This window comes from Allobosea sp. 05T433 (assembly GCF_056396065.1).
On sequence record NZ_JBFTKS010000005.1, the window covers coordinates 1 to 57,671 of the forward strand.

Genomic DNA, 57,671 nt, shown 5'->3' on the forward strand with positions numbered 1-57,671 from the left:
ACCCAGAAGGTACCCAGAAGGTCTGCCCGACCATGCCGCCATTGATATGCGTCTCGGCAAGGCCACCGACCCAGAGATCGACCCGGTCGATCCCCTTCACGATGCCGGTGCCGTCGGCCTGGATGGCCACGCTGATATTCGAGTTGATCGCCTGGAAGGCCGCGATCTCGTCGGCGTCCAGGACGAGGTCCGGATAGGCCTGCTTGAACTGGGCGATCACTGCATCGCTCAGATTGTTGCGCTGCTGGAAGTCCTCCCACGAGGTATAGGGCGAGAGATTTCCGGCATATCCGACGGCCTCGGAGACATAGGGATCCTGCGAAGCGGCAAGATCCGAACGCACCTGGTTCAAGGTGCCAAGCCCGACATCCCAGCCGCGGGCCACATTGAAGGCGAAGAGGTCGGCATTGATCCGAACCAGATCGTTGCGCACCGCGTCGACGATGTTGAAGTCGACCTCCTCCGCCGGCTGCCTGATGATGCCGCCCAGGATCGATCCCACGCCGAGCTGCTCATAGCCGGGCTGCGGGACATAGCCGGGAGGCAAGGGAGCGGTGAAGGCGCCAGCGTCGTTCGTCGGGTTCAGGAAGGCGTCGAACAGCGCCACCTGCTTCGGCTGACCATCGGCATCGAGCACGGTCATGGTCTGGCCGATCAGGGAGTGACCGACCCGGTACACGGCCGCCGCGAACTCATGCGAGATGGCGGCCGTCGCATCCGGATTGTAGTCGCCGTGGCCGTGGTCGCCATCGCCCTTGATGCCGCCGATGAGATGATCGGCGAACTCGTCGAAGACGACGCGCTGGTACTCGGCCTCGTTGATGATCTTGGCCGCCTGGAAGAGCTCCTCCTGCGTGCCCTGGAAGCCGGCTTCCACCAGATTCTCGACGTGGAAGTTGTGATTGCGCGCCCAGATCGTGTGCATCGCAGTCAGGGCAAAGTTCTCGTTCGCCCGGCCGTCGCCGGCGATGTAGTGGTCGAGAACGCTGACGAACGGATTGGCATCGAGCAGCAGCGCATGTCCGGTGCCCATGAAATTGGACGCCATGCTCGCTGCCATCGTGGTGTTGATCACACCGCCGTTGACCAGCCCAGGGAAATAGGTCTGGAAGGCGACCGGGCCGCCTGGCAGGCCGGTGAAGACGGTGTTGTTCTCCCAATGCTCGAGGATCAGCTCGCGCAGCGTCGGCAGCAACCGGAAGTTCGGGTCAGACGGATCCGGCCCTCCCGCCAGCAGCATGGAGCCGAGACCGCCATCGCCGTCGCCTTCGCGGAGGAACTGGCCGACGAGCCCGTTCGAGCCATAGGCCTGGTTCTGGTCCGCGAAGGGCGAAGTGCGGTTGATATGCTGGGGAACGCCGTCGACGATTTCGTCGACCGTGCCCCGGGTGAGATCGGCCGGGTTGCCTGATCCGGGCGCACCGTTCCCGGGAGCTCCGATCTGGATCGTGCCGTTGCCACCCTTCGGCAGGAAGTCGAGGCCATGGTCGAAATACTGGCCGAAGGCCATGAAGAAGATATTGGCGTCGTTGCTGTTCTTCGGCAGGTCGGCTTCCTGCACACCCAGGATGTTGCTGATATTGCGCGGATCCAGCCCCTCGAAGATCGGGTTGATCTGGTTGTTGCCGGTCGCCGCGTCGTATTCGCCATAGCGGGCTTCGGTCAGCCGGATGAAGTGCTCGTCCGCCGCACCGTAATCGGGATGGGCGACATTGTTGCCGTGGCCGCTGAGATCACGCACGCCGGGCACCGTGTCGTCATCGCCAGGAACGTCCTGGCCGTTGACCAGGTGCTTCAGCCCCGAAAGGTCGCCGGCGGTGAGTTCGAACGCGCCGGTGACGCCGTCGCCTCCACCATCTCCGCCTCCCGTGCCGCCCCCATTTCCGCCACCGCCGTTGCCACCGCTGCCGCCGGAATTCGCGAAGGTCGGCGACGCGCCGCCCGGCAGGGTCGCGAAGGTGATGGTATGGCCGCCATTCGTCAGGGTCGTCGTGCCGTTGCCGTTGTTCGTGCTCGTGTAGTTGGCGAGCGTCGAACCGGGCGCCAGTTCGATGACATCCTGAGGCCGCAAGGTCCCGATGATCGTGTCATGGCCGCCCATCGACTTGAAGACGATGCGATGTGCCGAGGTTAGCGCCGAGATATTGACGGTGTCGTCGCCCGTCGAACCATCGATCGTGATGGTGTTGGTGAACAAGGTGGTCGCCGCGAAATTGCCGAGGACCTGGAAGGTATCGCCGCCGCCACCACCGGTGATCTGGATTTCCTCGATGTTTGCCAGCTCCGCGATCACCACGCCATTGCGGACGATGGCGATCTCCGTTGCCGGGTTGAGATTGAACGCGGCCGGCGCATTGGCTGCCGCATAGATCTGGAAAACCTCAGCAGTCGCATTCCCCACGATCCGAACGGTGTCGGTGTCACGGCCGCCGTCGATGATGTCACGCCCTTCGGTCGAACCGACGATGATCAGATCATCGCCGCGATCGCCAAGGATCGTGTCATTGCCCAGGCCGCCATTGATGGTGTCGTCACCGCGGCCACCATCGATCGTGTCGTTTCCGGCTCCGCCATTGAGGATGTCGTTGTCGCGATCGCCGAGGATGGTGTCGTCGCCGTCGCCGCCGTCAACCGTATCGGCCCCGCGGCCTGCGTCGATCGTGTCATTGCCTGCAAGACCGGTGACGGTGTCGTCACCGCGATCAGCGTTGATGATATCGGCCCCGGCAGTGCCGACGAGCACGTCATTGCCGCGCGTTCCGAGGATGGCCGGATCCGTCGGGATATTGGTGCCGACAGTCGCGGTCGGGAGCGAGAACACCTCCTCGAGCACGCCATGGGCATCCTGGTAGACGATGCGCAGCCTGATCGGCAGCCCGTTCTCGCCATCCGTGACCGTGAAGCTCGGGCCATGCGCGCGCTCCACCTCGCCGGCGCCGAAGAGCTCGATATCGGCGAAACCGGTGCCGTCATCGACCTGCCAGAAGTAGGAAATGGGTGCGGCTGGAACGAGCCCGCCCGGATTGTCGGCATCCGTCAGCCCCGCCAGATTCAAGCCGGCCAGGCTCACAGTCAGGACGTCGCCGACCTGAATGCCGACGTTGGTGGTTGTGCTATCAACGATGACCGGCCGGCCCACGGGCTGGTTGTTCGCGCCGCCGAGCACGATCGACTGATCCGCGAACTGCAGCCGCTCGATGTTCCGGAGCGTATCCGTCCCATCAGTGCCAACATTGTCCGTAACGGTCACGGAGCCGTCGGCGTTGGGCGTGATCGTGTAGCTCGCCCGCAGGCCCGAGAACTTGGCCGTATCGAAATCGGTGGTATTCGAGCTCAGGATCTCGCGAACGATCCTGAGCTGGCCGGGATTATAGGTGCCGTTCAGCATCAACGGAACCATCGGCTCCATGCTGTCGAAGGTCGCGATCTCGGGGCCGCTACCGTCCAGATTCTGTCGAACGCTGATGCGCACGTTCAAGTAGCGGTCGCCGTCGATAATGTCGTCGCCGCCGCGGCCCTGGATGATGTCGCTGCCCTTGCCGCCGAGGATGATGTTACCACCATCGAAGAAGGTTGCGGCGCTATTGGGAAGCAGAGCGCGCAGACCGTCGATCAGATCGATATTGGTCATCACGCTGCCGGTCGCACCTGCAGTTGGCAGGGTGGTGGCATCGGAGTCATCGCCATTGAGGACATCGCCGAAATCCGAGCCGGAGAGGCCTTCGACGAAGTCGAAGCGGCTAAGCGAGGTCGACCCACCGGGCACGGGCGGCTGATCGAAGAAGCGGTCGGAGATGTCGATATAGACGCCGGTGGTGTTGGGCTTGTAGATCGCCCAGTCATAGCCGGAGCCGCCGATATAGCGATCGCCGAAGCCGGTCTTGCCGGCCATGATGTCGTCGCCGCCTTCGCCGTTGAACTTGTCGTTCTCGCCGTCGCCGATGAAGACGTCATTGCCGATGACCGGGTCATTGCCGAGCGGATCGAAATTGTCACCAGGCGCGCCGTCGGTGGTGCCCTTCTCGATCCAGTCGTCGCCCTCGTTGCCCATATCCTGTTCATTGGCCTTGCTGCCGAGGATGAAGTCGTTCCCCTGGCCGCCGATGGCCTCCGATGCGTCCTCGCCAGTGACGATGAAATCGCTGCCGAAACCGCCGATGATCAGGTTGACGCCGTTGCCGCCATGGAGGACGTCGTTGCCGTCGCCACCCTGGATGTTGTCGTCACCACCGGTGTCCGTGATGATGTCGTCGCCGGCGCCGCCGCGCAGCTGGTCGTTGCCGTCGCCGCCCTCGATGCGGTCATTTCCGCCATCGCCCCAGATCGTGTCGTCGCCCTCGCTCGCAATCAGGATGTCATTGCCGACGCTACCGCCGAGAACGACATGCTCGTCACCGGTATACTGCAGATAGTTGCTGTCGGGCCCGGCCGTATTCGGGTTGTCGCGAATGACGAGCGGAAGCAACGGATCGCCGTTTGTCGGGTCGTCGTTGCCGGTCGCGCCGAGCCCGGTGTGCTGCTTGGTCGGATCGACCTCGAGCGTGAAACCGGGTGTCGTGAAGACCACGCCGGGGAGATGGGTCGCCGACGAATTCGCCATGATCAGCTTGGCGAAGGAGTTGCTCTCGAGCTCCGCATTGAAGCTCAGGCCGGACGTGCGCTCGAGATAGTAGAAGCGGTCGCCATCCTGCAGCTTTTCGAGCTGGTTCTCGAAGATGAAGTTGAAGGTCGAGCCCAGCATGCCGCCGAAGGGCATCTTCTCCTCGGCGAGACCGCCGATCCAGAGATCGATGGCATCGACGCCGGTGATGGTGACACCATTGGCGCCGCTGGCCCAGGCCCCCGTACCGTTCAGGAAGTCGAGACGGTCGGCAGGTGCGCCGGCGCCACCGAGTACCAGCGACATGGCGGCCGCACGCTTGTCCACAAGTGTGGCCGCGCCCGTGATCGACGAATGCGTGCCGTAGGCGGCGATGAAGTTGATCAGCGAATCCGGGTGCTTCAGGCTCTGAACGAGATCCGCCCAGCTGGCGTAGGGCTTGAGCTGGACTTCGCCGGTCGACGTATAGATTTGCCGGCGGACTTCGTTCAGCGAGGGAATACCGACGTCCCGGCCGCGCGCGAGGTTGATCGCGGGAAGGTCGAGCGGCAGGCCGAGCAGGTTGTTGCGCAGCGCCTCGGTGACGAATTCGTCGATTTCGTTGCCGGCCTGGCGGGTCACGCCGCGGACGATCGCGCTGACTGCGTCTTCCGGATTGGCTCCGCTGGCAGCGAAGGCGAGCGGGTTCAGGAAGGCAGCGATCAGGCCCATCTGCTGGTCGGGATTGCTGGGATCGGACGAGACGACGTCGAAATCCGCAGTGAAGCGGTCGACCGTCTCGGTCAGCATCGAATGGCCGAAACGATAGACCGTGTGCGCGAACTCCGCGACGATCGAGGGATCCAGGTCGACGTCATAGACCTGGGTCGGCGCAAAGAAGAGGTCGACATTCGGCTGGATCGTTCGGGCGAACTCTTCGAAGACCAGATGCTGATACTGCATCTCGGTGCCGAATTTCGCCGTCTGGAACAGGCGCTCGCCATTCCATTGCAGGGCGTCGATCGCCGCCTGATTGGCCGGGAATGTCGCCGGCTCGGTGCCGGGGATCAGCCATTCCTTGAGGAAGGCGAGATCGCCCGAAGTCAGCACCGTATTCTTGGTCTGCTCGACCAGCCGGTTATGCTCGGAGTGGAAGATCGCGTGGACGGCGGTGAGGCCGATATTCTCGTTCACGCGGCCGTCGCCGGCGATGTAATGCGCGTCGAGCAGCTCGTTGTCGTAAGCGAGGTTGTTACCTTGCTGATTCACCGGCACGGGATTTCCCGTCAACACATCGCCATCGGGAACAAGGTCGTCAGCCGTGTTGGCAACCCCGTCGGCACCGAGACCAGCGAATACCGGCACGGCGTTGTGGGCGATGTCGTTGAGGAAGGCGTGGCCGGTGCGCACGGCATTGGTCAGGGAGATCGGCGCAAGCGGATTGCCCTCGACGAGGATGTCGTCAGCGGTGCCGCCGATGCCGTCCAGCCCCTTCATCACGACCTGCGGGAAGCCGTTCGGGCCCTTGATGAAATTGCCATAGGCGTCGGTCGCCAGCAGCGGACCGCTGTCGATATCGGCGTCGGTGAGATTGATGCCGAGAATGTCGCGCGCCTGCGCCTTCACCACCTTCCAGGTCGCCATACCGCCAATTTCGATATCGTCAGCGGTTCCGAACTTGCCGTCAGCGCCCAGATTACGATTGGTGATCAATTCACCGGTCGCAACTGGCCGCGCTCCTCCCACTCCAGCGCCATCGGTATCCATGAGTTGGTAAGCTCGCAGGAAGACCTGGTGCGAGGGATGCGAGGAGTAGGTCTGGTTCTGGTCGACGAAGGGCGAGGTCGTGTTGGTGTGCTCGTGGATGTCGTCGGCATTGCCGAGGATCCCGTCCGGACCAGGCAGGTTGGTCGCCCGGGTCAGGACCATGAAGTTCGTCGGGCTGCCCTGCACGTAGAGCGGATCGTCCGGCTGAAGCGGGATGAAGACCGTGCCGGAACCGCCCTTGGTCACGAGATCGAGGCCATGGTCGAAGAACTGGCCGAAGAAGGTCATCCAGGCGTTGAACGGCGCCGACAGACCGGCATCCGGAGCAATGTTCGGGATTTCGAAGACCTGCTTATCGTCGGCCGTGCCGAACTGGCCGTCGAGACCCGGGCTGGTAACGATGGTCAGGCCGAGGTCGTCGGCCACGCCGTCGAAGGTCGCCTGGGCGGCGACGACGGGGGCATTCGCGTCGTTCAAGGCCGCCTGATCGAGCGCAACGTGGTTCGCCGCCTGCGTCTGGGCGGTTTGGGCTGGGCCGAGAGCGGCCTGAGTCGAGGTAACGAGTGCGTCCGCCTCTGCGAACGCAGCTTCGGCATCCGTCCGCACCTGAACGGCGTTATCGAGCGCGATGACAGCCGCCTGCACGCCTGGATCAGCCAGAGGGTCTTCACCCGCCGGCACCGCGGCGACCGCCAAGGCCAAAGCCGTCTGCGCGGTCGATTCCCCCAGTTGCGCAGCCGTAACCGCGCCTGCTGCGGACGCGGCCGCCGTGGTGGCGGTGTTCGCAGCGGCCGTCGCTGCGGCGAGATTGGCATCCGCGGTTGCAAGGACCGCCTGTGAAGCACCGAGCGCTGTCTGCAGAGCGGCAACTCCGCTCGCCGCAGCCGCTTTCACAGCGTTGAATGCCTGGAGCGCGGCCAGGAAGGTCGCGGTGTCCGCCGTGATGTTTTCCGAGCCGGCGTTGCGAAGGGCCGCCGCAATCGCAGCGGGATTGTTCGCGGTCTGGTCCACGATGAGATTGCTGATCGTGCGCGGCTGCGAGTCGATCACCAGACCGTTCGTCTGCTGGTAGGAGGTACCCGACTGCGCCGGATTGAACACCGGCGTCGTGACGCGTGGGAAGACGTTGTCGGCGGCTCCGAAGGTGTCGCTCTGCTGCTGATTGAGCAGGTTGTTTCCGGAACCATCGACCGTGCGCAGGCCAAGCGCCGCCCGCACATTCGGCAGCAGCGAGGTCAGCGGCGTACCGGCCGCATTCGCTTCAGCAATCTTGATCTGGTCGAGGATGAAGTTGAGGTCAGAGCGCACCAGCATGATGCCCTCGCCACCCGCCGTCGCATCGACGACCGGCGTCGGCGCGACCGGCGGCGCCACGGGACCGGCCACGACCGGCTGGGTCGGAGCCGAGAACACCGTCTCGGTGACGCCATGCCCGTCGGTGAAGATCGCCTTCACCCGCAGGGCCGAACCGGCGAGATCGGGCGTGACCCTGAAGGTCGTGCCGTCGGCACTTTGGAAGGCGAGATCCCCGAGCGGAAGCAGGATGATGTCCTCGAAGATACCCGAACCGGGATCCGCCTCGAACTGCCAGAGATAGGAGATCGAGCCGGGCAGGATGCCATTGGGGGCCGCGGCACTTGTATTGCCGTCGCTCACGCCGGCAATCGAGACACGCAGCAGTTGACCTGAGGTCGGCGTGTTGTCAGCCGTGCTCGATGCCGCGTCGAGAATAGCAAGTGTGCCGCTCGGGTTGAGGTTGAGGCCGACGCCATTCGGAAGCGTCACGCTCTGATCCGCAAATTGCAGTCGCTCGACATTGACGAGAGTATCGCTGCCATCCCTGCCGACATTGTCGGTAACGGTGGTGATACCAGTCGTCGTGTTCGTGGTGACCGTGTAGTCGGCCCTGTTGCCGGAGAAAATGGCCGTGTCGAAGCCGTTGTCGTCGTCCTTGAGCTCGCGCACCGCCACCAGCTGACCAGGGTTCCAGACCCCGTTCAGCATGTTCTGCAGCAGTTGTGGCGCGACCATGCTGTCGAAGGTCGCGATCTCCCCACCGCTTCCATCGGCGTTGGCCCGCACGCTGATGCGCACGTTCAGCCAGCGGTCGCCATCGATCAGGTCGTCGCCGCCACGCCCCTCGAGCAGGTCGCTGCCGGCGCCGCCGAGCATGATGTTGCCGGTCGCGAAGCCGGTGGTCGAGAGACCGGCCTGGCCGAGGAGTGCCGCTAGCCCGTCGATCAGCGCGACATTGGTCAGCGCGCCGCCCGTGGCGCCGCCATGATTGAGGATCGTGACCGCGTCGATATTGTCGCCGCGCAGGATGTCGGCAAAGCGCGAACCGGACAGGCCCTCGACCTCGGCGAAGCGGTCGAGGATCGAAGCCGGAGAGGCGCCGACGGGCTGCACTGCCCCCACATTCGTGTTTGGCGTCTCGCCATGCGGCTGGGCCAGCGCGGCCAAGGTCAGGTCGACCGTGACGCCCTGATTGTMGCTCTTATAGGTGACCCAGTCGAAGCCGGACATGCCGTCCATCTTGTCCTGGGCATCGCTGCCGACGAAGATGTCATCACCGCCCTCGCCGATGAACTCGTCGAAGCCGCCGCCACCGACGAAGATGTCGTTACCGATGATGTCGTCGGCCAGGAGGGGCGCGAAATTGTCGCCAGGGGCGCCGTCCTGCGTGCCCTTCTCGATCCAGTCATCGCCCTCGTTTCCGGTCGGCGGCAAGCTGGTCTTGGAGCTGTAGATGAAGTCGTCGCCGCGGCCACCGAAGGTGGTCGAGATATCCTCCATCGTGACGATGTAGTCCTTGCCGGCGCCGCCCAGGATCAGGTTCCCGACGCCACCGACCATCATGTTCCCGGCGTGGATGACGTCGTTGCCGTCGCCGCCCTCGAGCCGGTCATCGCCGCCCAGATCCTGGATAATGTCGTCGCCGGCGCCACCCAGAATGGTATCGTTGCCGTAGCCGCCTTCCAGCCGGTCATTGCCGCCATCGCCATAGAGCGTGTCGTCGCCATCGCCGGAGATGATGACGTCATTCCCCGCGGTGCCGCCGAGGACAACATGGTCCTCACCGGTGTACTGCAGGTAGTTGGTGTCCGCGCCGGGCGTCGCCGGATTGTTGCGGATGACGAGAGGAACAATTTCGACGCCATTGATCTCGATGCCGCCGGTCGGGTCGGAATTGCCCGCAATGCCATCGGCTCCGACGACGTTGTCGGCGCTTTCGTCGACCAGGGTATTGGGATCGTCGAGCTGAATGCCATCAGGCCCAGCCTCGTTCAGCCCTGTGTGCTGCTTGGTCGGATCGACTTCGAGCGTGAAGGTCGGGGTGGTGAAGATCGCGTTCGGCAGATGCGTCGCATCACTGTTCAGCATCACCAGCTTGGCGAAGGAGTTGTTCTCGAGTTCGGTACCGAAATTCATGCCGGCGGTGCGCGACAGATAGTAGAAGCGGTCGCCGTTCTGCAGGGATTCAAGCTGGGTTTCGAAGACGAAGTTGAAGGTCGAGCCGAGCATGCCGCCAAACGGCATCTTCTCTTCCGCAAGGCCGCCGATCCAGAAATCGACATCGTTGAGGCCGCCGAGCGTGCCGCCGGTAAAGGCGCCGGTGGCGTTCAGGAAATCGAGGCGATCTCCGGGCGCACCGACTCCGCCCAGCACGATCAACGTCGCCGCCGCGCGCTTGTCGGCCATCGTCGTCGCGCCGGTGATCGACCCATGCGTGCCATAGGCCGCGATGAAGTTGATCAGCGACTCCGCGTGCTTCAGATGCCCGGCAAAGTCGGTCCAGCTGGTATAGGGCTTGAGCTGGCTGTCGCCGGTCATCGCGAAGAATTCGGAGCGCGCATTGTTGAGCGACGGGATGCCGGTATCGCGACCGCGCGCAATGTTCAGCGCCGGCAGATCGAGCGGCAGGCCGAGCAGGTTGTTGCGCAGCGCCTCGGTAACGAACTCGTCGATCTCATTGCCGACCTGGCGGGTAACGCCGCGCACGATCGCGCCGGTCGCCTGCTCCGGCGTCACGCCGCTTGCGGCATAGGCGAGCGGATTGAGGAAGGCCGCGATCAGGCCGAGCTGCGAATCGCCGCCGACAGTGTTGAAATTCGGGTCGAAGCGATCGACCGTCTCGGTCAGCATCGAATGGCCGAAGCGATAGACCGTGTGCGCGAACTCCGCGAGGATCGCCGGGTTGATCGTGGTGTCGTAGCCGTTGGGCGCCAGGAATTCGTCGACCTGCGGCTGGACCGTGCGGGCAAACTCCTCGAACACCAGATGCTGATACTGCATCTCGGTGCCGAACTTGGCGGACTGGAACAGGCGTTCGCCGTTCCAGTCGAGCGCGTCGATCTGGGCCTGCGTCAGCGGGAAGGTCGTGGCCGGCGTATCGAGCCACTGGTTGAGGAAGGCGAGATCGCCGGTCGCCAGCGCCACGTCCTTGGTCTGCTGGACCAGGCGATTATGCTCGGAATGGAACACGGCGTGCACGGCGGTGAGGCCGATATTCTCGTTCACGCGACCGTCGCCGGCGATGTAATGCGCGTCGAGGAGTTCGTTATCGTATTGGCCAGCCGCCAGCGGGCCGGTGCTGACGATGGTGTCGGTATCCGCGGTCTTGCCCGCCGGATCGGCATTATGCGCGATGTCGTTCAGGAAGGCATGGCCGGTATGGGCTGCGCCCGCCAGGCTGATCGGCTCCGCCCGGTTGCCCTCGGTGAAGCTGCCGTCGGTCATCATGACCATCGGCATGCCGCCCGGCCCCTTGATGAAGTTGCCGTAGGCGTCCACGGCCAGGACCGGCACATTGCCGACATCGGCATCGGTGAGATTGATGCCGAGAATGTCGCGGGCCTGGGCCTTGACCACAGCCCAGGTCGCCATGCCGCCGATCTCGACATCGTCGGCGGTGCCGAACCTGCCGTCAGCGCCGAGATTGCGGTTGGTGATCAGTTCGCCGGTCGCCACCGGATCGCCGTTGGCGTCCAGCTCATAGGCACGCAGGAAGACCTGGTGCGAGGGATTCGAGGAGTAGGTCTGGCTCTGGTCGACGAAGGGCGAGGTCGTGTTCGTGGCAGCCTGGCCACCTGCAGCGCGGCTCAGAACCATGAAGTTCAAAGCGCCGGGAGCCGTGCTGAACAGCGGGTCATCGGGCTTCAGCGGAATGAAGACGACTTCGGTCTGGCTTGAACTCTTGGTGACGAGATCGAGACCGTGGTCGAAGAACTGGCCGAAGAAGGTCATCCAGGCGTTGAACGGCGCGGAAAGGCCGACATCCGGGGAGACATTCGGGATGAAGTTGACCGGCTTGTCGTCCGCCGTGCCGAAAATCCCGTCCAGCCCGGGGCTGATGACGGTGCTCGATCCCGGGTTCTGCGCAGCAGCCGCAACGGCCGCCGGATTGTTGTTGGTCTGGTCGACGATCAGGTTGCTGATCGTGCGCGGCTCGGAGTCCACGACCCCGCCTGGAACACCATAATTGGTGCCGGCCTCGGCCGCCTGGAAGGACGGGTCAGTCAGGCGCGCAAACGCCAGGTCCGCGGCCCCGAATTCCGGGTGGGCCAGGTTGTTGAATGTACCATCGACGGTCCGCAGACCGAAGGGCACCTGGACGCTGGGCAGGATGTCAGTAAGGCTCTCGCCCTGAGCATTCCGCTCCGCAATCCTGATCTGCTCGAGGATGAATTCAAGATCGGAGCGAATGTACTGTACCATGACGCCCTCCTGGGGTGTCCAGGACCCCGTGTTGGCCTTGCCTGGGACAATGCTCCGCCGCTCGCGCCAAAGAGGCACGACGCTGGTTGCATCGTTTGCCAGAACTTGATCGGACAGCGCTTCAGCCCGTCATGGGCCTATCGCAGTGACAGCATGATGCCTGTCGGCACTACTGGTCGTTAGAGGACTATGTCGGACGTTATTTCCCGACCAGCGTCTGGGGCGCGCGACGGAGTTTGGTCTGGTCGTTCTTCCAGACCTAATTCCCTACACTACCGACCAAGGTCCCTAGCTCCTGCTGCCTCGGCGATGCCGACCTGCCGGACCGGTTCCCCCGAAGCCATTCCGGGACGCGGCCTCTTGCCCTCGCCGCCCGCCTATAGAGGGGGTCCATGCCCCCTCATCCAACAGCTGCGAGGTGGTCAGCGGTGATTGCAGACCGGGATGAAGGGCTTACGGGGCGAGTCGCCAGCGATGGCTAACCCATAGCCTCGTTCGTGCGCGGGATGGGGGTAGGCGCCGCCGCGCATGCCGCGCCCCCCGCACAAGGAATGGTCGGGATAGCAGGGGTTTTCGGGATTTGCGCTCCCGTGCCACGGCTCCAGGGCGAGCTTGGTGCTGATCGGTATGGAGCGAGCAGGGTGCGTGAACGGCCCAGGAGCTATGAGCCGTCGCGCCGGCCACGCCTGGCAAGGCCGCGAGCCCGGCTGTGCGGTCGCGAATCGGCCATTCCGGATCAGACCAATGCCGCCTGCCCCTCATGCACGACGCCGGGCAGAGCTGAGCCTGCCCGGCGTCGAAAGCTGCACAGCGTCAGCTGCGCGTTGCGACCCTGAGTTTGTTCGGGTCGCCCTCGGGCAGAACCTCGGGCTGTTTCCAGACGACACCGTTCGGTGTCGGGATCGGCGTCATCGTCACCTGGTACTGTGGTTGCCCCTTGTAGTCCGGGTCGCCGGGGGGCGGTGTCTGCAGCTGGTAGCGCAGCAGCATCGCGAAATCCTCATGGGTGGTGTTGTGGCAATGGCTGACATAGGCGCCACCGAACTCCCCGAACCGCACCTGGAACCTCACCCTCCCGGACGGCCGCAAGCGCCAGACATCCTTGCGGACGAGCCGCTCCGTTGCGGGAATGGGCGCGCTGCCCCGGTCCATGGTGACGCCCTCCTCGAAGTGGAGGTGGATGGGATGGTCCCAGCCGCCCCCGCCATTGATCAGGGTCCAATGCTCCACCTCGCCCGGCTTGGGCATCAGCAGGGAGATGCGGTTGGCGTTGAGCGAATGCGCCTTCTCGCCGTTGATCTTGATCGTCCAGGGGAAGGACTTGATGTCTCCGCATTCGGGTATGCACTGCCCGTCCGCCGTAGCGCGTGAATCCCCCTCTCCCGACCTGCCGAACTCGATCACCCGCTCACGCACCGGGGCCACGATCGGGATCTGCGTGGTCAGCGTCTTGACCCCTGATTTCCAGTCGGGATCGGCGAAATTGGCACTGCGATCGGCATCGAGCGGGTTGCTGGCATTGTAGACCTTGCCGGGATTGTCGACGCTCTGGACCTGGCTCACGACCCTGAACTCAAGGATGGGGCCGACGCACGGGTCATCGTCCCGTCCCTTGAACGCCTTCTCGATCGAGACGGCGCCCTTGGGCTTTCGCCCGTCGGTCTGTTCCAGCAGGTTCATGATGTAGACGCTGTCGCCCGGCGCAAAGGCGGAGAAATCGACGACGATATCGTAGCGCTCTGCCACGCCCATCTCGTCGGTCTCGGTCAGCAGAATCGGATTGACCACCAGGTTGCCGTCATTGGCGATGAAATAGAAGGGCACCTTCGTGCCCTGGGAAAAGCGCCTGCTCTTGTTGACCGCAAGCGCAAGCTTGACGAAGCGGGCCATGGCGGCGTTCAGGATGCGGAAGCGGTAGCGTCGCGGCAGCACCTCGAAATAGGGATAATAGGCACCGTTGACGCAGAGCATGTCGCCGAGGAAACCATCGGTATCGAAGATATCGAAGCGGCACTGGCCCCTGGCATCGAAGGCGGGATTCGAGATCGCGAGATTCACGTCGAAATCGAGATTACCCCATTTCAGCTGCGAGCCGCTCGGCAGCCGCAGGTTGATGCCGTCATTGAGATCCTCGCGCCCCCTGTCGGGCCCGCTATAGATGTTGCAGAGCGCGAAGATGCCCTTGTGCACATTCTCGGCGGTGAAGAAGAAGCGGTGATCGTGGAACCAGAGGCTGCCCTGGATCTCCCGGTAGTCGCCGGCGACCGGGACATAGCCTTCGTCATCGTCGGGCCCCGAGCATTTGCGCGAATAGTCGCGATCGCCCGTCGGCCACAGGCTCGGCATGTCGCGCCGGGCCATCGCCATGCCCCAGTGATAATCATAGAAGGTTCCGGGGAAATGATAGGCGTTGCAGGCACCATCGCTTTCGGCGCCGTTATGGGCGTTGTGGAAATGGATCGAGATCTCGTTCCGTCCGAAGCCGCCGTTCTTGGTCCGGTCGACCGGGAGATCATTGTAGATCCGGCTCAGAACCGGTTCGCCATAACGTGCCTTGATTAGGATCGGACGGCCGAGGCCCGTGCGCAGGCCGTCCTTGCTCCCCGCCTGTCCGGGCTGGCGCGGACCGAAGGTCCACATCGCAGTCGCGTCCTGCTCGGGCATTTCCCCGCAATAGCGGCTGCCCGTGCCAATCTGCCCGAGGGACAATAGGTAGCCCTTTTTCGGATAGAGTTCCTCCCAGCGCTGATGCGCGAAGAACTCGCCGGGCGGGCGCCCTTCCATCGGTCCAACCCAGGTGACCGGGTTGCGATAGGCCGCACCGCCGGAGTTGCTGAAATCGGTATGGTAGGAAAAGTTCTTCGCCGGCAGTTCCTGGCCTCCCCCAGCAAACTGCCAGGCCGCATCGCCATTCGACAGGCGCTGAAGCGGAACCGGCTTCTGGACGTCTGGCCGCGGCATCGGGTCATGGAATTTGACAGCGCCGAAGTTCGGGCTGCGCGGGGCACCGGTCGGCACCTGGGCATATGCGCTCTTGGCGAAGGGGCTGAGCCCATTTTTCGCGACCAACAATCCGCCGGCGGTAAAGTATCCCCACCGCAACAGGTCACGTTTGGTGATCTGCCCCACCGAAAGGGCCTTCACGATATCGAGCCGGTTCTCCAGAGCCCTCTCAGCTTCCTTCAACCGGATGCCAGTGGTCTCGCGCGAGAGATACATACCTCTTCCCCTTTTCCGGACTGAACCAAGGCGCGCCTCGATGCTAACCTTTAGTTCGGCCAGACGCGGTTCAGTAAGCGGAAAAGGTCTGACCAAGTATGCAACCAAAGTCCCTAGTTCTTGGCGCCTTCTTGCGTCGCATCACATCAATTCACTGGGATACGCCTATCGATCAAAATGAACCAACCCGAACTGTCACTCAATCACAACGGTCGAGAGCGGGAATTTCGGCTCGGTAATTACCACCACAAGTTACCTATAAATTACATTTAAACATAAATATCTTAAAATTTATACGAAAATATACATACATCACTGGCGAAACAATCAACCAATAGATTACATGCAAGCCAACATCGACCCGCCCCTACGGTACTTCTGCAATGCGCAGAGTATTCATCGCCCAGGCATCATCCGCTGGTCCCGACGTCAGCGCGCCGGCGGCCGCGTGGAACCAGCGCTGGGTTGCCTCTGTTTCAGGCAAAGCAATCAGACGAATCGACTTTCGGCGAAACTGGCTGCGCGATCACCGGCCTTGCGTCCGCCGCACGCGTTGCACTGCACAATGAAAGCTTGGCAAGGCAGCATGAGTCATGCTGCCATGGCCGGGAACGCCACCTGTCGACCCTTTTCCTCGCGAGGCGCCCGTGCCTGTCACCGCCATCGATCCGCGGCCAAATCCAATCGCCGGCCCCGCCGACGCCCAGCCCCTGTTCGAGGATATCCGGCTGCTCGGACAGATCCTCGGCGACACCGTGCGGCAGCAGGAGGGCGAGCAGACCTTCGAGCTGATCGAAGCGATCAGGCGGCTCTCCGTCACCTTCCAGCGCAAGGCCGATGTCGAGGCCGGTCGCGATCTCGATACGCTGCTGGCGCGATTGAGCCCGAAGGAGACCGTTTCGGTCATTCGCGCCTTCACCTATTTTTCGCATCTCGCCAATCTCGCAGAGGATTGCCACCAACTCCGCCGACAGGCCGATCTGGAGGCCGTTGACGCCCATCCCGAGGGCAGCCTGGCGCATAGTTTCGACCTGTTCGCGCAGGCAGGCGTCAGGGCGCCGGCGATCGAGCGCGCCCTCTCGCGCAGCCTGGTGTCGCCCGTGCTCACCGCGCATCCGACCGAGGTTCAACGCAAGAGCATTCTCGATGCCGAGCGCACCATTGCCGAGCTGCTCGCCGCCCGGCCCACCCTGCGCGGCGCGCGCGCCCGTACCCGCAACGAGACGGCGCTGCGGGCCAGCATCGCCCAGCTCTGGCAGACGCGGCTGTTGCGTTACTCCAAGCTCGCCGTGCGCGACGAAATCGAGAACGTGCTGAGCTATTATCGCGCGACGTTCCTGCACGAGATCCCGCGCCTCTATGCCGAACTCGAGGAGCTGCTCGGCGCCCGCGTGCCGAGCTTCTTCCGGATGGGAAGCTGGATCGGGGGCGATCGCGACGGCAATCCCAATGTCACCGCCGAAACCCTGCTGATGGCGGTTCGCCTCCAGGCAGAGACGGCGTTGCGTCATTACCTGACCGAGGTTCATGAGCTCGGTGCCGAACTGCCGGTTTCAAACACGCTGGTCGGCAGCACGCAGGCGCTGCGGGACCTTGCCGATCGCTCGGGTGACGACAATCCCCACCGCGCCGACGAACCCTATCGCCGCGCCCTGATCGGCATCTACGCCCGGCTGGCTGCGACCCTGCGCAAGCTGACCGGCACCGAGGCGCTCCGTCATGCGGTGGCGCCGAGCGCGCCCTATTCAGCGCCCGCGGAATTCGTGGCCGAGCTGCGCATCGTTGCCGACAGCCTGCGATCCCGCCATGGTAGCCTGCTCCTGGGAGCGCGGCTCTCACCCCTGCTGCGCGCGGCGGAGGTTTTCGGCTTCCATCTGGCGAGCATCGATTTGCGCCAGAGCTCGGACAAGCACGAGGCGGTCATTGCCGAACTCCTGGCCACGGCCCGCGTCGAGCCACGCTATGGCTCTCTCACGGAAGACGCCAAGCGCGCCTTGCTGCTCTCCCTGCTGGCCGATCCGCGCCCGCTTCGCGTGCGCAACGCCGCCTACACCCCGCAGACCGAGGGAGAGCTTGCGATCTTCGAGGCGGCAAAACAGGTCCGCGCCGATTTCGGCACCGATGCCATCCGCCACTACATCATCAGCCACACCGAAACGGTCAGCGATCTGCTGGAGGTGGTGCTGCTGCAGAAGGAATGCGGCCTGATGGCGGGCACGCTTGCGCCCGGCGAGGCGACGCAGCCCCGTGTCGAGTTGATCGTGGTGCCGCTGTTCGAGACCATCGGCGATCTGCGCGCGGCCGAGCCGATCATGCGAGGCTTCTACGACCAGCCCGGCATCGAGGCGCTGATCCGCAATTCCGGCGGCGAGCAGGACATCATGCTCGGCTACTCCGACAGCAACAAGGATGGCGGCTACTTCACCTCCAACTGGGAACTCTATCGCGCGTCGACGGCGCTGGTCCGCTTCTACGAGACCAAGCCGGGGCTGACACTGCGGCTGTTCCATGGCCGCGGCGGCACTGTCGGGCGTGGTGGCGGGCCGAGCTATCAGGCCATCCTCGCCCAGCCTTCCGGCACCGTGAAGGGGCAGATCCGCCTGACCGAGCAGGGCGAAGTGATCAATGCCAAATATGCCAACCCGGAGATCGGACGGCGCAATCTGGAAACCCTGCTGGCAGCGACGCTGGAGGCCACCCTGCTGCAGCCGCACAACGAGGCGGCGCCCGAATTTCTCGACACCGCAGCCGAACTCTCCGTGCGCAGCATGGCCGCCTATCGGGCGCTGGTCTATGGAACGGCCGGCTTCACCGACTACTTCTATTCAGCCACGCCGATCACCGAGATCGCGGAGCTGAATATCGGTTCGCGCCCGGCGTCGCGAAAGGCGACGCGCTCGATCGAGGATTTGCGCGCGATCCCCTGGGGTTTCTCATGGGGCCAGAGTCGCTTGGCCCTGCCCGGCTGGTTCGGATTCGGCTCCGCGGTCGAGGGCTTCATCGCCGCCGCGCCGGCCGAGCGCATCGCGCTGCTGCAGCGCATGAGCGCGCAGTGGCCATTCTTCCGCACACTTCTGTCCAATATGGACATGGTCCTGGCCAAGGCCGATCTCGGCATTGCCCGGCGCTACTGCGATCTCGTTCCGGATCGCGAGCTTGCCCAGCGCATCTTCACCGAGATCGAAGCAGAATGGACCCGGACGGTTCAGGCGATCACGACCATTACCGGCGAAACCCAGCGCCTGGCCGATAACCCGGCCCTGGCGCTGTCCATCATCCACCGCTTCCCCTATATCGCCCCGCTCAACCATCTCCAGGTCGAGCTCCTGCGCCGTTGGCGCTCCGGCCAGATCGACGAGAAGGCCCGCCGCGGCATCCTGATCTCGATCAACGGCATCGCTGCCGGGCTGCGCAATACCGGGTGAGCAGCGCGCGTCAGTCCGACAGTGTCGGCAGCGGAAGGTGCCGGGGCGACGACGCTACGGCACCGCGGAGATTTCCGACGAGACCGAACGATCGCGCCCCTCGTTCTTGGCGCGGAAGAGCGCGAGATCGGCGGCATTGACCAGTTTCGCCGGCTCTCCGCCTTCGTGAGGCATCGTCGTTGCCATGCCCACACTGATCGTGACCCGGCCCGTGCCGTGCGCGATGTTCAGATCCCGTACGCCCTGAACCAGCCGTTCCGCCACGTATCTCGCGCCTTCCTGCGGCACATCCGTCAGAATGACGACGAACTCCTCGCCGCCGAAGCGCGCCGCCAGATCGGTCGAACGGGTGCAGCCGCCCTGGATCACGTTGGCGACCTGTTTCAGCACTTCATCGCCGGCGAGATGGCCATACGCATCATTGTAGCGCTTGAAGTGATCGACATCGATCATCAGGACAGACAGCGGATGCTGCGTGCGCAGGCAGCGTCTCCACTCCGCCGCAAGATACTCGTCGAAATAGCGGCGGTTCCCGAGTCCGGTCAGCCCGTCGATCCGCGTCAGGCGCTCGAGCTCGAGATTGACCCGCATCAGCTCGCGCTGGCTTTCGCGCAGCGCCCGATAGGCCTCGTCACGCTGGACATGATCGAGATAGGCGCGGGTGTGGTAGCGCACCCGAGCGATCAGTTCGAGCTTGTCGGGGAGCTTGACGAGATAGTCGTTCGCGCCCGCCTGGAAGGCCTCGCTCTTGGTGGCGGGATCTTCCTTGGTCGAGAGAACGATGACGGGAACATTGTGGATCGACGGGTGCTTGCGATACTGCCGCACCAGGTCCAGCCCGTCGACGCCCGGCATGACGAGATCCTGCAGGATCACGGTCGGCTTCACCTGTTCGGCCACCTTGATCGCCGCCAAGGGGTCGGTGCAGTAGTGGAAATCGAGATCGGGCTGGTTGGCCAGCGCCCGCCGCACGGCTTCGCAGACCATGACCTGGTCATCGACGAGCAGGATCATGGACATGTAACTGTCCGCCGGCGGGGGCACGGAAGACATGGTGAGGGTCGGTTCGCCTGTCATCAAGACAACCTCTTCAGAACGACTGACGGCATGCCTCGACAAGGCGTGGCGCAATCGCGGCAAGTGGTAGAATTTCGGAAGCTGCATCGATCGCAGCGGCCGCCTTGGGCATTCCGTAAACGGCGCTCGTCGCCCTGTCCTGTGCCAGGGTCAAGTATTTCCTGTCGCGCAGGAGCTTCAACCCGCGGGCGCCGTCCCTGCCCATGCCGGTCAGCAACACGCCCACCAGATCTCCCTGCCACCATTGCGCAACACTCTCGAAGAACACATCGACCGATGGCCGGTAGACGTAGTCGCGCGGTTCGGACCTATAGCCGAGGTCATGGCCCGATTTGAAGACCAGGTGATCGCCACTTGCCGCGATCAGCACGGTCCCCGGTTCGGGCCTGTCGCCTTCGATGGCGGGGCGCACGGAAAGAGCGGTGTGCTGGCCCAGCCAGCTGGCGAAGCCCGGCACGAATTGGGCATCGAGATGCTGGACGAGAATGAGAGCAGCGCGAAAGCCGCCCGGCAGTCCGGCCAGGAGTGTGGCCACGGCAGCGGGGCCCCCCGCCGACGCACCGATCGCGATCAACTGCTGCGCCGACGGTGCAGCGGTGCGGGCCGGCGCCGTCGTCCGGACGACGGGCGCGACATCACGCGAGAGCCGGCCGATCATCGCGATCCTGGCCAGCAGCGCCGCCGATTGAGCTTGGGCATTGCCGTCGGCCCCCACGCTGGGAATGTCGACCGCGTCCAGCGCGCCATGGCCCATGGCGTCATAGACGCCCGAGACATTGGCATCGACGCTCGCGGTCACCAGCAGAATGGGACAGGGCGTCTCTGCCATGATCCGCTGGGTGGCCGCGACGCCATCCATCTCGGGCATGTTCAGATCCATCAGGATCAGATCCGGCCTGTCGCGTCGGCACGCCTCCACCGCTTCGCGCCCGTTCACCGCGATCCAGGCGACTGCATGCTCGGTTGTCGAAACGACGATGCGCCGAAGCAGCTCGACCGCCATCGGCAGATCATTGACGAGGCCGATCCTCATGAACCTCTCTCCGTGCTGCCGCTCAGCCCCATGCTTCACCGATCAGGTCGGCGACGGCATGGATCAAAGTCTCGTCGTGGAAACTGCCCTTGGTCAAATAATAGTCCGCACCGGCATCGAGCCCGCGGCGGCGGTCTTCTTCCCGGTCCTTGTATGACACGATCATGACCGGCAGGTTCCGAAGCCCGCTATCCTTCTTGATCAGTGTCACGAGCTCGATGCCGTCCATACGGGGCATGTCGATATCGGTGACCACGAGATCGAACGGCTCGGATCGGACGGCGTTCCAGCCATCGATGCCGTCGACCGCGACCTCAACCTCGTAGCCGTGATGATCGAGCAGCTTGCGCTCCAGTTCGCGCACGGTGAGTGAATCGTCGACGACCAGGACGCGCTTGCGCCGCTTCTGGCCAACGCTGGCAACGACGCGCTCCAGGGTCTTGAGCCTGCCGGTCGAGGCGAGCTTCTCCATCGAGCGGATCAGATCATCGACGTCGAGGATCAGGACGGGTGAACCATCCTCCATCAGGGCCGCAGCGCTGATGTCCTTGACCTTGGCGAGCCGTGGATCGAGCGGACGGACGACGAGATCGCGCTCGCCAAGGAAGCGGTCGACGACCAGCCCATAGGCCCCGCCCCCCTCGCCGACCACGACGACAGCGAGATCGACAGAACCCGATTGCGGTTCGTCACGCCCCAGGACCTCATGCGCCGTGACCAGTCCGACCTGCCGCTCCTCAAAGCGGAAATGCGGCCTGCCCTCGAGGATCTCGATCCGCTCCCGCGGCAGCATCAGCGTCCGCGTGATCCCGGCCAGCGGAAACGCATAGGGTTCGCCGTCGATCTCGACGAGCAGGGCGCGGATCACCGAGAGCGTCAGCGGCAACTGAAGCTGGAAACGCGTCCCGGCGCCGAGCTCCGACGACACGGTCACCTGCCCCCGGACCTGGCGTGCCATCGCCTGCACGGCATCGAGGCCAACGCCGCGTCCGGAAATGTCACTGACGCTGCCCTTCATCGAGAAGCCAGGCAGGAACAGGAACTCCAGGAGTTCGGCCTCGCTCAGGCTCTGCGCCGTCTCGGCCGTCGTCAGCCCCCGCCTGCTGGTCGCAAGGCGCAGCGCGTCGAGATCGATCCCGCGGCCATCGTCGACAACGATGATCTGCAACAGCCCGGCATTGTGCCGGGCCTCGAGCTTGATCAGGCCTTCTTCCGCCTTTCCTGCGGCCCGCCGCTCCTCGGGAGGTTCGAGCCCGTGATCGACGGCGTTGCGCAGGAGGTGCCCGAGCGGGGCATCGAGTTCCTCGAGGATGTCGCGGTCGATGCTCGTCGAGCCGCCGACGATCTCGAGGCGGACCTTCTTGCCCAGGGTTCGCCCGATATCGCGGACGGTCCGCGAAAAATGCCGGACGCCATCGTCGAAGGGGCGCATCCGGCTGGCGAGCGTCTCGTCATAGAGCCGATTGGCGAGATCGGTGGCGCGCCGGTCGACGGCATCGAGCTCGTCGAGGCGCTGCGCCAGAATAGCCTGGCTTTCCCCGAGCTTGAGCTGAGCCTCGGCGAGCGCCTGCAGGGCCCTGACATCCGTCGTCACCGCCGGCATCGCGGCGCGCAGCGCGTCAAAGCTCTTGGCAAGATCGGTCTGGACGCGCCTGAGGCGCAAGAGCCCATCGTTGAACGGTCTGAGGCGCCGGGCCGACATCAGGGACTCGCCCGCGAGCCCGAGCAGCCGGTTCAGGCTTTCTGCCGTGACGCGCACCATGCGGTCCGACCCCGGGCTTCCCGGCGTCTGGGATAGCGCCGGCGCGGATCCGGCAGCCGGCTCCTGGGCTCGAGCGGGCGGAGCTTCGCTGGAATGATCTCTCTCCGGAGCCGCCGCAGGGAGCTCGTCATTCACGTCCGGCCCCGAAGCCGAGGAGCCAGGCTGCTGAAGCGCCTGCGCGAAGCCTGCGATTCTGCGCTGGATCTCCTCTTCGCCAGGTCCCGGCTCAGTGGCGATCGCGGCCAGCAGATCGACGCCCTTCAGAAGCGCATCGATATGGGCGTGATTGAGCCTGACCTGCCCGCGCTGGGCCGCAACGAAGCACTCCTCCATCTCATGCGCCACCTGCACCGCAGGCGTCAGATCGATGATCCGGGCCGCGCCCTTGAGCGAATGGGCGGCGCGCATGCAGGCTTCGAGATGAACGGCCGCGACAGGATCGCGCTCAAGCGCCAGCAGGCCTGCTGTCAGCGCCTGCGACTGCGAGTCGAGTTCGGCGCGAAACAGGTCCAGCATCGAGAGCTGGCTGAAATCCTCGCCGCTCATGCGATACTCCGGTCGATCATGGCGAGGAGCGGTGCCTCATCGAGGCAGCCGACCGTGCGCCCCTGCCAGGACAGCATGGCCTGGATGACGGTCGAGGCCGATTTGCCGATCGTTGCCGGTACCGCGATCAGGTCGCGCTCCCCATAGGAATGCATGCCGTGCACCTCGTCGACCTCGAAGGCGACGCGCCTCTCATCCCTGCCAATCACGATCAGACGGCGAAACACGGCGATCTTGCCACCGCCTGAACTCTGCCCGCCCGTATTGATGCCGAGGAGCTCCGGCAACGACATGCAGATGAGCAGTTCGCCCCGGACATTGACGATGCCCAGCACTGCGCCGGTCCGGCGATGGGGCAGCGAATGGATGCGGCGCGGCTCCGCGATCTCGTGACAGGTCGTCGTCGGGAGACCGAGCCATTCCTCTCCCAGACGAAAGAGAACGACGCTGCGAGCCCCACCCTCGGCCTCGGGGCGCTCTGCAGCTCTCGCGAAATGCTGTGCCCATTCCTCGGAATAGCCCGCAGGCAAGGGGCGATCGAGCAGACTGCGTGCGATCTCCGCATGGGTCGGGCAGTTCCGACAATGCAGATGCTCCCGCAATTCCGGACAGGACCTGTCCCCGCTGACACCGATCTGGCGCCAGCACTCATTGATGCCCTGTCCCTGCTCCGTCGCTTGCATGCCGGCCGTGACGGACATCAGACGTCACTCCTCTTCGCAATCCGGTCGAGCCGGTCGGTCAGCGCCTTGGCTCCGGCCTTGTCGCCTTGCCGCTGCAGCAGGAGCTTGAGCTGGACGAGCGCCTGACGATGGTCGGGTGCAAGATAGAGTGCCTTCCGGTAATTCTGGATCGCGTCCGACGGCGCGTCATCCGCATCATGGGCGAGGCCAAGCAGGTAGAAGACCTCCGGTGACGGCCCGAATTCCTCGAGATGGCTCGCAGCGGCGCGCTTGACCTCACCGAGGCGGCCGGCATTGGCGGCGTGCTCGATGGTGGCAAGGCTCTTGGCTGCCGGGTCGGGCGCCGGCGAAGCAGCCTCTCCTGGTGCGGTCTTCTGCGCGAAGGGGCGCACGCGCGGAGGCGGCGCGATACGCCGTGGCGCTTGTGCGGGCAGTGGCGTCGGACGCGACCTCCGTACGGGAGCCGCTGCCGGCGCTTGCTGCACAGCGCTTGCCTTGATGAAGGCGAAGGCCCTGGGGAAGCGCACCGAAGCGAAGCCATGCAAGGTCGGCAATCCGGACTCGGCCGGCCCCACCAGCAACAGGCCCTTGTCTGCGAGCATCTGCCTGAGCCGGTCCAGTGCCAGCCCCTGCGTCTCGCGATCGAAATAGATCAGCAGGTTGCGGCAGAAGATGACGTCGTAAGGTTCGGCCCTCGGCTGCGGGACCGGCCCGAGCAGGTTGCCGAGCGTGAAGCAAACCTGCCGGCGGACGCGCTCATGCGGGCGGAAGCCGCCTTCGACCGCATCGAAATGCCGGTCGCGATAGCCGAGTTCCTCGCCGCGGAAGGAGTTGCGCCCGTAGACCGCACGTTCGGCATAGACGAGATTACGCGTGCTCACATCGACGGCGTCGATGCTGAATTCCGTTGCCTCGAAGCCCGCGTCGAACAACGCCATCGCCATGGAATAGGGCTCCTCGCCCGTCGAGCATGGCAGACTCAGAAGTCTGAGCGGCGTCCCGGAACCCCGGCTTTCGCGAGCCTGGCGCGTCATCGCCGCGAAGGCCTCGCGATCCCGGAAGAACCAGGTCTCCGGCACGACGACCGCATCGATCAGCTCCTGACGCTCGGTGCGGTTCTCGCTGAGATAACTCCAATAGGTGTGGAGGTCCGGCATCTCGCAGTCGGTCATCCGTCGCTTGAGCGCATGACGAATTACCGAGGCGCCGACCGTCTCGCTGCTGAGCCCGATCATCTCCCTGAGAAGCTGTTCGAACGCCCCTGTGCCCATGGCCCTGTCCATCAGGAATGCGTCGCGGGCTGCTGGAACAAGATCTCACGGATCGCTGGGGATAGCAGGGCTTCCGCCCGGATCCTCTGGATCAGCCCCTTGTCGTCGGAAGCGACCGGGCCGAGATAGGGAGGCATTCCAGCCTCGACACCCGTGGCCACGAAATCCGCCGGATCGCGCTCGACGGTCTCGATCGCACGCTCGGCAATGAGCCCGAGCAGGGCGTGCTCGCCTGCACCGACCGGATAGCGCACGAGGATGATCCGCGTGCTCAGCAGGGGGGCAGCAGCGCGCCCGAGCGCGAGCAGGCTGAGATCGATCAAAGGCACCGGTGCGCCCCGGTAGTTGATGGCTCCGACGACGCCGACCGGCGCAGCCGGCAGGGCTTTCACGGTGAGCAGGGGCAAGACCATTTCGACCTGCCGGGCATCGAGCAGATAGCGGTCCTGACCCAGGCGGAACATCAGAAACAGCATCGGACGGGGCTCGGCTCGCCTGCTCCTGCGACAGCATCAGACCGGATATCAAATCCGGCCTGATGCTGTCGCACTTTGTCTTTGCATCCGCTTTTACGAAAACCGGTATCCACTTTTCGGGCCGATGCTCTACGCGCGAAGTTTGAAACGCGAGATGCTGCTGCGCAGCCCGCTCGAGACCTGGTTCAGTTCGTCGATCGCGAGCGTGGATTGCTGCAGCGACTCGACCGTCTGCTGGGCGGCTTCGCTGAGCTGCGACAGGGCTTCGCTGATCTGGCCGGCACCGGTTGCCTGCGCCTGCATGCCCTCGTTTGCCACCTCGAAGCGCGGCACCAGCCCCTGCACCTGTTCGATGATCTCCGACAGCTGCCCGCCGACCTGCTGCACCTCCTGCATGCCGCGGCGCACCTCCTCGGAGAACTTGTCCATGCCCATCACGCCGGCTGCGACGGCCGACTGGATGTCCTTGACCATTTGCTCGATGTCGTAGGTCGACACCGCTGTCTGGTCGGCGAGGCGGCGGATCTCCGTCGCCACGACCGCAAACCCCCGGCCGTACTGACCGGCCTTTTCCGCCTCGATCGCGGCATTCAGCGAAAGCAGGTTGGTCTGGTCGGCGACCTTGGTGATGGTGGTGACGACCTGATTGATGTTGCCCGCCTTCTCGCTGAGGATCGCGAGCTTGGCATTGATCGCGCCGGCCGCCTCCATGACGTGGCGCATCGTCGTTTCCATGCGCGACAACCCGGCCTGCCCGCCTCCGGCAAGCACCGCAGTCTGCTCGGCGACCACAGAGACCTCGTCCATGGTGCGCACGAGCTCGTTCGAGGTCGCGGAGATTTCCTTGGCGGTCGCGCCGATTTCCGTCGTCGTCGCGGCGATCTCGCTGGCCGTCGCCTGCTGCTCCTTGGAGGTCGCGGCGACTTCGGTGATCGAGGTGTTGACCTGGATGCTGGATTTCTGAACCTGGCCGATCAGGCCGGCGAGATCGTCGGCCATGGCGTTGACGCCGTCGGCCAGCGTGCTGAACTCATCGCGACGCTGGAGCTCGAGCCGCGCGCTGAAATCTCCGCGGCGCATGAGATCGACGATGCCGAGCAGCTTTCCGAGCGGCACGGTGATGGCGCGAAACAGCAGGTAGCCGCACAGCGCCGCGAGCGCGAGCGCGACCAGGAAACTGACGGCCAGGCCCAACTCCGCCGTACGCACGATCGAGACGATGCGCTGGGTCGATTCATCGGCCTCCGACTTGTTGTACTCGACCATCGCCTGCAGGCTTGTCCGCAGCTTGGCAGCAATCGGCTCGAACTCGCTCCGGACTGCGCCGCGCTGGTCAAGAGCCTGACCGCCGGCCGCAGCCTGTTTGCCTGCGGCCACGATCGCGTCTTCGGCCGGAAAGACCTGGTCGAAAAGCTGTTTGACCAGGGCATAGTTCTGGCGATCCTGCTCGGAGTCGAGCGTGCCTTCATAGGACTTCAGCAGGCCGCGCAGCTGATCGCGATTGGCGAGCATGGCGTCGGCAATCCTGGCCTTGTCCGCGGCCACGTCCTCGAGCACGAATTCGCGCAGGAGGCTGCTGGCCTCCGTCCATGTCGTCATCAGCCGGGTGCTGAAATAGAGAGCCGGCACCGTGTTGGTTTCGACCCTGGCCGCTTCGCGCTCGGTCTGAACGAACCAGAGATAGGAGATGGCGGCCATCGCCGACATCACCGCCAGGACCGCAGCAAAACTCACGAGAATGCGGCGGCGTATCGTCAGGCTCTTCATCAGGTTCGTTCCATCGTCCAGACACGCATCGAGGAGCAGCGTCGGTTCGACCGGCCGCCGCTCTCTGGCGAGGAGGCCGAATCAACTGTCGTGACAGGCTACCCTGAAGGTGCTTGCTCTCCGGTGAACTGCAGACGCTGCCTGAAGAGCTCTTAAGAAAGCGCTAGATCGATGGCCCAAAGGCGAGTCGAAGACGGCGCCGATGACGGTTGGCGCCGCGCTTGGCTGGCGAGCCTGCCCGCCGCTTCCGTCCGATGCCGGATCGTCACCGGACCCGGAGCCGAAGCAACGCCTGAGAGGTTGCCTGCCTTCGACGAGCCATCATCGGTCTGCCCTAGCGGCACATAACGGTCTCGGTGTGGTGACGAACCATAGGCCGACCGCACCGACTTACTGTATCGCACTGCGGGTGTTACAGTATCAAAGTTCTAGGCAGAAGCGTTTGGAACGACTGTCAGGACCTATCGAGCATCACCTTTGCGATGAGGTCACTGGATGACGGCGTCTGCGAGAGTTCTTCGATGGGCGATGTCGCCCTTCGGCCAGCTGTCAGGTCATCGGGCCGAAGCCAAAGGGCTACAGGCGGGCTCTCATCCCGGTCTGCGCGACGCCGATCACGCCTGGCCCCGCCGGGGCAGCGATCAAGATCGGGGATGTCACGCTCGATCGGCATCACACGGTCACTGACGAAATCGGCGAAACCTAGACCCGCTGCGCCATAGAGCGGCCCGGGAAGTCTTCACCACGGCTGGCAGGGAGGCGTCGATGTGGCGGATTGCATATGTGGTGGCTGTCGCCTGCGCCGTTGCCGGGCCGGCCCTCGCACAGACAGGCGAGCCTGCCGCCGTTCAGGTCGGCACCATCAACGCAGAACGCAAACCGATTTCCAAGTCTCTCGGTTTCGTCGGCCGCGTCTCGGGAATCGACAAGGTCGACATCAGGGCCCGGGTCACCGGCTATCTTGAGGAGGTGCTCTTCAAGGAAGGCGACATGGTCAAGGCCGGCGCCCCGCTCTACCGGGTCGAGCGCGACCTCTTCCAGGCAGCGGTCGAGAAGGCGCAGGGTGCGCTCGAGATCAGCAAGTCGGCCGACGCCTTGGCCGCGATCCAGCTCGAACGTGCCCAGGACCTGCTGGCCAAGGCGGCCGGCACCGTCGTGGCGCGCGATCAGGCCGTTGCCCAGAAGCAGCAGACCGCCGGCGCGATCATGACCAACCAGGCCGATCTCGCCACGGCGAAAGTCAATCTCGGCTACACCTCCATCACGGCGCCGATCTCCGGAAAGATCGGCCTGACCAATGTCACGAAGGGCAATGTGGTCGGCCCCGACAGCGGCGTGCTGACGACGATCATCAGCCAGGATCCGATGTATGTGACCTTCCCGGTCAGCCAGCGCGAATTCCTCAAGAGCGCCGAAACGGGCAAGCATGTCGATCCCAAGGCGGTCAAGGTGCAGCTCCGCTTCTCCGACGGCACTCTCTACGACCAGCTCGGGCAGATCGATTTCGTCAACAACTCGGTCGATCGTGGCACCGACACCGTGCTCGTCCGGGCGAGGATGCCCAATCCGACCGGCGCGCTGACCGACGGGCAGCTGGTGCGCGTCGCCCTGGAGGTCGGCGATCCGCAGCAGATGATCGTGGTGCCGCAGGCAGCCCTGATCGCCGACCAGGCCGGCGTCTATGTCTTTGCGGTCGTGGACGGCAAGGCCGTCGTCAAGCGGCTGAAGCTCGGCGGCGAGGACGGCCCCAATGCCGTCGTGTCCGAAGGCCTGGCCGGCGGCGAGCAGATCATCGTCGAGGGTCTGCAGGCCGTCAGGCCAGGGGCACCCGTCCGGGCACGCCCGGTGCCGGCGATGATCAAGGGAAGCTGAAGCCCATGATCTCCGCGATCTTCGTTGATCGGCCCCGCCTCGCCATCGTCATCGCCATCGTCACCACGATCGCCGGCCTGCTCTCGCTGCTGGCGATTCCGGTCGCGCAATACCCCGACATCGTGCCGCCGCAGGTCTCGGTGACGACGGTCTATCCCGGCGCATCGTCCCAGGTCGTCGACGCGACGGTCGCGCAGCCGATCGAGGCCCAGGTCGTGGGCGTCGACAAGATGATGTACATGAAGAGCGTCAGCGGCAACGACGGCAGCTACACGCTGCTCGCCTCGTTCGAGCTCGGCACCGATCCCGATATCAACGCGGTCAACGTCAACAACCGCGTTCAGATCGCCCTGTCGAAGCTGCCGCAGGATGTCCAGCGCCAGGGCGTCACGGTCAAGAAGAAGTCCTCGGCTCTTCTCGGCGTGCTCGCCGTCTACTCGCCGAAGCGCACCTATGATCCGCTCTTCCTGTCGAATTATGTCACCATCAACATGCTCGACCGGATCAAGAGCACGCAGGGCGTCGGCGATGCCGCTCTGTGGGGCGCGCAGGATTATGCGATGCGCGCCTGGATCAAGCTCGACGAACTGACCGGACTCAACCTGACGACCGGCGACCTCATCGCCGCCATCCAGTCGCAGAACGTGCAGGCCGCCGTCGGCCGGATCGGCGGACGGCCGATCTCCGACGACCAGCAGCTTCAGCTCAGCATCCAGACCAAGGGACGGCTGGCCACCACCGAGGAATTCTCCAACATCATCCTGCGCACGAACCCGGATGGTTCGGTGCTGCGGCTCGGCGACGTCGCGCGGCTGGAGCTCGGGGCCAATAATCTCGACCGCGACACCCACCTCGGCGGCAGCCCGGCAGCCGTGATCGCGCTCTACCAGGCGCCCGGCGCCAACGCGATCACCACGCTCGACGCCGTCCGCGCCCAGGTCAGGGAGCTCGCCAAGAGCTTTCCCGAAGACCTGGAATGGAAGGTGACCTACGATCCGACGGCCTTCATCACCGCCACCATCGACGAGGTCAAGAAGACGCTCCTCGAGGCCTTCGTGCTCGTCGTCATCGTCGTCTATCTGTTCCTGGGGAGTTTCCGCGCGACGCTCATCCCGACGCTCGCGGTCCCCGTCAGCCTGATCGGCGCCTTCATCGTCCTCAACGCCATCGGCTACTCCGCGAACTCGGTTTCGCTGCTGGCCGTCGTGCTCGCCATCGGCATCGTCGTCGACGACGCGATCGTCGTGGTCGAGAATGTCGAGCGCGTGATGGAGGAGCGGCCGGAGCTCACGCCGGGCGAGGCGACGAAGGTCGCCATGCGGGAAATCACCGCGCCGATCATCGCGATTACGCTCGTTCTGCTCTCCGTCTTCGTTCCCGTCGCCTTCATTCCCGGCATCGCAGGCGAGCTGTTTCGCCAGTTCGCCGTGACGGTCGTCGTCGCCATGGTGCTGTCGGCGATCAACGCGCTCACGCTCTCGCCGGCGCTGTGCGGTGTCCTGCTCAAGCGCCATCACGGCCCAAGGCGCGGCCTGATGGGCTATGTGATGCGCAGCATCGACCGGGTCCGCGACGGCTATGGCGCGGTGGTCGCGCGCATCGTCCGCTTCTCCGTGATGGGCCTCGTCCTCGTCGCCATCGCGGCGGTGGGTATTGGCGGCCTCTCGAAATTCACCCCCACCGGCTTCCTGCCCGAGGATGACCAGGGCGCCTTCTTCGTGGTGGTCCAGTTGCCGGACGGCGCTGCGGTCGGGCGCACCTCGGCCGTGGTCCAGCAAGCCGAGGAGATCCTCAAGGGCGAGGCGACGGTCGCCGACTACACCTCCGTCGTCGGCCTCAACTTCATCGACAATTACTCGCAGGCGAACTCCGCCTTCATGGTCGTGACGCTCAAGCCGTTCAGCGAGCGTCAGGGGGCCGATCTCGGCGTGCCCGCCATCATGCGCCGGCTGGCGCCGAAATTCGCGCAGGTCCAGGGCGGCACCGTGGTGCCGCTCGCGCCACCGCCGATCATCGGCCTGGGAACCGGCGGCGGCTTCACCTATGTGCTGGAGGATCTGCGCGGCGGCGACCCCAAAACCCTGGCACAGGTGGTCCGCGGCCTGACCATTGCCGCCAACCAGGACCCGCGACTGTCGCGGGTGTTCAGCACCTTCTCGGCGACCACGCCGTCGATCTATCTCGATATCGACCGCAACAAGGTCCAGATTCTCGGCGTCAAGCTTCAGGATGTGTTCCAGGCGCTGCAGGCCTCGCTCGGCGGCTACTACGCCAACGACATGAACCTGTTCGGCCGGACCTGGCAGGTGCAACTCCAGGCCGAGGCCGTCGACCGCGCCTCGATCGACGACATCTACCGGATCAATGTCCGCAGCGCCGACGGCAAGATGGTGCCGCTGCGCAGCCTCCTGGAGATCCACGTCGTCGTCGGTCCTCCCGCGCTGATCCGCTACAACAACCTGCGGGCCGTCACGATCCAGGGCGGCCCGGCGCCCGGCGTCTCCTCGGGAGAGGCGCTCAACGCCATGCAGGAGGTCGCGGCCCGCGTGCTGCCCGCGGGCTATGCCGGAGAATGGACCGATACCGCCTTTCAGGAGAAGCGGGCCGAGGGCAAGACGCCGATCATCCTCGCCTTCGCCGTGCTCTTCGCGTTCCTCTTCCTCGTCGCGCTCTACGAGAGCTGGACGATTCCGGTGCCCGTACTGCTTTCGGTCTCGATCGGCATTCTCGGCTCCTTCGCCTTCATGGTGCTCGGGCACCTGACACTCGATGTCTATGCCCAGATCGGCATGATCGTGCTGATCGGCCTTGCCGCGAAGAACGGCATCCTGATCGTCGAGTTCGCCAAGGAGCAACGCGAGAGCGGGGTTCCGCTGCTCGAGGCCGCGGCGGAAGGCGCCCGGCTGCGCTTCCGCCCGGTGATGATGACCTCCTTCGCCTTCATCCTCGGGCTGCTGCCGCTCGTCATCGCCACTGGCGCCTCGCAGCTCGCCCGGCGCAATGTCGGCACGCCGGTCTTCGGCGGCATGATCTTCGCCTCGCTGCTCGGGATCTTCGTGATCCCGCCGCTCTACGTCTTCTTCCAATCGATGCGGGAACGCCTGCGCCCCTCGACGCGGCCGAAGCCGATCGCAGAGGCGGCGACACCGCAGGCTGGCGAAGCGGTGGCCAAGCCGCATAGTCCTGCAGAATAGGGTCTGACGCGGTGGGCGTTCGGACCGGGATGTGCGACGGTGACCGTCGAGGGGGCTGCAATCCGACCGAGCGACAAGACACTCCTTCGGGGCGATGTTGGGCAAGACGCGAACGCGGCCGGAATCGATTGTGGCCCCGGATAGAGCGTCCTCGCTCGAACGCGCCCGACACCTGTGACCCGGCCGCGCCGAAGGAATTGGCCTAGCGACGCGATTTCAAGAGGTTAGAAGTGGCGGAGACGGAGTCCGCCGTCGGGCCTTCTTGTTGGTTCCGGGCAAATCCGAAATAAGCAATTGATTCAGTATGGTTAACCGATCGAACGTTCTTGTTTGATCCGATAAGAGCCCTTATATTCCGGTCAATTATGTTGGTCGCAATGTTGGGTAACGAGGCGATGAGTGGGAGCAAGCCGTTTGGGAGGCATAAAGAGAAGAGCCTGACAGCCGCGACTGTTCGCAGCATGAGCGATGCCGGGTTCTATGGCGACGGCCAAGGACTTTACCTGAAGGTCGATCCGTCCGGCGCCAAGCGCTGGATCCAAAGAATGGTCATTCAAGGCAAGCGCCGCGACATAGGATTGGGTTCCGCGGCCCTTGTTGGCCTTGCCGACGCACGAGAAGCAGCCCTGCAAAACCGAAAGCTGGCCCGTTCCGGCGGCGATCCACTTGCTACACGGAAACGCGATGCAGCAGTGATGACATTCGAGGCTGCGGCCCATCGCGTGCACGATCTTCATTTGCCGACTTGGCGCAACGCCAAGCACGGCGCTCAATGGATCAACACGTTGCGCGAATATGCGTTTCCCCATTTTGGCAAGAAGCGACTGGACGCCATTAACAGTGCCGACGTGCTTTCGGCTTTGTCGCCCATCTGGAATTCACACCCTGAAACTGCACGCCGGGTGAAACAACGCATTGGCACGGTGATGAAGTGGGCCATTGCCCAAGGTTGGCGCGCCGACAACGCGGCAGAGGCGATAGCCAAAGCCCTGCCGAAGCACGATCGCTCAAAGGTAAGGCACCAGACTGCGCTACCTTACGGCGAGGTCGCATCAGCGCTTCGGCGCGTACGCGACAGCGACGCGTCCACATCGTCAAAGCTCGCGATCGAATTTCTCGTGCTGACCGCCACTCGCTCCGGCGAAACACGCAGCGCGGTGTGGGATGAAGTCGATACCGACAAGGCGGTGTGGACCATTCCGGGCGAACGCATGAAAGCGAAGCGGGTGCATCGTGTTCCCTTGTCGCCACGATGCATCGAAATCCTGAAATTGGCCAAACCGCTGAAGTCCGAAACCTCAAACTTCCTGTTTCCCGGCACTGTGAGCGGCAAGCCGTTGTCAGACACGACATTGTCCAAGTTGCTGAAAGAGCTTGGCATCAACGCTGTGCCACACGGTTTTCGCTCTTCTTTCCGCGATTGGGCAGGCGAACAGACAAGCTTTCCGCGCGAAGTTTGCGAGTTTGCGTTGGCGCATGTCATTAAAGATAAAGCGGAGGCCGCCTACGCTCGGTCAGACCTGTTTGAAAAGCGTCGACATCTGATGAACGAGTGGTTCGCCTATCTTAGTCGCAACACTCCCAAAACAAGCCAGTAATGAAACGCGACATCGAACTCGACACCGATGTGCCATTGGCGACAAAAAGCACCGGTAAGCCACTCTATCCAAGCGATCGCGATATTGTTGTCAAGGCGCACAAATTAATTCAACACAAAGAAGCGAGATCAATCCGAAGCGCACTTCGTGCTGCAATCGCCACTATCGAACCTAGTTGGATAAATGCGTTCGAGCAACATTATGATAGATTGTCGCGAAAATATAAAAAAATCTACTCAACAAACGTTCTTATAACTAATAAAACTTGCTAACATGACCATATATTTTTGATTCTTTTTCAGATCATTTCTTCTTGGACATTCCAAGAGGAGCACAAAATGATCGACAAAATCCTACGTCGTCCGGAAGTTGAAAACTTCACTGGTCTTAGCCGAAGCACAATCTACGAGGCTATTGCGCAAAATCGCTTCCCAAAGCCCATTCGCATTGGGAAGCGTGCTGTAGGCTGGCGGCAATCAACCATTGAAGCATGGCTGGCAGGACGCCCGTCATGAGAACTACCATCAGCTATGCATCGCAGCATCCGGCCATTGCCGACGACCGCCAGTTCTTTGCGAAGAACGCCCATCGCCAGTATCGCGCTAGAGGGTTTGATCCTACCGAGATTGGACTGCCACCCAATGTTATCCCGTTTGCGAAAAACGAAAATGGGCTAACGGCCGAAATCAATCTTGTAATATTGAAGCGTATAAAAGGCGGACGTGCTCGGTATCACTTCGCTACGTGCGAAGTCGTGCCATTGAATAGCGATGCGAGCATTAAGGCGTTCCTTCGCGCTCACGGCCAAATGCCCCCCCAGCGAGATCGAAGCCGGAGAGGATCATGACCGGTCGAAACGTTCATTTGGCCGCTTTGTACGCCTGCTACGACGTACCGGTGTTCCCTTGCCGCGAATATGGGGAGCGGGCCAAAAGTCCGTATGTTGCTAATGGCTTCCGTCAAGCGGATGCCAGCCCTGACACACTGCGGCAATGGGCCCGCATATACCCCAATGCGGTGTATGGCCTGCCGTGCGCGCCGAACGGGCTTTTTGTCCTTGATGCTGACCGGCACGGTAATGGTGACGGCGTAGCTAACGTCATGGCGTTATTCTCACAATGGCGGTTCGATTGGCGGACGGTTCCGGCTGTCAGTACTCCCAACAATGGCCTGCATTTCATCTTTCAAAGGCCGTCTGGTCTGGGAAAAACCAAGGGCAAGATCGCCGACGCCGTAGACGTGCGGGATAATGGGTACATCATCGCACCGGGCAACGCCTTACCAGATGGGCGAGGGTATGGGCTTGTGAATGGAAGGATTGCGCAACTCGCAGCCGCCATCGCCAATCGGTCATTACCGCTTATGCCAGAAGCGCTGATTGCAGCGGCAACACAACCATATTGCGCACCAACGCCACTTCGCGGTCCACCTACCGGCACGTTATTGACCGATCAGTTGGGCGGTTTGGTACGCGCTATCGTCAGCGCACCGGCTGGCAATCGCAACCGCGTGTTGTTTTGGGCATCGTGTCGGCTGGGCGCACTTGTTAACCAAGGCGTCGTTGGCCGCGATGTGGCTCTCGCCTTGCTTTTGGAGGCKGGGAAACAGGCGGGTTTAGGACATCGCGAAACATATACAACCGCTCTAAGCGGCCTTCGGCAAGGCCAGCGGGACGCTGCCCGTGGATGCTAACCCCGCTAATCCCGCTAACTGGTCGGGTGCCAACGCGACTGAATTTGCACAGACGCAGGCGGCTGAAATGTCCGTGCCGCCTGAAAAACGTCCCCTATTCCGCGAGTTACCCGCCCCTCAAGCTTTCCCAATCGAAGCTCTGGGACCGTTGCACAATGCGGCCTTGGCCATTCACCACGGGACGCAGGCGCCGCTAGCGATGTGCGCGCAATCGGCCTTGGCCGCCGCAACGCTCGCGGCTCAAGCCCAACGCGACGTGATATTGCCGGGCGGAGGCCGCAAACCGCTCACCGGCATATTCGCGTCGATTGCCGAAAGTGGCGAACGCAAATCCAGCGTTGACCGTGTTGCGCTCGACGCTGTCTATCAGGTTGAACAGGAATGGCGGCAACAATCCGAAGGCGAACGCCTTGCTCATATGAACGACAAGGCTGCTTGGGATTCGGCGCGGGACAAGGTGAAGCGCGGCAAGAACGATATGGCGACAGCCCGCAATGCGCTTGATGCCCTTGGCCCGGAACCGAAAGCGCCGCCCCACCCGATGCTGCTAGTCGCGGACCCGACGCCGGAAGCCTTGACGCTGCACCTTGGCCAAGGACGCCCTATGGCGGGCGTTTTTACGGCGGAAGGCGGTTTACTCATCGGCGGCGCAGCCTTCAACGATGAGGCCAGGATGCGCACCGCCGCACTTCTCAACACGCTTTGGGATGGCGACCCCATACGACGGTTGCGCGTTGGCACAGGTGAAAAATTCCTGCCCGGACGGCGTTGTTCGGCGCATGTCATGTTGCAGCCGGTTGTTGCAGACACGTTGTTCGGCGACAGCATGCTGGATGGCATCGGCCTTTTGGCCCGAATGCTGATTGTCGCGCCGAACAGCTCGGCGGGGACGCGGCTCTACCGTGAACCCGACAGGGGCACGGATTTGGTGTTGAACGACTACAACAATCGGCTGGCTTATTTGCTGAAGCGCCAGCTCGTCACGCGTCCCGACATGCCGGATGCCTTGGACCCGCCCCCCATGCGGCTGTCCCCTGAGGCCAAGGCGGTTTGGATCAGGTTCCACGACGAATGCGAACGGGCCATCGCACCAAATGGGAGATTATCGACGATCCGCGCGTTCGGGGCGAAACTTCCCGAGCATGCGGGGCGACTGGCAGCGGTTTTGACCTTGTTTGATGATCCGGACGCGATGGAAGTTCACGAAGACGCAATGCAAAGCGGCGTCACGCTCGCCAATTATTACGCCTCAGAAATGTTGCGGCTGAACGGCGGGGCGACGGTTTCCACTGAACTTCGGACAGCGCAACGCTTGCTGAACTGGTGGCAGGGCCAGCCGAACCCAATCCTGCATCTGGCGATGATCTATCAGTTTGGCCCGTCAGAGTTGCGGGAAGCGAAGGCCGCGCGTGCCGCCGCAACCATCCTTACCGAAAGCGGATGGATCGAACGCTTACCGCCAAGCACATTCGTTGACGGTAAGCCACGCAAAGAAGTTTGGAGGCTGGTTCCATGAGTGAAGGAAATCCGGGCTGGCCTGCCAATCCCGCTCATCGGGACGGTGAATTAGCGCCCTTAGCGCCATTAGCAGGGGGCGGGCACCCCACCGAACGCGATCCTCATGGCCGTTTTCTAACGGGAAATACTGGCGGTGGGAGGCCGAAAGGTTCACGGAACCGGCTTTCAGACGTGCTGCTTTCCGTTGTCGTCGATGACTTCGTTGAGCATGGGGCGAAAGCCATCGCTGAACTTCGCCAGAATGATCCTGCGACATACCTTCGACTGGTTTGCTCACTTGTTCCCAGAGCACTAATTATGAAACATGAGGAAGAAACAGTCACTGATTATGCCAAATTGAGCGATCCTGAGATAGTTCAATTGATCGAAGAAAAGCAGAAACGGAAATTAATCGAGAGCGCTCTAAATTCGATCTGATATATAATATTACATACCTCTTGAAGCCGAGCCTTGCTGGCCCCCTTCACCCACCAGATTTGTCTGGGGCGGGTGTATTGCTCGGAGTGGATGCGCAGCAGGCGCGATGATCCTTTGCTTGCCGTTTCAAGCTGTTCAGTGTGGCCGCCGCTGGACAGGGCAGGAAGCACGATCATGAGACGACGGTTGATCATGCCCTGATGTGCGGGTTGATTACCGCCGGACCGGTGATGCGTCGCGGAGCTTCCTCTGTCTAGCAGCCAGCGTCGGACGGAATCCGGCTGGTAGTGGATGCGAGGGTTCTCCTGCCGTGACCCTGCCTCCAGCCTTGCCCAGCTTTGGATGGATTGATGCGGCTGGTGACCTCCTTGCGTTGTTGCTCAACAGCGTTGAACGCTCAGGCGGCAGGCGGCAGGCGGCTGGGCCTGCCTGGCGATGGCCCAGACGAAACCCGCCAGTTCGCGGGCGATTGCGGCGGTGACCAGGTTCGGTGGCTTCCCCGCCCTGGCGAGCTTGCGGTAGCGCCCGCACAGCCGTTCCTGCGCCTTCCAGGCCGTGTCGCGGATCGGCTTGGCCAGGCCCTCCTGGCGCAGCAGAAGCTCCCGGCTGATCCGGGCCGGGAACCGGTAGCTCCAGGCCGCTTCGATCAGCATGCGCCGCGCCGTGCCGTTCCCGGCCTTGGTAATCGCGCCCTGGCGCCGGGTGCCGCCGCTGGAGTGCTCGGAGGGGACCAGCCCGAGATAGGCCATCAGCTGCCGTGGATTGGCAAAGCGGGCGATGTCGCCGAGTTCGGCGACCAGCGTCGCCGCCGCCACCAATGCCAGGCCGCGCAGCGCCTGCAACGCCCGCACCACCGGTGCCAGGGACCAATCGGATAGCGCCGCCGCGATGTGGGCCTCCAGGCGAACGCGCCGCGCCGTGGCCGCCTCGACGGCGGCGATGCAGTCTTCCAGGACGAGGTGGTGGGCCGCCTGCGCAAAGCGCAGCCCGGCCAGCCATCGCCGGTGCATCAGGGTCCAGGCGGGGCGGTTGTAATGCCGGCCTTGCCGCAGCAGGAAGCCGGACAACTGCTGGCGAGCCTGCCGCAGGGCGCGGACGGCCGCCTGACGCGCCCGCACCAGGTCGCGGACGGCCTCATGCGCAGGGTCCGGCACCCACACCGGCGTCAGCTCGCCCGCCCGGTGCAGCCTGGCCAGGTTGGCCGCATCCCGCCGGTCGGTCTTGATCCGGTCACCGGGTTTGCGTGGGATCAGCGACGGCGCGACGACCACGCATCCGTGCCCGGCCGCGCTCAGCTGCCGCTGGATCCCATAGCCGCATGGCCCGGCTTCGTAGCAAAAACGAAGGGCTGCGCCCGAACGCGCCAGCTTGCTGGTCAATGCCTTCAGCGCCGTCGGGGTGTTCGCAATCGTGCCGAACTCGCGGACCTCGCCCCGCTTGCCCGCCTCGGCCAGCGCCACCGCGATCGTCTCCTTGTGCACATCAAGGCCGACGCAGATGATAGGCTCTCCATGACCCGTCTCCTATGCAAGAGGCTCGGTGCCGGACCACCCGGCGCAACCCTCGCAACCTGCATACTGTGAGACGGGTCGCCCCTATCTCAGGCGGACATATGGTCTAGGGTCAAAAACAATGAGCGACGTTACGGGATAGAACGGGTCTTGGTTCGCCAAACAGACCTAGGAATCGTGTATTCGACAGTTTTTTGTTCGGTCATTTGCAGGCTTGCTGGATCTTCTACCCATTGTATCACAGCAGGATCAGATGATTTAAAGTTCTCGACTATGGCGAGAACGTAGTCTCTTCTTCTAATTTTAGCTTGATCATATTCTGTTTTCGTTAAACTGGGAGCGCAGGTACCTACAGAGCTTTTAACCTCTACAACCTTTACAGTAGTGTGCTTGACTATTTTTAAGTCATACCCAAATTTGCTTCGTGTTTCGTCTGTGACGTTCCAGCCCGCTGCGGTCAAGGTCGCATTGACTGCTTGTTCAGCATCCCACCAGCCGCTTGCAGTAGGCGGTGTTGGAGAGGTTGTCGTGCCGATTGAGGTTGGGTGCGGCATGGTCCTCGCCTTTCGACCCACGGGAGATCGCGGAGCGGGTAGCGGTGGCAGGCCGGGCAGCGTCACAGAGGGTGTTGGAACGGCCGACGCCACCGGCAATCGGGTCCAACTAATTCCGGGAGCTGCAAGCGCAAGCGCCGTATGCGCGACGGACGCGGGGTCGTCGTCAAAATAGGTCGCGGCTTCTGCGGCAGTGAAACCAAAATCGATTAGGAAGTCGCCGACATCGACACCATTTCGTCCTGCCGCGAGCAAGCTTTCGTGGTATATGGCAACAATTAGCGCAGCGATTGGAATCCTTATGCCGTTTGACGGCCTCATAATTCCCGAATAGAATGCCGTATCAGACGGATCATGTACGGTGTATTCTTCGGTTATAGGGTCCTTGCGGAACATCTTTGGATGATCTTCGGCGCGGTATTCAGCCGAATTGCCCTTTATGTTGCACCAAGATTGATTGAGCGTCGTCGTACCAGCCGGTCGGAGATGGCGGCATGCCTTCCTGGAGCTATTAAGGAATGCGGAGCTCTGCAGCTCCGAAACAGAAGCGTAGCATATGAAGCCCTTCTGCAAATTGAAGTTGTTGCGCCAAATATTCGCGGGCCCCTTTAGAGATCCTCTTGTATTTCCCGTAGGTACTTTATGGGAATTTTTAAATATAATTGCGATTTGATCTTTCTTAGGTCCGTCTAACTTTCTGTACAATCCGTCAAGCAGATTTTGCAGCTGGCTCGATTCTATGCCTCTGATAGATCCAATTCTGGGTATCTGATTGCCATAATGCTTGCAGGCGAGGAAAATCTGGGCTGCCCGCCCTTTAAAGTCGTGACCGACTGCTTGCTTGAGAACCTTTAGGGCCTCATCATAGACGGCCGGAACGTCGATCGGAATCACGCGGCGAGCCTAGATTTGTGGTCGCGTGTCGATGCTAGATAGCGCTGCGGCGACAGTTGTCCGCGCATCAGCGACTGGTACGACGACATGGTGGCATTGACGTATTCGCTTTCGCTCCCGTCTTCTCCGGCGGTGAGGCGGGGTAGGTCGTTGATAGCTTCGGCCACCGTTACGGCTGAAGCAGTGACTAACAGGTCGCCATTGATCAGAGAACACCATTCTGTGGGCTTTTTCGGCGCGGTCCTGATACCGCGTCGAACACCAACGATCACGACCCGTACGCGTCGTTGGGGAACGCCGAACTCGGCGGCGTTCATTTTCCAGACCTGTGCGTCGTATCCCGCGTCCTCGAAGCCTCTCATGATACTTCGCAGGAAGGCGCCTCCTGACATGCTCAAAAGTCCAAGGACATTTTCGAACACGAAAAGGTCGGGAACCATCTGTTTCAGGAGGAAGGAATAGCGGGCATGTAGGTGGTTGCGCGCATCGTCCTCCGAACGCTTGTTCCCACCAGTTGAGAAGCCTTGGCAGGGCGGCCCTCCCACAAGCGCCAGGGGGCGCAGCCTGTCGCGCTGCTGCGACGACGCCACGAGGTGGTTTATGACGTCATCATCGTTCATGTCCCCGACTACGGCGAGAGGCGCCAAGTTATGGTTGAATGCTTGAACCGCTGCCTTATCGAGATCGGCGGCTGCAAGTGTCCTCCATCCCTGCCATTTGAAGCCAAGTGAAAGACCACCGCACCCGGCGAACACATCGATCATATCGCCAGGAGTTCCAAGCGCTTCTGCAACCTGCATGGCAAGAAGAGGTGGGACGGCATTGCCGATTTGCTGGCAGATGGCGCGCTGGGATCCGTTGAAGACGAAGTCGTCTGGAAAGGATTGTAGGCGCGCAGCCTCTCGGTGGGAGATGGTTCGGTCCTGCGAGGCATCCGGATGTAGGAAGCAGCCGTTCCCAGGTCGAGTGTAGTATGTGCCGATCGTGTAGCTGGGAGCGTCGGGCCGAAGGCGTCCGTAGTACGTGGAACGAGATCCCTTACCAGCCACGAAGCTCTCCCTGATCTGCGCCAGACGCGCTGAAGGGACATTCTCGGGTATGTTCTGCCAGTTGCCGCCGGGCGGTACGGAACGGGCAAACTGCAGATCAAGTGCGCTCAGCTTAGCGCTCTGGTGGTTGGGGATCATGATTTCACTCACTCCAGCCTGTGGCGCTGGTTAAGGCTTCGCGCTCCCATTCTTCCAGTTTGGGGAAGTCGTTGAGCAGACACGCCATGTCGCTGCGATCCAACCGATATGCCTTCGCCACTGCGATCTCGAGGCGACGCTCCGCATCCACGTCGCGACCACGCATGGCCTCGTGTGCGAGAGATGACAATCGGCTGACCAAAGTAGCATCTAACACGGGCACCCTTGCCTGTCGGACCACGCCAAGGGACATGTGACCAGTGGTCAGCCGCGCGCGGACCTGAGCTTCCACGACAAACGACGAAAGCAGCGCATGGAGGGCGGCGGTACGCTCCGGATCACCATCCCGGTAGCAAGCCACGTGAAGGGAATTGCCTGCGATCCATCCCGCCGGGATCACGGTTCCGATCATGCGCCGCTTGGAGGTCGTTCTGGCCACGTCGCGCCAGACGGCTCGAGGCCTTCCCGCCGAATGGAACCCAGCGCAGAGATTGGAATGAACCGACATTGAGGGGTTTTCTACGATGCCGTGGCGGCTGATCATGCGCCCCTTGATGAAGGGATGCCGGGTACCGGCGCCCACCTTCTCCGAGATACGGGTTTCGTCGAGTTCACGTCCGAGCCAAAGATGCGTGGGACCTTCACCCTCCCACGACTGAAGTGTAGATAGGCAGCTGAATTTGTCGACGAGTTCGTCGAAGCCCGAAGGGCGGCCGACAGGTATCGTCCAGCCACGATTCTCCATCGCCGAGCTGCTCAACGCGATAGTCTGTTCGCCGACAGAGCGCCGATCCGCATCGAATGAACGCATCCGTCCGGTTCCGGACGCGCGGCCGCCGGCGCGCATCGTCAGTGCGACCACCGGTTGATCCACTCGCTCGAAGAGGCGCGCCTCGGATGGATATGCCGCCACGTCCAAGAGCTTGCCCGATTTAAATGCCTTGCGGCGCATTGCGGTCGAGGACTGGTCGCCCATAATAGTGGCCGGCAGTATGATGCCGATGATCCCGCCCTTACGTGCGATTCTGAGGCCTAGGTCCCATCCGCACCGTGCGAGGTTCGTGGCCCACCCTCCCCAAGCGTTGTCCGCGCGAGCATCGGGGAATCGCGTATCGAGGCGGCGCGAGATGGCGCGCAAGTCTTCTTTGTAGCGATCGGCGTCGACTTCTGACAGATGTCGGAGCTCTCGGCTGTCAGGCTTTAGCAACTCCCATGGGGGGTTGGTGATCACCAGATCGAAGCGCGGCGAGAGGTCGCCAGCGAATGAGTCGCCGACGATAACCTTCGTTTCGACATCCATGCCAAGGTTGCGCGCAACGGCGCCCACGCGGGCAGCAGCCATGTTGACCGCAGCGGGCTCCCGGTCGCGTAGTTCGATTAACCACTTGAGGCTCGAGAGCTTTGGGCTGCCTGCTGCAGCGGAGAGCAGGGCAACGATGAGACGTCCGTCGCCACAGAACGGGTCAGTCGCATGCACCTCAGTCAGCGTTGCTGAGGCTATAGATGACACCATCTGGCCAGCCAGATCGTCAGCAAGCTGCGTAGGCGTATAGAAGCGGCCGGACACCCGTTCAGCGAGAGTTTTGCCGTTATAGGCACCCTCGCCCGGCATGTGGCTCGTGATATCAAGCATCATTCTTTTCCCGTGGGCGTTTCCGTACAGCGCTGCACGGGAAGCGAAATCAGTGACATTTTCATTCCTCAAGTGGCCGTGATTCCGCATGTTCCGATCGTAGGTTGGATGGGTGAAACGGCAACTAGATTTGATAGATTGACCAGCAGGAGGCGTTCGAAGGCAGTGTGTGTGGCGTCACCGCCTCACTTTTATCCTCAGAGGGTTGCCCTTCGTTAGTGCTCAGGTCGGCGGTCGCGCTGCTACCTTTCCGCTTCTAAATTGTTCTGATCGGGTGCGTAATCGCACCGCCGCTTGGTGAAATCCTCGATCCGCGGCCCGTACTGCGGCATCGGCGCCCAGGCGTTGCTGCCAAGTCTACTGCCCAGGCCTCCGGCAGACTGTGCGGTTCGCGCGAGAGCAAGGACACATAGGATTTGCGCGGACTGCAGCAAGGAGCAGAAGGTTAAACGTCGCAAACTGCAGGAGCGGCCTACATATGGATGTGAGCGTTTCCGAGGGCCTCGCCCGTCAACGGTCGCATCGTCCGGCAAATTCCTGCCTATACCGATATGGAATGTTGGGCGGAATGATGGGCGATAGAACGCCCTCTTCATATTCTTATTATTTATCAATAAGTTATGGAGGTAGATGGCGGAGACGGAGGGATTCGAACCCTCGATACCCTTGTGGGGTATGCTCATTTAGCAAACGAGTGCCTTCAGCCTCTCGGCCACGTCTCCGTTACCGGCTCTATGCCCGATTGCCCGGCGCTTTGACAAGCCGTCAGTGTGAAAGATTATCAGCCATCTTCACCGGGCTGAGGAAATCGCCGATGCACGCTGCCCTGAAAGTGATCGTGTCGCCCGCGCGCGGAGGCAGCCGCCTGCGCTGTCTTGGGGCCGGGCTCGCCCTCCTGGCTGCTGCCGCGATTCCGCCTCCGGCAGTGGCCCAGGCGCTGTTCGTGGCCTGCGACAATGGTTTGCGCTGCGTGCAGGCGCCCTGCCCTTCGAAGGATGTCGTTCTCGTGCCGTCAGGCCGGCGCTATGCGAAGACCGATCCCGACCTCTCCAGCCTGCCGGCCGCGGATGCTGCGCGCCGCGACCTCACCAGTGGCCTCTATTCCGGGCGTCTCGTCCTTTCCGGCACAGTGGAGGACGGACCGCCGGTGCGAATCACGGCGACGAAGATCCTTCGCCGCGCGACTGCGCATGAGGCTGCCCTCTGCCGGCGCCGCTGAAGCATCGGCCGGAAAAGTGGATTGCGGTTTTCGGGAAAGCCGATGCAATCACAGATGATCTAAGGACACGCCGTCAGCGCGTCGGCTTCACTGCGCCGGCAATCACGGCGATCTCGTCGGTCCAGATCCCGCCTGAATAGCCCGCGGGCAGACGGGACAATTCGGCGAGCGTATCCAGGCCCGTCGAAAAACCGCCGCCCTGATAGGGGCCGAGCGCGAAGACCTGGGTGCCGGCGCTGTCGAGACGGTTGAGGAAGCGGTTTGGCCAGCCCCAGAGCCATGGGGCGATGTTGATTGGCACCAGGACGATCGTTCCCCGGCAGATCCCGGGCATCACGCCGGTCCAGCCATAGGCGACATAGCGCGTCAGGCAGCCGATCTGCGTGCTCCTGGACATGGCCGGGATATCCGGTCGGAGGCGCCGCAGCGTCTCGACCGGCTCGTCGCCGCCATAGACGATCAGGCGCGCACGGGCCTTAGGCGGCAATGCCCCCAGGACTGCGGCGAGCTTCTCGCCCTCGTTCCTGTCCCGGCTCTTCACATTGATGGCGAAGCGCCGCCCGGGAAAAGCTGCAAAGACCTCGTCGAGCGTCGGCATCATGCCGATGCCCTTCCCGCGCAGCGGATGGGTCCTGCCACCATCGGCGGTATAGCCATAGCCGACATCGAGCGCCTTCAGCTGCGCCATCGCGTGCTCCCGCGTGACACCCTCGCCGTTCGTGCGACATTCCAGGGTCCAGTCGTGGAAGACCGCGAATTGGCCGTCGGTGGTCGGGTGCACGTCGAGCTCGACGATATCGGCGCCGGCCTCAAAGGCTGCCCGCATGGATGGCAGCGTGTTCTCGATGAAGTCATGGCGCGGCGGCAGCATGCGCGCGGCGCTGCAGACATCGGAGCGCAGGTCGGTCTTGTCGTAGAGCTGGGTGATGCCGCGATGGGCGAGCAAGGTCGGCCGGCCCTGCGGCCGGGAGGCCAGGAGACTGCTGTTGCTGATCAGGATGAAGAGCGTGAGGAGAAAGAGCGCGGCGAGCGCAAGGCGTGGGAGACGGCGCATCACTTCATCCTTTGAACCGCGGGCGCGAGCGCCTATCAATGTTCCCGAAAACGGGAGCATGAGAGCAATTGCTCCCAAGTATGGGAACATTATGATCGCACCAGCATGATCGTCATCGGAGCCTCGGCCCTGGCCGAGTATGGCGAGGCGCACCCACAGGCCGGCTCTGCTCTGCGCGCCCTGAATGCGCTGCTGCGGCAGGCGAGCTGGCGGGCGCGCGACGAGATTGCGCGCGATTGCGGCGCCGTTGCCCGCTTCGTGAGCGAGGATGCGGTTGCGCTTGCCTTGCCGCATGTCGGCTGCAGCGTTGCCTTCAGGGTCAATTTCGAGCTGGGCGTGATCCGCATCACCGCGGTCACCGCCCTCAACGAGGAGGACGCAAGGTGAGGGAGCGCGAAACCCTTCCCGTCAGGCCGATCAGGAGCGAAGCGGATCATCACGCGGCGCTGGCCGAGATCGACCGGTTGTTTGCCGCGGAGCCGGGCTCCGCGGCGGCCGACCGGCTCGAGGTTCTGTGCCTGCTGGTCGCCGATTACGAGCGCAAGACCCATCCGATCGCGTCGCCGGACCCCATCGCCTATCTGACGCTCGCGATGCAGGCCAAGGGGCGGACGCAAGCCGACCTCGCCGAGCTCCTCGGCTCGCGCTCGCGCGCTTCGGAGGTCCTGAACCGGCGGCGGCATCTCTCGGCCGAGATGATCGCCAAGCTCGGCGAAGCCTGGGGCGTGGCGAGCGAGCCGCTCTCGGTGCCCTATGCGGTGGCGGGCAGCATCAAGCGCACCGCGCTGCGCGGCGCAGCCCTGCTCGGCCTCCTCGCGGGCCTGAGCGCATCGGCGATCGGCGGCCTGTTCTGGGCTCACGGCGGGGACCTGCCGAGCACGGCCGAGATCGCAGGCTATGTACCGCCCGATCTCGAGCGCTACGGCCGGGATGGCGGCCTGACGGCGTATCGCCGGCCGGTGCCGCTCGCGACCATCCCGCCCCATGTGGTGAAGGCCTTCCTCGCGGCGGAGGACCAGGACTACTACCGCCATGGCGGCTACAGCCTGCCGGCCATCCTGCGGGCCTCAGCCCAGAACCTCGCGAGCCTGGGCGAGAGCCGGACGCCGGCAGGCGCCGCAACCATCACCCAGCAGCTCGCCAAGAACCTGCTGCTGCCGGGCCAGCCGCCCTCGCTCGCCCGCAAGGTGAAGGAGATCGTCCTGGCGAGCCGGATCGAGGACGCTCTGAGCAAGGACCGGATCCTCGAACTCTACCTGAACCAGATCTATTTCGGCGGCTACGCCTATGGCATCGCGGCGGCCTCGGCCCAGTATTTCGGCAAGAGCCCGGCCGATCTCAGCGTCGCGGAAGCCGCCTATCTCGCCGCCCTGCCCAAGGCGCCGAACACCTACCGGCTCGACATGGCCGACAACCGCGGTCGCGCCAAGGAGCGGCGCGACTGGGTGCTCCGACGCATGGCCGATGACGGACTGATCACGGCCTCCGCAGCCCAGTTCGCCCAGGCCGAGCCACTGATCGGGCCGTGAAATCGACAGACCTCAGCCTGCGATGGCGCTCACCGTCCTTGCTCCGGAGCGGCGCAGCGTCAGGATTCAGGCTAGTGGGAGATCGGCACCGTCGCCAGGAACTGCTCGACCGCCAGAGGCACGATATCGACATCGGGCTGCGCACTCGACAGCCCGGCAACGATATGGCCGAGCCACAGCCTCATGCTCTCGCTGCTGGCGGCCTGGAAACAGAGTGACGGCTCGATATGAGCCCAGGCGATCTCAAAGGCCTCGCGCGCTGTTGCGAGTTCGAGGAGTTCGGGAAGGGAGCTGAACGGCATCGGGCACCTCCGGCACCCGCGAAACTCAGCATCGAACCCGACCTGCGGCAAGATGACGAATTCCGACCCAGGGCCCCCGCCTCTCGCAGAATGCCACAGCTCTCGCAGCGTTCAGTCGGGGCGCTCAGTGTCCGCGATGAAGGTCGCGCCGATCGAGTGCTGGCTGCGCCAGGCGATCCGCACGCAGCTGTTGATGTGCAGGGCCGGAGCGATCAGCCTGAAGACGTCTGGCGCCTCGAACCCCATCGGCACGCGCAGCTTGACGCCGGACACCGAGACATCGCGGATAATGCAGGGAATCTCGTTGTTCTGGCCGGGAAGCCGGATTCGCGCTTCCTGCACAACCTTCTTGCGGTGGTGGCGGCGCTCTTCAGTCTGACCCGGCAATTCGCAAATCCCCGCCACGATCGATCGGTTCAAGTCTATCTGGAACCTGCGCCCGGCACGTTAACCGATGACGTACAGCCCGCGAAGAGTCCGGGCAAGCTTGCCGGACCATCCGGGCCGCCAACCCACAATGAGTTGATCGACTTCCACATGACAGGCCAGCATGGATGGGCGGCGACGCGAAGCCACCGGAGCGCCATGGCTCGATGGGCGTGAGCGATTGCCGTGGAGGAGAAGAGATCATGCGCCATTCTCTCAAGCTGAAATCGCTTCTCATGCTCTTCGCCCTCCTAGCGAGCGTCGTGGCGCCCCTGCCCAGCCTGGGCACGGCCGAAGCGCAGGTCCGCTCCTCCAGCTCGCCGCAGATATCGGGGCAGACTGTCCGCAGGGGCCACCATTCCAGCGCCCAACGGCCCGGCAACGGGGCGCATGTCAGCCGGCCGCAGCACCGTCCGTATAAGCGCCCGTCGCATGTCCATCGGCCGAGCCCGCAGGTCCGGCATCATCGCCCGGGGCCTGTGACCGTCGTTCACCCGCGGCGTCACTGGCATCGCGGCGGAGCGGTTGCAGCGGGGGCGGCGCTCGGCTTCATCGCCGGGGCAGCGGCTGTCTCGCTCGCCGGCCCGGCGCCGCGCGCGGGCTATTGCTGGTACTACACCACGCCCCAGCGCATGACCGGCTTCTGGGACTGGTGCCCCCGCTGAGCGGGTGCCTCGCTCCAGCCGAATGCCCAAGGTTACGCGCCGGAAGAGCTCGGGACCATCACCTCGGAAGCGGTGAGCGATGCCGGTGGTCACCCCTTTTCGGCGGCGCGCGCCTGGAACAGCCGCACGAAGGCATCGAGCTCCGCCCGCTCCAGATCGGAGATCGCCCAATAGGTGAAGGCGCGATCCTCCCAGGTCACCAGTGAAAACCCCCGTGCCGAGCTGCCGCTGGGCCCGGCGGGCGGCTGGGACGAGACAGCGCGCGGCAAGGCGACGACCGAGATCAGATGCTCATTGTGGCGGTAGACGAGGGTCGGCGCGACGTGATTGCCGATGACATCGATGCGTGCGCCGACGAGGGGAAAACCATCCCGAGCAAAGTCGTCGGCCGGCGGAGACAGGCCGATCTTGGCGTCAAGCCATGGCTTGACCTGGTGTCGATCGGACGAGGCCATGTCGACCGGAGTGGGTGCGATGAGGGCCCGGCGGTGACTGCTGGCGATGTCGCCCGCCATATCCTCCGGCGCCACTCTCGACACGCCCCAATAGGTTCCGCCCCCGGCCAGCAGGCTGGCGATCAGAGCGGTTGCGGCCAGTGCGCGCCAATCGAAACTGCGAGCCGGCCGCGCCGATGCATCGGCGCCGATCGCAATGACACGCTTGCGCAGCTCGGCACTGGGCTCCGGCCGGGGCAGCTGCCGCATCGCGCTGCGCAGGGCAACGATCCGCGCCCTTTCCGCCGCGAGGGGCGGATCGGTTGCGAGGCGGCGCTCGAGCGCAGATGCACTGGCCGCATCGAGTTCGCCATCGACGAGAGCGTGCAGAAGCAGCCGCGCTTCGCCTGGATCGATGGGCTGGCCGTCACGCTCGGTCATTGCGTCCCCCAAGCTGGCGGATCAGGATCGTGCGGGCTCGCGACAGGCGGGACATGACGGTGCCAATCGGCGCCGAAATCAGATCGGCGATCTCGCGATAGCCCAGCCCATTGATATCGCGCAGCACGAGAACCTCGCGGAACGGCTGGGGCAGCGCTGCAATCGCCGCTTCGATCTCTGCCGCGTCGGCGCGGGCGATCATGGCCGCCTCCGCATCGTCATCGCCTGATGGGCCAGAAGCCAGGAGATCCGCATCCGTGACCTCGTCGAGCGGCACGAGCATCGGCCCGCGATTCCTGGCGAGCCATGTGTGACAGGCATTGCGCACGATCGCGAGAAGCCAGGCGCGAGCGCTGCCGCCTGCATAGGTTCCGATCCCGGCATAGGCGCGAAGGCAAGCCTCCTGGACGACGTCTTCTGCATCATGTGCATTGCCCGTGAGCCAGCGGGCGAAGGCCAGCGCATCCGCAAGATGGGGCAACACCACCTCGCGAAACCGTTCGGCGGAAGGGTCGCCGCTTGCTGCCACTGTCGGCTCGCCGTCTGGACACCCGGCCACAAGGTCCGATCAGCGGGAAACGCGGATCTTTCCCTGCATATGCGGATGAAGGCTGCAGAAATACGAAAACTCCCCCGGCAGGGTGAAATCATACGCGAAACTGTCCTTCGTATCGAGCGCGCGGGATCTGAACGAGCCGTCACCCGCGACAACCAGATGCGGTTCGTCATCCTCGTTCCGGAACGTGACCGTCGTTCCGGCTTTCACGGTGAGGTCCGGCGGAACGAAAGCGAAGTTGGAGATCCTCACCAGCGCCTCCTCCGCCCCCGCGGGACGGGATGCGGCGAGGACCGACAGGACGATGATCGCGCCCGCAGCCCAGAGGGGCCTGTGCCTGCAAGTCATGTCGCTCTCCCGATTGCACGGTTACGCCATCCCTCGTTCAGCCGCGCGCGAGCGTGCTGTCGATGATCGCCAGATCGTTTGCGCCCGGGCGAATGGCGACGCTCGTAATGCCGAGGAACTTGCGCAACTCGCCAGCCGGGACGGTCAGGGGACCGGGCGAGGAGGCGGTCCCCGGCGCCGGCTGCGGAAAGGCCGTGGACCTTGCAGTGTGAAAGGTCACATTGCCTTCCACCTTCTGCATGATCTGGTGGATATGGCCGTTGAGGATGGTGACGGACCCGAAGGGCTTGAGCAGCGCAAGCGCCTGCGTGCTGTCGGCGGTGCCCCAGCCCCAATCGGCATAGACCGTCCAGAGCGGGATATGCGCGAAGACCACGATGGGAGCCGAGGCGCTGCGGCCGCGCAAATCGTCGGCGAGCCATTTCAGCTGCTCCGGCCCGAGCTGGCCGAGCCCGCCGGCCTTGAGGTTCACGACGTTGACCAGGCCGATGAAATGCACGCCGCCTTCGTCGAAGGAATACCATCCGGCGCCCTGCTTGCCCTTGCCGTACCGCTCCGAATAGGCCTGTCCGTTCCCCTCGTCGATCACGTCATGTTCGCCAGGCACGTAGTGAACGTCGAGCCTCGCGCCGCCGATGACACGCGCCGCATCATCGAATTGAGCGGCCGTGGAGAGATGCGTGATGTCGCCCGTGTGGATCATGAAGGCGGGCTTGGCCGGGAGCGCCCCGATCTGGGCGATGGCCTCGGTGAGCGTGTCGAGAGCATGCGGGTTCGCGGCCTTGTCGAAGCCGACATGGCTGTCGGATATCTGCAGGAAGGTGAACCCCTTGGTGACCGCTTCTGCCGCCTCGGCCTTGCCGAGCAGGCCCAGCGAGACCGGCACCCCGCTCGCAACCGTCCAAAGCACGCCGGTTCCGGCCCAGATCATGCATTCGAGCGTCTCGCGGCGGGTGGTGTCAGGCCGCCCATTGTCGATCCGATGATGTGTCATGGTCGATCTCCCAGGAACGCAACCACGCTGCGTTCATTGAGGAGACAGCTCTGCAGCGCCGTTTATTCCCGAACCTGCGAATTTTCGTCATCGGCTTTGCGCAACGGCGTCCGCGGCATGCGCGAGGCCCGAATGCGCACGGGATGCAGGAGGGGTTCGCGCACCCTGATGTCATTGCCTGGGATAATGGGCCGGAACGAAGCAGAAGGCGGGCCTCGCCTCCTGCAATCGCAGCGCCGACACAATGCGAATTCTCGCCCGCCGAACGGTTTCGCCGTGGACGATGCAAGCAATCTTGCATCGTGGAGGCTCGCATGTATGGATAAGATACGATTTCGGCTGCTCGATTCCTGTCTGCAAGCCTTGGCTCCTTCTCCAGCGCGCGCAGGCACGGTCAGCAGCTCTTACATGTCTACCACCGGTCGAAATTACCGAATGTAATTTACTAAGGGACCACGGCTATGGCTCTCAAGCTACTCAATGCAGATGCGATCCGCGACAGTGCGTTCTCACTGCAGCCTTATCCGCATTTCCTTGGTGAGAACTTTCTCAGGCCTGAGGCCATCCCCGATATACGTCGGGATTACCCGACCATTACGAAGCCTGGCTATCTGACCGTCGACGATATCGAGCTGGCGGGAAGCTTTAAGCAGCTGATCGATGAAATGGAGAGCCCGGACCTCACCGAGGTGCTTTCGCAGCGCTTTGGAAAAGACCTCCACGCCTTTCCGCGCCTGACCACTGTGCGAAAGCTCTCGCAGGCCAAGGACGGCCGCATTCACACCGATGGCCCGAGCAAGGTCATGACCGTGCTGCTCTATCTGAACGACGACTGGTCCCCGGCTTCGGAAGGCCGGTTGCGCGTGCTCTATGACGGCACGAATTTCGAGCCCTTCGCCTGCGAGGTGCCTCCGACGATGGGCGCCGTTTTCGGCTTCCTGCGCTCCGACAACTCCTGGCACGGCCACAAGCCCTTCGCGGGCGAGCGGCGTGTCGTTCAGACGGCGTGGATCACCGACGCATCCGAACTCGAGCGCAAGAAGAGCAGAAACACGGTCGCGAAGTTCTTCAAGAGCATCTTCGGCCGCTAGATTCCATGTGGAAGGCCCACTCGGCAGACCGGCGCAGATTTTGCGCCGGCCTTGCGCGGGCCATCGCGATGACCGACCGAAAGCCGAAACAGAGCGCATGGCGCCCATGGCCCATAGGGCGTCGGCGCCAAATTCGCGATCAAATCAAAGCCTCGATAAGCCATCCGGCATGACCTATTGTCATCGACCTGTGTCACCCGCCGAGGCCCGCATCTCCAGCGAAGCGCAATGTTGAGCAATCGCTCCGGCCCGCCTACGCTCTCCCCGTGACAGACCTTCCCCCCGCTTGGGCCCATCTTCAGCCGTCCTCCCTCAAGGCGCTCCTTGAGCCTCCCGGCAGAGTCCCGCAGGCTGTTCGCCTCACGCCCGATGACGTCTCGGTCGAGGTCGCGCTTCAGGCTCCCATGGTTATCGCCGCGAGGCTCCTGCTGGCGCTTGCCGTGGAGACGGGCGGACTGGTCCTCACCCCTGCGGGCGCCCTGAAGCGGGCCGATGTCCGGCATGTCTTCGACCGGACGGAGTGGCCGGGATACGACAAGGCCACCACGCTCGCGACGAACAAGGTCATCAACGAGCACGATGCCTACGGGGTCCTGTTCACACGGATCGTGCTGCAGGCGGCCCGGCTCCTGCGGAAACGTTCGGGGGTCCTGAAGGCGAGCAAGGCAGGCAAGGCCATGCTGGCACCCCAGGCCGCCCCGGCGCTGCTGGCCGCGCTGTTCGAAGCGACATTCTGGAAGGTGAACCTCCAGGACTTCGACCGGAACCCGCTGGAGTTCTGGCCCCAGCACCACATGGGCGTGATCCTGTGGAGCCTGTCGGTGACGGCGCATGGCTGGTCCCATGCGAAGGACCTGATGCCGGCCTGCACGATCATGGAGACCATCGGGGACCCGATCGCTCCCGACTTTCCCGAGTTCGCCCTGACGACGCGGGTGCTCCGGCCGCTGTCATGGCTCGGGCTACTCGAGAGCCGACGATCGGAGAAGAGGCCCGATGGCGGGCTCGATGATGACGTCCGAAAGGCGCCGCTGTTCGACCAGCTCTTGCGATTTGAAGTGGAGCTGAAGGGCGGCAGCGAGCCGCGACACTGAAGCGTTCATTTCGCAAGCTGGATGTTTGGCCCGGCCAGCGGGTTGCGGGCGCCTGCAGCCGTCAGCAGCGACGCACAGAGCCATACGAAGAGAGCCGGCACGGTGTGGCCGGGAGGGTTTTCGGCCCTCTCAGCTGCCGGAAGCGGAAGTCCATAGCTGGGAGGGGGGAAATCGTGCTGGATGCGATGCTCAATCTGGTAGCCGAGTTCTTTCTTCAGATCATCGGCTACCTGACGGGTAAGGTGCTCATTCGCGGCCTAACGCTGGGCAGGCTCGCGATCGGTGACTACGGAAGACGCCCCTTCTCCCTCTATTGGCGCGTGAGCGGCCGCACAGTCCTCAGCGGCGATGTTGCGATCTTGATCGGATGGGGGTTTTGGCTGGCGCTTGCCATCACGTCCATTGTCATCTTCAGGCAGACCATCTCACCGGAACCATAGAGCAACTCCGTAGCCCCCTGCCGATGCGCCACCGTTGGAACCCAAGCTGCCACCTCGCCAGCTCCTGAAGGGCTTGATGCAGGTGTTGAGCTGGACAGCGTCCGCGGGCCGGCGCGCGAAGGCCGGTCGCGCGGAAAGACAAATCGACCGGCCCACTCTGTTGAAGTCATGCTTTGCGACGGTTGGGGCGTATCAACGCTCCCTGTTCGATCTGACGCGCCCGACGCAGCGAGCTTCCCCGAGATTCGGGTTCAGGACCTCAAAGGCGAGGCCAGGACAATCATTTGCGGGAGCCGGCCCGTCCGGGAGAGAGTTGATGGCGAAGTTGCTTGGACGAATTTGACGATAAGTCGTGGTCTTGCCGCCGTCATAATATCGCGTCGTGACCTGCCAGTCGGCCCGGCTTTCGAGCGGAACAAGCAATGCGAAAGCCCAGGTTCCTCCAGCGACGGCACTTGTAACTCTTCTCAGCATCGCACGTTGGCCCGGCAAAGCGGGGCCCGCGTACGATTTCGGCGCCTCCTGTATCATTCAAAGACATCCAATGGTTGCATCGATAACGATTCAGCAACCATTGTGCCGATGCCAGCTTGCGCCCCTCCGTTCCGCCGACGCGCCCCGACCCTGCAGGTGCGTACCGGGTCTGTCTGCCGCGAACGGGCTCCACAACCGCCGGAAACGAACTCTGCAGGCGCGCGTATTCTCCACGCCCCTCGGCTACTCCTGTGCCGCGGCAAACTGGCCCCCGCCCCTCCCGATAGGGAACAGGCTGCAAGGTCCGCTCCGCGCTAGCCCCCAGTCCGATCACTGGCCGGCGACACAGACCCCAAGCTTTAACACGGTGCCGGCCGGGCAGGTCTTCGCGCTGCTGGCATTCGGCTGTGCCTGTGGAGAGATGGCATTGAAGGATTCACAGCACGCCCCCCGCACGTAGTAGCCGCTTGGGCAGCCACCTGTGATCTCAATGCGATCCTTGCCGTCGCGCGTGGGGCGGCAGGCACCGGCAGCGAGAGTCACCTGGGCGATCCCGAGAGCTGCGAGAAAGAGCAACGTGGCAGCAATGATTCGAGCCATGCGCCGAGCATTCCGCATTGGAGGCTTGAGGTCCACCCGGGGCGACTGTCACTCCGAGGGTAGGGTTCGTGAGGACGCAATGATTTGCTACGGCCCATGCGACGAGCGTCTTCAGGCCCGATAGGTCGCTCCCGTTCACCGTCGTCGGGGAGATGGGCTTTCGGTGGAGCGCGTTTTCTTTGCTGATCACCCCCTTGGAGGGGGAATGGTGCCCAGAGCTGGAATCGAACCAGCGACACTGCGATTTTCAGTCGCATGCTCTACCAACTGAGCTATCTGGGCATCCGGCGAAGCGCCAGGCGCTTCGTGTTGGTGGGGGCGATATAGAGGGTGATTGGCGGGCTGTCCAGTCGCTTCAGCCGGCTTCCGATCAAGTCTCGTCTTCGCGTGTGGGTAACCCGGTTTCAGCCTCCTCCACCGGCTCGCCGGGAATGACATAACTGCCCTTCAGCCAATGGCCGAGATCGATGTCGCGGCAGCGTGACGAGCAGAAGGGCCTGAAGCGGTGCACCGCCGGCTTGCGGCAGATCGGGCAGGGTCTCGGCGCCGGCGGGGGTGACGTGTCCTGATTCTCAGCCATATTTGAGCGTGATGCCTCCATCGACCACGAGTTCGATGCCGGTGACATAGCGCGCTTCGTCACTGGCAAGGAAGAGCGCGGCATAGGCCACGTCCCAGGCCTCGCCCATATGGCCCATCGGCACCTGCGCATCGCGCGCCTTCCACATCGCGGCGATGTCGCCCTCGCCATAGGCCTGCGCGAGGCCGGCGGAATGCTCAACCATCGGCGTCTTCATCAGGCCGGGCAGGATCGCGTTCACGCGAATCTTCTGCGCCGCGTATTGCACGGCGGTCGTGCGGGTCAGGTGATTCAGCGCCGCCTTTGTGGCGGAATAGCTGGCATAGGGCACCCCGGTGTGGCGAATCGAGGCGATCGAGGAAATGTTGATGATCGAGCCGCCCTCGCCCGTCTCCTCAAACTGGCGCTGCATCACCGGGATGACGTGTTTCATCGCCAGGAAGGCGCTGGTGACATTGACCTTGAAGACCCGCTCCCAGGTCTCCTGCGGCAGATCGACGACGCTGCCGACCTCGGCGATGCCGACATTGTTGTCGAGAATGTCGATGCGGCCATAGCGGCCGAGCGCCTGGCCGACGAGATCGGCGATCGAATCGGCCCGGGTTACGTCGGTCTGGACCGCAAAGGCCTGGCCGCCCTCGTTCTGGATGATCGCTGCCGTCTCCTCGGCGGCATCGCGGTTGAGATCGGCGCAGACCACCCTGGCGCCCTCGCGCGCAAAGATCGTCGCGGTTGCCTTGCCATTGCCCCAGCCGGGCCCGATCGAGCCTGCGCCCGCGACGATTGCGACCTTGCCCCTCAAGCGTTCCGTCATCGGCCCCATCCCTGGTTGCGCGCCTTGCGCTGCCGAAGCGGCAGCGGCGACAGGATCGGGATAACCGCAGGTCAGGGCAAGATGCGCTGACGCTCAGCCGACATTCATCCAGCCGAAGCGGATCGGGAAGCCTTCGCCGCCGAGCAGGTTCACCGTCTCGTAAAGCGGCAGGCCGACAACGCCGGTATAGGAGCCGACGAGCTTGACCACGAAGGAGCCGGCAATGCCCTGGATGGCATAGGCGCCGGCCTTGCCGCGCCACTCACCTGAGGCGAGGTACATCTCGAGATCTTCGGTCGAGAGCCGCTTGAAGCGCACGCGCGTCTCGACGATGCGGTCACGGATCGCTCCGCCCGGGGTCACAAGGGCAACGCTGGTATAGACGCGATGGGCGCGCCCGGAGAGCATCCGCAGGCAGGCAGCTGCCTCATCGACGATCTCCGCCTTGGGCAGGACCCGACGGCCGACTGCGACCACGGTATCGGCCGCCAGGATGTAGCAGCCTTCGAGATCGGGGCGGCTCTTCGCGCCTTCCCGCGCGGCCAGCGCCTTCTCGCGCGCCAGGCGGCGCGAAAGATCGCGCGGACGCTCGCCTTTCAGCGGTGTCTCGTCCAGATCGGACGGCAGCATGGCGTCGGGCTTCAACCCGGCCTGCTCCAGCAAGGCCAGCCGGCGCGGAGAGGCCGAAGCCAGGACCAGCATAGGCCGCCAGCCGGGCTGCTTGGGAGTGGAGAAGAAACTCAAGGGCGTTCGTCTCTGAGGCTCGCAGGCGCCCATGGCGGACACCCTCCGACCAAGCCTCTAGATCATTTTCGCCGGTTGCGAAATCTCTCTGAACCGCCACGCGCCGAATGCAATCCTGGAGCGCAATACCCATTTCGTTATGTTCACTGCGCATAAAATACGCAGCCTCGCCCTTGCGTTTCAGCCTTTCACTTGACACATTAAAGCCTGCGGCCCGCAGACGCGGCCTCTTTGCGAGGCCGGAGTCCTTTCCGACCTGTCCCGTGTTCCGGAGCCCTTCACCGAAATGACCACATCGACCCGACGTCCGCGTTCCGCTCTGGGAACGGGAGTGGAAGCGCAGGCGCTCGTGAGCAAGGTCATGACGATGCAGGCCGAGGCCGGGCTGACCATCGCGATGCGGATGCCGATCCTGCTCAAGGGCGCGCTCGGCGACCGGCGCGGCCAGCGCGAGGCGACGAAGGCCCTGACCG

General features: G+C 63.5%; 40 protein-coding genes and 2 tRNA genes (1 of these 42 running past the window's edge). 16 read left to right on the forward strand and 26 right to left on the reverse strand.

The genetic code is table 11. The features are described from left to right. Both AC1DGP_RS08160 and AC1DGP_RS08165 read right to left on the reverse strand, forming a co-directional pair. Window positions 1-12,064, reverse strand: a 12,064-nt coding sequence (locus AC1DGP_RS08160; protein WP_476831972.1) for a peroxidase family protein, incomplete at its 3' end; no start/stop codon positions are given. An 813-nt stretch (window positions 12,065-12,877) separates the two neighbouring features. Beyond that, window positions 12,878-15,283 carry a multicopper oxidase domain-containing protein gene (locus tag AC1DGP_RS08165; RefSeq protein ID WP_441493038.1) on the reverse strand — a complete coding sequence of 802 codons (2,406 nt, stop codon included), beginning with the start codon at window positions 15,281-15,283 and terminating at the stop codon, window positions 12,878-12,880. 593 nt (window positions 15,284-15,876) lie between these two features. On the opposite strand from AC1DGP_RS08165, the gene ppc reads away from it, so the two are divergent. Next, window positions 15,877-18,708 (forward strand): phosphoenolpyruvate carboxylase, encoded by a 2,832-nt coding sequence (ppc, locus tag AC1DGP_RS08170; protein ID WP_441507877.1) that lies wholly within the window; start codon window positions 15,877-15,879, stop codon window positions 18,706-18,708. Window positions 18,709-18,762: 54 nt separating this feature from the next. Here ppc and AC1DGP_RS08175 read toward each other — a convergent pair whose 3' ends face one another. From AC1DGP_RS08175 to AC1DGP_RS08205, 7 genes are all read right to left on the reverse strand, one after another. Next, on the reverse strand, window positions 18,763-19,728 hold the full coding sequence (locus AC1DGP_RS08175; RefSeq protein ID WP_441507878.1) for a diguanylate cyclase: 966 nt from the start codon (window positions 19,726-19,728) through the stop codon (window positions 18,763-18,765). Window positions 19,729-19,798: 70 nt separating this feature from the next. Then, window positions 19,799-20,818, reverse strand: a complete 1,020-nt coding sequence (cheB, locus tag AC1DGP_RS08180; RefSeq protein WP_441507879.1) for a chemotaxis response regulator protein-glutamate methylesterase — start codon at window positions 20,816-20,818, stop codon at window positions 19,799-19,801. A 22-nt stretch (window positions 20,819-20,840) separates the two neighbouring features. Next, window positions 20,841-23,126, reverse strand: a complete 2,286-nt coding sequence (locus tag AC1DGP_RS08185) for a hybrid sensor histidine kinase/response regulator (protein ID WP_441507880.1) — start codon at window positions 23,124-23,126, stop codon at window positions 20,841-20,843. Further along, window positions 23,123-23,827 carry a chemotaxis protein CheW gene (locus AC1DGP_RS08190; RefSeq protein WP_441507881.1) on the reverse strand — a complete coding sequence of 235 codons (705 nt, stop codon included), beginning with the start codon at window positions 23,825-23,827 and terminating at the stop codon, window positions 23,123-23,125. Before AC1DGP_RS08190 ends, AC1DGP_RS08185 begins: the two co-directional genes overlap by 4 nt. Further along, window positions 23,827-25,080, reverse strand: coding sequence for a CheR family methyltransferase (locus AC1DGP_RS08195; protein WP_441507882.1), 1,254 nt, complete (start codon window positions 25,078-25,080; stop codon window positions 23,827-23,829). Before AC1DGP_RS08195 ends, AC1DGP_RS08190 begins: the two co-directional genes overlap by 1 nt. Before the next feature lie 11 nt (window positions 25,081-25,091). Then, window positions 25,092-25,556 carry a chemotaxis protein CheW gene (locus tag AC1DGP_RS08200; RefSeq protein WP_441507883.1) on the reverse strand — a complete coding sequence of 155 codons (465 nt, stop codon included), beginning with the start codon at window positions 25,554-25,556 and terminating at the stop codon, window positions 25,092-25,094. Between the two features lie 129 nt (window positions 25,557-25,685). Then, window positions 25,686-27,323: a methyl-accepting chemotaxis protein gene (locus AC1DGP_RS08205; protein ID WP_441507884.1), complete on the reverse strand. Its 1,638-nt coding sequence runs from the start codon at window positions 27,321-27,323 to the stop codon at window positions 25,686-25,688. A gap of 765 nt (window positions 27,324-28,088) precedes the next feature. Between AC1DGP_RS08205 and AC1DGP_RS08210 the strand changes: the two genes are divergently transcribed. From AC1DGP_RS08210 to AC1DGP_RS08240, 7 genes are all read left to right on the forward strand, one after another. Next, entirely contained in the window at window positions 28,089-29,195 is a 1,107-nt protein-coding gene (locus tag AC1DGP_RS08210; RefSeq protein ID WP_476831973.1) for an efflux RND transporter periplasmic adaptor subunit, read from the forward strand. 5 nt (window positions 29,196-29,200) lie between these two features. Further along, window positions 29,201-32,389 (forward strand): efflux RND transporter permease subunit, encoded by a 3,189-nt coding sequence (locus AC1DGP_RS08215; protein ID WP_476831974.1) that lies wholly within the window; start codon window positions 29,201-29,203, stop codon window positions 32,387-32,389. Between the two features lie 377 nt (window positions 32,390-32,766). Continuing rightward, window positions 32,767-33,987, forward strand: a complete 1,221-nt coding sequence (locus AC1DGP_RS08220) for a tyrosine-type recombinase/integrase (protein WP_476831975.1) — start codon at window positions 32,767-32,769, stop codon at window positions 33,985-33,987. A 338-nt stretch (window positions 33,988-34,325) separates the two neighbouring features. Continuing rightward, window positions 34,326-34,502 carry a helix-turn-helix transcriptional regulator gene (locus tag AC1DGP_RS08225; protein ID WP_476831976.1) on the forward strand — a complete coding sequence of 59 codons (177 nt, stop codon included), beginning with the start codon at window positions 34,326-34,328 and terminating at the stop codon, window positions 34,500-34,502. Window positions 34,503-34,830: 328 nt separating this feature from the next. Continuing rightward, window positions 34,831-35,679: a bifunctional DNA primase/polymerase gene (locus tag AC1DGP_RS08230; RefSeq protein ID WP_476831977.1), complete on the forward strand. Its 849-nt coding sequence runs from the start codon at window positions 34,831-34,833 to the stop codon at window positions 35,677-35,679. Beyond that, window positions 35,669-37,195 carry a YfjI family protein gene (locus AC1DGP_RS08235; RefSeq protein ID WP_476831978.1) on the forward strand — a complete coding sequence of 509 codons (1,527 nt, stop codon included), beginning with the start codon at window positions 35,669-35,671 and terminating at the stop codon, window positions 37,193-37,195. Before AC1DGP_RS08230 ends, AC1DGP_RS08235 begins: the two co-directional genes overlap by 11 nt. Next, window positions 37,192-37,614, forward strand: a complete 423-nt coding sequence (locus tag AC1DGP_RS08240; RefSeq protein WP_476831979.1) for a hypothetical protein — start codon at window positions 37,192-37,194, stop codon at window positions 37,612-37,614. Before AC1DGP_RS08235 ends, AC1DGP_RS08240 begins: the two co-directional genes overlap by 4 nt. 380 nt (window positions 37,615-37,994) lie before the next feature. On the opposite strand, the gene AC1DGP_RS08245 is transcribed toward AC1DGP_RS08240, so the two are convergent. From AC1DGP_RS08245 to AC1DGP_RS08265, 5 genes are all read right to left on the reverse strand, one after another. Then, window positions 37,995-39,116, reverse strand: coding sequence for an IS110 family RNA-guided transposase (locus AC1DGP_RS08245; RefSeq protein WP_476832055.1), 1,122 nt, complete (start codon window positions 39,114-39,116; stop codon window positions 37,995-37,997). 140 nt (window positions 39,117-39,256) lie between these two features. Then, window positions 39,257-40,573 (reverse strand): protein NO VEIN domain-containing protein, encoded by a 1,317-nt coding sequence (locus tag AC1DGP_RS08250; RefSeq protein WP_476831980.1) that lies wholly within the window; start codon window positions 40,571-40,573, stop codon window positions 39,257-39,259. Next, a complete protein-coding gene (locus AC1DGP_RS08255) occupies window positions 40,570-41,760 on the reverse strand; it encodes a DNA cytosine methyltransferase (RefSeq protein WP_476831981.1) in 1,191 nt (396 codons plus the stop codon). The genes AC1DGP_RS08250 and AC1DGP_RS08255 overlap by 4 nt, the downstream gene beginning before the upstream one ends. A gap of 4 nt (window positions 41,761-41,764) precedes the next feature. Then, complete coding sequence (locus tag AC1DGP_RS08260) at window positions 41,765-43,483, reverse strand: Alw26I/Eco31I/Esp3I family type II restriction adenine-specific DNA-methyltransferase (protein WP_476831982.1); 1,719 nt, start codon at window positions 43,481-43,483, stop codon at window positions 41,765-41,767. 541 nt (window positions 43,484-44,024) lie between these two features. Next, a tRNA-Ser gene (locus AC1DGP_RS08265) sits at window positions 44,025-44,115 on the reverse strand. Window positions 44,116-44,207: 92 nt separating this feature from the next. On the opposite strand from AC1DGP_RS08265, the gene AC1DGP_RS08270 reads away from it, so the two are divergent. After that, complete coding sequence (locus tag AC1DGP_RS08270) at window positions 44,208-44,612, forward strand: hypothetical protein (protein ID WP_441507887.1); 405 nt, start codon at window positions 44,208-44,210, stop codon at window positions 44,610-44,612. A gap of 73 nt (window positions 44,613-44,685) precedes the next feature. Here AC1DGP_RS08270 and AC1DGP_RS08275 read toward each other — a convergent pair whose 3' ends face one another. Then, complete coding sequence (locus AC1DGP_RS08275; RefSeq protein WP_476831983.1) at window positions 44,686-45,666, reverse strand: glycerophosphodiester phosphodiesterase family protein; 981 nt, start codon at window positions 45,664-45,666, stop codon at window positions 44,686-44,688. Between the two features lie 105 nt (window positions 45,667-45,771). Here AC1DGP_RS08275 and AC1DGP_RS08280 point away from each other — a divergent pair, with 105 nt between their 5' ends. Together AC1DGP_RS08280 and AC1DGP_RS08285 are read left to right on the forward strand one after the other, a co-directional pair. Beyond that, window positions 45,772-46,053, forward strand: coding sequence for a type II toxin-antitoxin system HigB family toxin (locus AC1DGP_RS08280; RefSeq protein ID WP_441507889.1), 282 nt, complete (start codon window positions 45,772-45,774; stop codon window positions 46,051-46,053). Then, window positions 46,050-47,195 carry a helix-turn-helix domain-containing protein gene (locus tag AC1DGP_RS08285; RefSeq protein ID WP_476831984.1) on the forward strand — a complete coding sequence of 382 codons (1,146 nt, stop codon included), beginning with the start codon at window positions 46,050-46,052 and terminating at the stop codon, window positions 47,193-47,195. The genes AC1DGP_RS08280 and AC1DGP_RS08285 overlap by 4 nt, the downstream gene beginning before the upstream one ends. Window positions 47,196-47,266: 71 nt before the next feature. Here AC1DGP_RS08285 and AC1DGP_RS08290 read toward each other — a convergent pair whose 3' ends face one another. Together AC1DGP_RS08290 and AC1DGP_RS08295 are read right to left on the reverse strand one after the other, a co-directional pair. Next, window positions 47,267-47,497: a hypothetical protein gene (locus AC1DGP_RS08290; protein WP_441480806.1), complete on the reverse strand. Its 231-nt coding sequence runs from the start codon at window positions 47,495-47,497 to the stop codon at window positions 47,267-47,269. Between the two features lie 111 nt (window positions 47,498-47,608). Beyond that, on the reverse strand, window positions 47,609-47,884 hold the full coding sequence (locus AC1DGP_RS08295) for a PilZ domain-containing protein (RefSeq protein ID WP_441507892.1): 276 nt from the start codon (window positions 47,882-47,884) through the stop codon (window positions 47,609-47,611). A gap of 242 nt (window positions 47,885-48,126) precedes the next feature. On the opposite strand from AC1DGP_RS08295, the gene AC1DGP_RS08300 reads away from it, so the two are divergent. Then, window positions 48,127-48,588, forward strand: a complete 462-nt coding sequence (locus AC1DGP_RS08300) for a hypothetical protein (RefSeq protein ID WP_441493055.1) — start codon at window positions 48,127-48,129, stop codon at window positions 48,586-48,588. Between the two features lie 89 nt (window positions 48,589-48,677). Here AC1DGP_RS08300 and AC1DGP_RS08305 read toward each other — a convergent pair whose 3' ends face one another. Genes AC1DGP_RS08305 through AC1DGP_RS08320 form a run of 4 tightly spaced genes read right to left on the reverse strand, consistent with a single transcriptional unit; the run spans window position 48,678 to window position 51,361 of the window. After that, window positions 48,678-49,463, reverse strand: a complete 786-nt coding sequence (locus AC1DGP_RS08305) for an anti-sigma factor family protein (protein WP_476776981.1) — start codon at window positions 49,461-49,463, stop codon at window positions 48,678-48,680. After that, a complete protein-coding gene (locus AC1DGP_RS08310) occupies window positions 49,450-49,992 on the reverse strand; it encodes a sigma-70 family RNA polymerase sigma factor (RefSeq protein ID WP_476776980.1) in 543 nt (180 codons plus the stop codon). The genes AC1DGP_RS08305 and AC1DGP_RS08310 overlap by 14 nt, the downstream gene beginning before the upstream one ends. A 39-nt stretch (window positions 49,993-50,031) precedes the next feature. Next, a complete protein-coding gene (locus AC1DGP_RS08315; protein ID WP_441493058.1) occupies window positions 50,032-50,367 on the reverse strand; it encodes a cupredoxin domain-containing protein in 336 nt (111 codons plus the stop codon). A gap of 37 nt (window positions 50,368-50,404) precedes the next feature. Then, a complete protein-coding gene (locus tag AC1DGP_RS08320) occupies window positions 50,405-51,361 on the reverse strand; it encodes a metallophosphoesterase family protein (protein ID WP_476776979.1) in 957 nt (318 codons plus the stop codon). A gap of 461 nt (window positions 51,362-51,822) precedes the next feature. Here AC1DGP_RS08320 and AC1DGP_RS08325 point away from each other — a divergent pair, with 461 nt between their 5' ends. From AC1DGP_RS08325 to AC1DGP_RS08335, 3 genes are all read left to right on the forward strand, one after another. Then, window positions 51,823-52,452 carry a 2OG-Fe(II) oxygenase gene (locus tag AC1DGP_RS08325; protein ID WP_476831985.1) on the forward strand — a complete coding sequence of 210 codons (630 nt, stop codon included), beginning with the start codon at window positions 51,823-51,825 and terminating at the stop codon, window positions 52,450-52,452. A gap of 266 nt (window positions 52,453-52,718) precedes the next feature. After that, window positions 52,719-53,546, forward strand: a complete 828-nt coding sequence (locus AC1DGP_RS08330; RefSeq protein ID WP_476776977.1) for a hypothetical protein — start codon at window positions 52,719-52,721, stop codon at window positions 53,544-53,546. 173 nt (window positions 53,547-53,719) lie between these two features. Continuing rightward, complete coding sequence (locus AC1DGP_RS08335; RefSeq protein WP_476776976.1) at window positions 53,720-53,986, forward strand: hypothetical protein; 267 nt, start codon at window positions 53,720-53,722, stop codon at window positions 53,984-53,986. Window positions 53,987-54,790: 804 nt separating this feature from the next. Here AC1DGP_RS08335 and AC1DGP_RS08340 read toward each other — a convergent pair. The 5 genes from AC1DGP_RS08340 to AC1DGP_RS08360 form a co-directional block, all read right to left on the reverse strand. After that, window positions 54,791-55,060, reverse strand: a complete 270-nt coding sequence (locus AC1DGP_RS08340; protein WP_476776975.1) for a hypothetical protein — start codon at window positions 55,058-55,060, stop codon at window positions 54,791-54,793. Window positions 55,061-55,266: 206 nt separating this feature from the next. Further along, window positions 55,267-55,342: transfer RNA gene (locus AC1DGP_RS08345), tRNA-Phe, on the reverse strand. A gap of 88 nt (window positions 55,343-55,430) precedes the next feature. After that, window positions 55,431-55,640, reverse strand: a complete 210-nt coding sequence (yacG, locus tag AC1DGP_RS08350) for a DNA gyrase inhibitor YacG (RefSeq protein WP_074471494.1) — start codon at window positions 55,638-55,640, stop codon at window positions 55,431-55,433. Further along, window positions 55,633-56,454, reverse strand: coding sequence for an SDR family NAD(P)-dependent oxidoreductase (locus tag AC1DGP_RS08355; protein WP_476775667.1), 822 nt, complete (start codon window positions 56,452-56,454; stop codon window positions 55,633-55,635). Before AC1DGP_RS08355 ends, yacG begins: the two co-directional genes overlap by 8 nt. Before the next feature lie 93 nt (window positions 56,455-56,547). Then, the gene (locus AC1DGP_RS08360) at window positions 56,548-57,156 is read right to left on the reverse strand and encodes a Maf-like protein (RefSeq protein ID WP_476775735.1); all 609 of its coding nucleotides are present in this window, start codon (window positions 57,154-57,156) and stop codon (window positions 56,548-56,550) included. Between the two features lie 328 nt (window positions 57,157-57,484). Here AC1DGP_RS08360 and AC1DGP_RS08365 point away from each other — a divergent pair, with 328 nt between their 5' ends. Further along, window positions 57,485-57,671: the beginning of a hypothetical protein gene (locus tag AC1DGP_RS08365; protein ID WP_141739951.1), read on the forward strand. The gene runs 197 nt beyond the window's last position; the window shows 187 of its 384 coding nt (coding positions 1-187); the start codon lies at window positions 57,485-57,487; its stop codon lies beyond the right edge, outside the window.

Coding starts and splice junctions, on each gene's coding strand:
- AC1DGP_RS08165 (WP_441493038.1), bottom strand. CDS start 15,283: ATGTATCTCTCGCGCGAGACCACTGGCATCCGGTTGAAGGAAGCTGAG.
- ppc (WP_441507877.1), top strand. CDS start 15,877: ATGCTGCCATGGCCGGGAACGCCACCTGTCGACCCTTTTCCTCGCGAG.
- AC1DGP_RS08175 (WP_441507878.1), bottom strand. CDS start 19,728: ATGTCCATGATCCTGCTCGTCGATGACCAGGTCATGGTCTGCGAAGCC.
- cheB (WP_441507879.1), bottom strand. CDS start 20,818: ATGAGGATCGGCCTCGTCAATGATCTGCCGATGGCGGTCGAGCTGCTT.
- AC1DGP_RS08185 (WP_441507880.1), bottom strand. CDS start 23,126: ATGAGCGGCGAGGATTTCAGCCAGCTCTCGATGCTGGACCTGTTTCGC.
- AC1DGP_RS08190 (WP_441507881.1), bottom strand. CDS start 23,827: ATGTCCGTCACGGCCGGCATGCAAGCGACGGAGCAGGGACAGGGCATC.
- AC1DGP_RS08195 (WP_441507882.1), bottom strand. CDS start 25,080: ATGGGCACAGGGGCGTTCGAACAGCTTCTCAGGGAGATGATCGGGCTC.
- AC1DGP_RS08200 (WP_441507883.1), bottom strand. CDS start 25,556: ATGCTGTTTCTGATGTTCCGCCTGGGTCAGGACCGCTATCTGCTCGAT.
- AC1DGP_RS08205 (WP_441507884.1), bottom strand. CDS start 27,323: ATGAAGAGCCTGACGATACGCCGCCGCATTCTCGTGAGTTTTGCTGCG.
- AC1DGP_RS08210 (WP_476831973.1), top strand. CDS start 28,089: ATGTGGCGGATTGCATATGTGGTGGCTGTCGCCTGCGCCGTTGCCGGG.
- AC1DGP_RS08215 (WP_476831974.1), top strand. CDS start 29,201: ATGATCTCCGCGATCTTCGTTGATCGGCCCCGCCTCGCCATCGTCATC.
- AC1DGP_RS08220 (WP_476831975.1), top strand. CDS start 32,767: ATGTTGGGTAACGAGGCGATGAGTGGGAGCAAGCCGTTTGGGAGGCAT.
- AC1DGP_RS08225 (WP_476831976.1), top strand. CDS start 34,326: ATGATCGACAAAATCCTACGTCGTCCGGAAGTTGAAAACTTCACTGGT.
- AC1DGP_RS08240 (WP_476831979.1), top strand. CDS start 37,192: ATGAGTGAAGGAAATCCGGGCTGGCCTGCCAATCCCGCTCATCGGGAC.
- AC1DGP_RS08255 (WP_476831981.1), bottom strand. CDS start 41,760: ATGATCCCCAACCACCAGAGCGCTAAGCTGAGCGCACTTGATCTGCAG.
- AC1DGP_RS08260 (WP_476831982.1), bottom strand. CDS start 43,483: ATGCGGAATCACGGCCACTTGAGGAATGAAAATGTCACTGATTTCGCT.
- AC1DGP_RS08270 (WP_441507887.1), top strand. CDS start 44,208: ATGCACGCTGCCCTGAAAGTGATCGTGTCGCCCGCGCGCGGAGGCAGC.
- AC1DGP_RS08275 (WP_476831983.1), bottom strand. CDS start 45,666: ATGCGCCGTCTCCCACGCCTTGCGCTCGCCGCGCTCTTTCTCCTCACG.
- AC1DGP_RS08280 (WP_441507889.1), top strand. CDS start 45,772: ATGATCGTCATCGGAGCCTCGGCCCTGGCCGAGTATGGCGAGGCGCAC.
- AC1DGP_RS08290 (WP_441480806.1), bottom strand. CDS start 47,497: ATGCCGTTCAGCTCCCTTCCCGAACTCCTCGAACTCGCAACAGCGCGC.
- AC1DGP_RS08300 (WP_441493055.1), top strand. CDS start 48,127: ATGCGCCATTCTCTCAAGCTGAAATCGCTTCTCATGCTCTTCGCCCTC.
- AC1DGP_RS08305 (WP_476776981.1), bottom strand. CDS start 49,463: ATGACCGAGCGTGACGGCCAGCCCATCGATCCAGGCGAAGCGCGGCTG.
- AC1DGP_RS08315 (WP_441493058.1), bottom strand. CDS start 50,367: ATGACTTGCAGGCACAGGCCCCTCTGGGCTGCGGGCGCGATCATCGTC.
- AC1DGP_RS08320 (WP_476776979.1), bottom strand. CDS start 51,361: ATGACACATCATCGGATCGACAATGGGCGGCCTGACACCACCCGCCGC.
- AC1DGP_RS08325 (WP_476831985.1), top strand. CDS start 51,823: ATGGCTCTCAAGCTACTCAATGCAGATGCGATCCGCGACAGTGCGTTC.
- AC1DGP_RS08340 (WP_476776975.1), bottom strand. CDS start 55,060: ATGGCTCGAATCATTGCTGCCACGTTGCTCTTTCTCGCAGCTCTCGGG.
- yacG (WP_074471494.1), bottom strand. CDS start 55,640: ATGGCTGAGAATCAGGACACGTCACCCCCGCCGGCGCCGAGACCCTGC.
- AC1DGP_RS08355 (WP_476775667.1), bottom strand. CDS start 56,454: ATGACGGAACGCTTGAGGGGCAAGGTCGCAATCGTCGCGGGCGCAGGC.
- AC1DGP_RS08360 (WP_476775735.1), bottom strand. CDS start 57,156: ATGCTGGTCCTGGCTTCGGCCTCTCCGCGCCGGCTGGCCTTGCTGGAG.